This is a genomic window from Massilia aurea, assembly GCF_024753205.1.
In the GTDB taxonomy this organism is placed as follows: Bacteria; Pseudomonadota; Gammaproteobacteria; order Burkholderiales; family Burkholderiaceae_D; genus Telluria; species Telluria aurea.
On record NZ_JANUGZ010000002.1, the window covers coordinates 977,269 to 1,032,273 of the forward strand.

Here is a 55,005-nt window from a genome sequence, read left to right on the forward strand (position 1 = left end):
AAGACCGGGACTATAAGAAAATCGTCCATTTGACACGCCAGGCAGCAGAACGGCACCATTGGAAAGCGATACTCAACTTAGCCAGCCTTTATCTGGAAAATAGAGATCCACCTTATGGCGAATCTGAGGCACTGCTCCTGGTCGAGCAAGCAATGCGGCTCGGCGTTCCCGCTGCCTATGACCGCATGGGGACCTTTTACATGAATGGCACCGGGGTTTCTAGAGATGTGACCAAAGCCCATGCCTTCTGGCAAAAGGCAGCTGAATTAGGGAATCCGCAAGCAATGGCCTATCTCGGAGACATGATATCTGCCACATGGGATAGCCCAAACGATGGTTTCTGGGCCAATATTCCTATTGCAACCAAAATGCTGGATTGCGCGCTGCTTCAAGGTTATGGCCCGGCTGCTCTTACTCTTGCCCGGCTTCGAGGATCGCCTCGTGCAACAGACGGTAAAATTTCGGGAGAGCAAACATCCGAAGACAAAGCATTAGCCCTGCTGATTTTGCAAAAGGGTGTGAAATTTGGCTGCAATGATTGCGCGAGAAGGCTGTCAGTTCAATTCGGGAATCCACATGACTTAGCCGATATGCTAGTTCCGCATCTCGATCAAGCCCGATCCGAGCGCTATGCCGTACTTCACGACGCCCTTGATCTCAATCCACTGCTGCGCTTTCCTAACCTTGACAAGGTGCTTCCATTACCGCCCGCACCGCTCTTGCCGTGGAATGGCGACAAACAGACTCTAATCGATGCCGCGAAAGGCGTGACAAATCGACCCTCCGAGCTAAAATCAAGCGCTGCCTCTCAACGGCAAGGCCGGTACTACCTTGATGTCGCATATGACTTGATCACGAGCGAAGACAAGGCAAGGGGAACCGAAGCGTCATTCGCAGAAAACCAGCCCGGAGAAGCGTTCGACCTGCAGCGATATCCGCAACGAATGGGAAGCAGAGCCGTCTCCTCGTTCTGGCGAGGAAGTGACCGCCATGTTGCAAGACTTTGCCCAACCACGGCGGCACTGTGCAAGAACCCGATTCCAGATTCTCACTTTGCACACCATAAGGAGCAGTCATGAAGCACATGGGCCGCGGCGTCATTCGCCTCAACGATATGACCGATCATGGCGGAAAGGTCAGCGCCGTGTCTTCTGGAACCATTGTCATGGGAGTCGAGGCGGCGCTGTCCGCCGACATGACTTTTTGCCCAAAATGCAAAGGTAATTTCGCGATCAAACCTGACGGCAGCGGCGCGCGGCACAAAGGCAAACCATATGCATACGATGGTGACTCAACAGCGTGCGGTGCTCATTTGATAGCGTCCATAAAATAGGCACGTTGGCGGTCAACAAAAGCTGAAGACGTTTATTTGCCAGCACTGAAAGTGCATCGACGCGCGCAAGGACTGGATATCAGGCTGTCGATCCTGCGCTGCCCTGAACAACATTCAACTTAAGACAGCAACATCGACAAATACGCCAACAAGAAGCTGGGGCAGAAATCTACTCGCCTTGATATTGGGCGGCCTTGATAATCTTCATCTGCCGCAGCCTGGCCAACATCTTCCCCACCCCATCATCAACCGAAGCCGCAGCACTATCAACAACCACCTCAGCCGCCTCCGGCGCCTCATACGGCGATGAAATCCCCGTAAACGCCGCCAGCTGCCCTGCCCGCGCCCGCCGGTACAACCCTTTCGGATCGCGCGCCTCGCACACCGCCAGCGGGCAGCGGCAATACACCTCGATGAACTGCGGCGCCGGCACCAACGCGCGCGCAAGGTCCCGGTCGGCGCGCATGGGCGAAATGGCCGAGACGACCACGATCTGGCCGGCCTGGCAAAACAGGTGCGCCACTTCGCCGATGCGGCGAATGTTTTCGGAACGTTCAGGGAGAGAAAACCGAGATCGGCGCACAGGCCATTGCGGACCTTGTCGCCATCGAGCGCGAATACCTGGCAGCCCAGGTCGAACAGCGTGCGTTGCAGTGCGTCGGCCAGCGTAGTCTTGCCGGCGCCGGACAGGCCGGTGATCCAGACCACGGCGCCGCCGTGGCCGGCCCGCTGGCGCCGTTCCTCGTCGCGAATGGACAGGGACGGCGCCAGGGGTGTCATCGCGGTTTAGACGACGATGGTTTGCGCTTCGCCGTCGGCGCGGGCGCGGATTTCGCCGATGCGGTAGACGGTCTCGCCGGCCGCTTCGAGCTGGGCGAAGGCGGCGTCGGCGTTCTCTTTCGAGACGATGACGGTCATGCCGATGCCGCAGTTGAACACGCGGTGCATTTCGGCGTCAGCCACGCCGCCGTGCTGCTGCAGCCACTGGAACAGCGGCGGCATCGTCCACGATGAACCATCCAGCACGGCCGTCAGGTGATCCTGCAGCACGCGCGGGATGTTCTCGACCAGGCCGCCACCGGTGATGTGGACCAGGCCCTTGACTTCCATCGACGCCATCAGCGCCAGCAGCGGCTTGACGTACAGGCGGGTTGGCGCCATCAGCACGTCGGCCAGCTTGCGGCCGTGGAAGTCGCCGTCGAGGTCAGGCTTGGCCACTTCGATGATCTTGCGCACCAGCGAGTAACCGTTGGAGTGGATGCCCGACGAGGCCAGGCCCAGCACCACGTCGCCCGGCACGATCTTGCTGCCGTCGATGATCTGCGATTTTTCGACGGCGCCGACGGCGAAGCCGGCCAGGTCGTATTCGCCATCCGGATACATGCCCGGCATTTCGGCGGTTTCGCCGCCCAGCAGCGCGCAGCCCGACTGTTCGCAGCCCAGGGCGATGCCCTTGACCACGGCGGTGGCGGTGGCCACGTCCAGCTTGCCGCAGGCGAAGTAGTCGAGGAAGAACAGCGGCTCGGCGCCCTGGACCAGGATGTCGTTGACGCTCATGGCCACCAGATCGATGCCGACCGTGTCGTGGCGATTCAGCTCGAACGCCAGGCGCAGCTTGGTGCCCACGCCGTCGGTGCCCGAGACCAGGACCGGCTCCTTGAACTTCTTGCTGATTTCGAACAGACCGCCGAAGCCGCCGATGCCGCCCAGTACGCCCTCACGCATGGTGCGCTTGGCAAGTGGCTTGATCGCTTCGACCAGCGCGTCGCCGGCATCGATATCAACACCCGCATCGCGGTAGGAGAGAGAAACATTAGATGGTTGGTTCATGGTATTTGGCAGCGGAGGCGGTAAAATAGGAGGCGACCGGCGAAACTGGTCAATCCACTATTTTAGCAAAACGGCTTCCCCTGTATTCCTTTTATGGGCCGATCACTGCCGTTTAACGTACATAACAACGAAAACTTATCCTTACTGGCATGCCCATTCCTCCATCTTCCGGCATGAATCGGCCCTCGCGATGAAACAGCTGGTGCTCGATTTAGGCGCCGAACCGGCCCAGAGCCTCGACACCTTCCAGGTCGGGGCCAATGCCGAGCTGACGCACCTGATGCACCTGTTCGCCGAGCGCAGCTCGCGCGAGCATTTCGCCTATCTGTGGGGCGACACCGGCGCCGGCAAGACCCACCTGCTGCAGGGCCTGGCCGCCAGCCCGGGCGCGCGTTACATCCCGTTCGATGCGCCGGCCAGCCAGTTCGTGCATGCCGCCGGCACCACGCTGTACCTGCTCGACGACTGCCATCGCCTCAGTGCCCGGCGCCAGATCGACGCGTTTGCCCTGTTCAACCAGATCCGCGAGCACGGCGCCTATATGGTCTGCACCGGGCCCGTGCCGCCAGCGGTGCTGCAGGTGCGCGAAGACCTGCGCACGCGCATGGGCTGGGGCCTGGTGTACCAGATCCATGGCCTGTCCGACGACCAGAAGATCGAAGCGCTGACGCACGCCGCCGAGGCGCGCGGTTTGACGCTGTCGGCCAGCGTGTTACCCTATTTGTTGTCTCATTTCAAACGCGACATGCGTTCCCTGTCGACGATGCTCGATGCGCTTGACCAGTATTCGCTTGAAACCCAGCGGCCGGTCACGCTGCCGCTGCTGCGCGACCTGCTGTTGCAAGAAAACCTGCCGCTCGAATCCAAAGAATGAAAAACCTCGCCCTGTTTGACCTCGACCACACGCTGCTGCCGATCGACTCCGATCATGAATGGGGCGAATTTCTGGCGCGGGTCGGCGCGGTCGATGGCGACGCCTACCGCGCCCGCAACGACGCCTTCTTCGCCCAGTACAATGCCGGCGTGCTGGATCCGGTCGAGTACCTCGAATTCGCGCTCGGCACCCTGGCGGCGTTCCCGCGCGCGGAACTCGACGCGCTGTATGCGCGCTATATGCGCGAAGTGATCGAGCCGGCCATCACGCCGCAGGCCATCCAGCTCGTGCGCGATCATCAGGCAGCCGGCGACCTGGTGGCGATCATCACCGCCACCAACCACTTCATCACGGCGCCGATCGCGGCAGCCTTCGGCGTCGAGCACCACATCGCCGCGATGCCCGAATTCGACGCTGCCGGCATGCTCACCGGACGCCTGGCCGGCACGCCGACATCAGGCCCCGGCAAGGTCGTTCACATGCACGCCTGGCTCGAACGCCTGGGGCAGCCGTTCGACAGCTTCGGGCGCAGCTACTTCTACAGCGATTCGCACAACGACATCCCGCTGCTGTCGATCGTGTCTCACCCGGTCGCCACTAATCCCGGCAAGGCGCTCGCAAGCCACGCGCGCGAACAGGGCTGGCCAACCATCCAACTATTCAATGATTAAAACCTTCATCCGTAAAATCCTGGGTGTGAAAGACCAGCGCGACCCGACCGAGCCAGTCATCCTCGGCCCCGACGAACACGGGATCGATCCGCGCAGCGTGTCGTCAAACGCGATCCGCGTGACGCAGGCGCTACAGGAAGCCGGCTACCAGGCCTTCGTCGTCGGCGGCGCCGTGCGCGACATGCTGCTGGGCGTCAAACCCAAGGACTTCGACATCGCCACCGACGCCACGCCCGAACAGGTGAAAAAACTGTTCCGGCGCGCCTTCATCATCGGCCGGCGCTTCCAGATCGTGCACGTGATGTTCGGCCAGGACCTGCTCGAGGTGACCACCTTCCGCGGCAACGGCAGCGACAACGCGCCCAAGGACGAACATGGCCGCGTCCTGCGCGACAACAGCTTCGGCCCGCAGCACGAAGACGCCGCGCGCCGCGACTTCACCATCAACGCCCTGTACTACGACCCGGCCAGCCAGCAGGTGCTCGATTACCACGGCGGCATGGAAGACATCCGCAACAAGCTGCTGCGCATCATCGGCGTGCCCGAAGAACGCTACCGCGAAGACCCGGTGCGCATGCTGCGCGTCGTGCGCTTCGCGGCCAAGCTGGGCTTCTCGATCGAGCAGGCCACGCTGGCGCCGATTCCCGTCATGGCGCCGCTGATCGACAACGTGCCGGCTGCGCGCGTGTTCGACGAGATGCTCAAGCTGCTCATGTCCGGCCACGCGCTGGCATGCCTGCAGCAACTGCGCTCGGCCGGCCTGCACCACGGCCTGCTGCCGCTGCTGGACGTCGTGCTCGAGCAGCCGATCGGCATGAAGTTCGTCACGCTGGCGCTCGAGTCCACCGACAACCGCATCAAGGCCGGCAAGGGTGTCTCGCCCGGCTTCCTGTTTGCGTCGCTGCTGTGGCACCAGGTACTCGAAAAATGGACGGCCTATGTCGCCGGCGGCGAGTCGCCGATCCCTGCCCTGCACCTGGCCGCCGACGACGTGCTTGAAACGCAGACCGAGAACCTGGCCCTGCAGCGCCGCATCGCCACCGACATGCGCGACATCTGGGCCATGCAGCCGCGCTTCGAGCGCCGCGCCGGCCGCGCGCCGTACAAGCTGCTCGAACACCCGCGCTTCCGCGCCGGCTACGACTTCCTGCTGCTGCGCTGCGAATCGGGTGAACTCGACATGGAGATCGGCGACTGGTGGACCGATTTCTATGCCGCAGAAGGTGGCGACCGTGAGCGCCTGGTCGAAGTGGCTGTCTCGCGCGAGCGCGAAGGCGGCCCGGCCAAGAAGCGCCGTCCACGACGCGCGCCGCGCAAGAACGGCGCTGAAGGCGATGCGGGCGACACCATGCGCGCGCCGGACCCTGACGATGGCTTGACAGCCGAAGACCGGGCCCGCGACGCCGCCTATGCGGCGCACGAAGAAGCCAAGTACCGGGCCATGCGCGGAAAATGATCGCCTATATCGGCATCGGTGCAAACCTGGGCGATGCGCGTGGCAACGTGCTCGATGCGCTCGCGCGCCTGGCGCGCATGGACGGCGGCATGCTGGTGCACACGTCCAGCATGTACCGCACCGCCCCGATCGATTCAAACGGCGACGATTACATCAATGCCGTGGCCTGCCTGGATACGTCGCTTGGCGCGCACGACCTGCTGGCGGCCCTGCAGGCCATCGAACAGGCCCATGGCCGCGAGCGCCCGTACCACAACGCCCCGCGCACGCTCGACCTCGACCTGCTGCTGTACGGTGATGAGACGATCGACACCGACACCTTGACTGTGCCGCATCCGCGCATGCACGAACGCGCGTTCGTGATCGCGCCGCTGCTGGAAATCGCGCCGGACATCGTCATTCCCGGCCATGGCGCCGCGCGCGACTTCGCGCAACTGGTGGCCGGCCAGACGATCGCCAAACTCGACTGATACCCGTGCGCCAGACGCGGCATGCCGGTCATGGCCTTGAGGCCACGGCGCCCACTTTAACGAAGTACCAGGAGCTTTTGTGACGCTGCTGCATACACTGACCCATCCCGGCGTGTCGCTAGAAGGCACCATCTTCGAACGGCAGGCCGTGCGCGCCATCATCCTGCGCGGCCGCGATATTTTGCTGCTCTATACCCGCCGTTACGATGACTATAGCTTCCCGGGCGGCGGACTGGATGCGGGCGAAGACCCGATCGACGGCCTGCGCCGCGAACTGCTGGAAGAAACGGGCGCCGCCAACGTTACTGTCGAGGGTTATGTCGGCTATCTCGACGAGCATCGCCCGCCGCTGAAAAGTGGCTACGACGTGCTGTTCATGCGCTCGCACTTCTATCGCTGCCACGTTGACGGAGAGTTAGGCGCGACCTCGCCCGAAGCATACGAGGTGGCCAACGGCATGGTGCCGCGCTGGATCGATATCGATGCCGCCATCGAACACAACGAGCGGATACTGGGTAGCAAGCCAGCGCACATGGGGCTGTCGATTGCGCGTGAAACGTGGATGCTCAGGTACGCGCTGGACATGCTGGCGGCAGGCGCTGCTGTGGGCGAACGATAAAGTTCGACACTAGCCCTGCTATGAGGCGAAAGATGTCGACATGCTGGGCATGCAGATAAAGTTTGACATGGCTTGCTGGTTCCTTCGCCCTATTCGGCCGGTTGAATCCAAGGCCGAACCCGGCCCTTCAGGCCAACATAGCAGGTTGCTATGTTGAAAATCGAGCGGTGGCCGCGACTGGCCGGTACCAACCCGAAGCGGACCTACCTCGGTTGATTTAGAGCCGGGAATCGTCGAGATACCCGCAAAACAGCACGAAGATCGGTAATAAGACGACGCTGATGCGCAAAATGGGAAGAGATCTATTGATGCTTACTTTCTGTGAACTGGACGTCAGAACGGCAATGGCAATACTCCCAAGCAGAAGCCCGAGCATCACGCCTTGGGCTAAGAAGTAGCCGGAAAGCGCGCTTGAATACAAGGATGATGCGTCTGGTGAATCAGAGAATCCTTCAGAACCAATTGCTTTCCACCCGTGCCATAGCCACGAACGCCAGAAGTAGAAGATAGAACCCAACAACTCCACAAGGAGGTAGAACACTAACGTGCGTTGCATAGCCTTCCTGTTTTGATGTGCGCGACGCGGTGGTCATTACGCCCGCTTATGGCCGGTTGAAGACCTTCGGTAGCGTTCGCTTCCGACCCCATACGATAAAATGGACTCCTGCTCCCCCTGAGGGCACGTTAGCTCTTAACAGGCACTTGCAGGAATGAGTTCAACGTTTGCTCGATGTTCTCATGTGCGAAAAAGAGATCGTCAAGCTCCTCCATCGACGTGATGAAGCTACTCGGTCGTGAGTCGATGAAGTCTTGTCTTTTCTGAGGGAACTTATGCGGATCATCGAACGGAAATAATGAGACCAGTTTTGAGAAGCGTAGTGCGATCTCAGTGAAGCCAACGCTACTGAACGCCTGAACGAATACGTCATACGATGGATCACCAGGGAAGTTGCTCTCAAAGAAATATTGGAGCCCGCCATTCTCGATGATTCCCCACGCTGAATACACCATAACGACCTTACGGCATGATTGGTCTAAATTTCCACCTTCCTGAACCTTGTCGAGTGCTTCAAAACATGTAGCAATGCTTGAGGACATAGTCGGAATTTTCTCCTGTGCAGATGAACATTAAATTATGCTGCCAATGTCTGCTTCTGGCCTTGGATCCAGCCGGTTGAGGCAGCATAGCGGGTTGCCAGTTTAAAAATTCAGCGGTAGCCGTGACAGGCCGGAACCGACCCGAATCAGCCGTTCCCGCTCCGCTTACACGGGCGGTCGTTCTTTATAAACAGGCCAAACGCTTATCTCGTTAGTCACGGCAAACCAATTTCAATGGCACTCCGTCTTTGTAAGCAAAATATTCCGTGCAGTGGCGCCCGTGGTCTACGATTATTCGTTTCCCGAATGAGGATGCATAGTCCGCTTCACTGAAGCTCACCATGCCGTCCTGATTGAAGTCCATCGAATCGTATGCAATGCACGCAGGGAATGTCAGATGCCCATAACGGCTTCGAAGAGATGCCGAATCCACTGCCCAAACACAAGTCGTTTGGACTCACCTCGCCTTAGCCGATGCGTCAATAGCCAAGTTGCGTACAAGACGACCATAACTACGCACGCTGCGGCGAGAATGGTCGTAATGATTTCTGTGGCAAGCAGCATGAGGACACTTTCTGATTAGATGCTCATTTGATCGATCGCCATTAGCCATCTCACCGCGGGCATCCGCTTCTGGCAATCTCGGCCTTCAGGCCAGCATAGGAGGCTATCAACGCCGCAAAATCGCAGACTGTCACAAGGACCGGTTCCGACCATTGCAGACATTGGCGGCTAGGAGAAAAGCGGCCGTGGATTGAACTCGTTGATTACTTCTGTTGCGCTAAAGAATCGAGTCATCTCATCAAGAGGATATTGTGATACACGAGCTGTTTGAAGATGTTTGCATTTCTCAAGTGAGACGAGAGATTTGTCCGGAGGACATACGCCTAAAAGTTCCAAATAGGTCAGCTGAGAAAGATGGGACAACGGATCGAGCGACTGGATGGTTGTTGTTTTTCTCGAAGCGTCCCAGCTTGGGAGTGTCGACAGGGAGAGTGTCGTCAGCCGTTGCAGCCTGCTTAGTGGCGAGATATCGCAGATCTTCGGCATATGCAGTATTTGTAGAAAGCGCAGTTCACTGAGCTTGCCGAGAAACTCGAAAGACTCATCAGGAAAAGTAGCAATTACCAGCTCCTCCAAGTTACACAGAGCGCTCAGGGGTGCGAGGCTCTTGTACTTGCAATGCCATACCCTTGCGCTACGTACTAATTCGGGATCTGCAACTGATGGGAATTTGCGAGCAGGGTCGCGTATTAAATCGAGGTGTACATCTGGCATATCGTTTTCCCCCATTACTGCGCTAGTGCAATATCTGGCATCTGCTCTTGGTCAAAAGCGGAAGTTCGCCAGAGCATATCCGCCCTGAGCTCTTGTGTCGAACTTTATTGTTTTTATCCGACGTTATTGTTCGTCCATAGCCGCGCCAGGCTGAAATCGATGCCGTTCAAATTTTCCCGATCTGCCGGTCAATCGCCTTGAGCGCACGCTCGTTACGCTCGCTATAACGGTCGGTCAGATAATCGCTGCGGCCCCTGGTCAGCAGCGTGAACTTGACCAGCTCCTCCATCACGTCGACCACGCGGTCGTAATACGCCGAAGGCCGCATCCGGCCGTCGTCATCGAATTCCTTGTACGCCATCGGTACCGACGACTGGTTCGGAATCGTGATCATGCGCATCCAGCGCCCCAGCAGGCGCAGCGTGTTGACCACGTTGAACGATTGCGACCCGCCGCAGACCTGCATCACAGCCAGCGTCCGGCCCTGGCTCGGGCGCACGGCGCCCTGCTCCAGCGGGATCCAGTCGATCTGGTTCTTCATCACGCCGGTCACCGTGCCATGGCGCTCGGGGCTGCACCAGACCTGGCCTTCCGACCACAGGCACAACGCGCGCAGTTCGACGACTTTCGGGTGCGTCTCCGGCACGCTGCCCACCATCGGCAAGGTCATCGGATCGAAGATTTTCACCTCGGCGCCGAAGTGTTCGAGGATGCGCGCTGCCTCGAAAGTGAGGAAACGGCTGAACGAGCGCTCGCGCAGGGAACCGTACAGCAGCAGGATGCGCGGCGGATGATTCACCTCCCCTACCGGCTCGAGCTTCTCGATGGTCGGCATGTCCAGCAGCTCTGGCCGGATGTTGGGCAGGTTCGGGATGGTGTCATTCATGGCGATAGCTTTCTTAGCTCAGGCGCAGCGCAAGCGCGCACAGGGTGATGAACAGGATCGGCAGCGTCAGCACGATACCCACCCGGAAGTAGTAGCCCCACGAGATCCGGATATCCTTCGCCGCCAGCACATGCAGCCACAGCAGGGTGGCCAGGCTGCCGATCGGGGTGATTTTCGGGCCGAGGTCGGCGCCGATGACGTTCGCATACACCATCGTCTCGCGCACCACGCCGGTGGTGGTCGTGGCGTCGATGGCCAGGAGGCCCACCAGCACCGACGGCAGATTGTTCATGATCGAGGACAGGATCGCCGTGATGAAGCCAGTGCCAAGCGCGGCGCCCCAGACACCGTATTGCGCGCACCAGTTCAACAGCTCGGTCAGATAGACCGTCAGCCCTGCATTCCTCAGGCCGTACACGACCAGATACATGCCGAGCGAAAAGATCACGATCTGCCACGGCGCATCGCGCAGCACGGCGCGGGTCGAGATGCGGCTCCCGCGCGCGGCCACCGCCAGCAGGAGTGCTGCGCCGGCCGCCGCCACGGCGCTGATCGGTACGCCCATGTCGTCAAGCCAGAAGAACCCGACCAGCAGGATCCCCAGTACCCACCAGCCGGTGATGAAGGTTGCCCGGTCATGGATGGCGTCGCCCGGATGCTTCAATTGCGCCATGTCGTAGTTCGCCGGGATGTCCTTGCGGAAGAACCAGATGAGCGCGCCAAGTGTTGCCGCCACCGCGACCAGATTGACCGGCACCATCACCGACGCGTAGCGGGCGAAGCTGATGCCGAAATAGTCGGCCGAGACGATGTTGACGAGGTTCGACACAACCAGCGGCAGGCTGGCCGTATCGGCGATGAAGCCGGCTGCCATGACGAAGGCCAGCGTGGCCTTGGGCGTGAAGCGCAGCGCCAGCAGCATCGCGATCACGATCGGCGTCAGGATCAGCGCTGCGCCATCGTTGGCAAACAGGGCCGATACGGCGGCGCCGAGCAGCACGAGCAGAACGAACAGCCGCAGGCCATTGCCCTTGCCCCAGCGCGCAACGTGCAGGGCCGCCCATTCGAAGAAGCCCGCCTTGTCCAGCAGCAGGCTGATGATGATGATGGCGACGAACGCCCCCGTCGCATTCCAGACAATGCCCCACACCACCGGGATGTCGGCGACGTGGATAACACCGGTCAGCAGCGCGACCGCAGCACCGGCAGTGGCGCTCCAGCCGATGCCCAGTCCCCGGGGCTGCCAGATGACCAAAATAAGTGTTGCAAGAAAAATCAGTGATGCGATCAGCACAAAGGGTCCTAGTGAACAGGTCAATCAAATACAGCGTCGGCGGTGCCGGATGCCGTTCAGGGCAACAGGGTGCCGATGCGGTCGAGCTCGGCTTTGAACCGGTTGCGGTCGGCTTGCAGTTCCTCCAGCGGCAGGGCCAGGAAGGCCTGCGTGCGGGCCAGGATGATGGCATAAGTGCGCTCGAACGCCGCTTCGATTTGTTCGTCGGTACCGACGACGTGACTTGGGTCGTCCAGGCCCCAGTGCGTGCGCAGCACCGGCCCCAGGTAAGCAGGACAGGTCTCGCCCGCAGCGCTGCCGCAGACGGTCACGACAATATCCGGCGTGACCGGCAAGTCGTCCCACGACTTGCTGTAGTAGCCCTCGGTCGAGATGCCCTTGCGGTGCAGGAGCGCGACAGCGCGCGGATGCAGCGTGCCCGTCGGCTGGCTGCCGGCGCTGATTGCCTGCCACCCCTCGGGCGCCAGATGGTTGAACGTGCCCTCGCTGAGGACGGAGCGGCAGGAGTTGCCGGTACAGAGAAAGAGAATGTTCATGGGATGGCTGTTTTAGTTAAAGGGTCAATTTGGCGTGGTACAGGTCGTGTGCAACGTCAGTGCGGCTTGCATGGCTCTCCCGCGGCCACGTCGCACGGCACGCCACCGCAGCAGTTCTCGGTCAGAAAGCCGACCAGGCCATTCATCGTGGCGATGTTGGCCGAATAGATCACGAAGCGCCCGTCCTGCCGGGACGACAGCAAATCTGCGTGCGACAGCTCTTTCAGATGAAACGACAGCGCTGAAGGCTGCACATCGAGGTGCTCGGCAATCCGGCTGGCAGCCAGCCCGGCCGGACCCACCTGGACCAGCAGCCGGAAAATCGCAAGGCGGCTCCCCTGCGACAAGGCTGACAGGGCGGCAAGTGTGGCTTTGGTATCCATGGCGTTCCCGATTGATGTATTACAAGAGATGAGAATGATAGTCGAACCGTACAACGATTCAAAGAATATTGAAGTATTTTGACGGCTTGATGACATGTGGCCGACCATGCTCCTGGGCAGGCCGTGTCAGGAAAGGCAGGCTGCAGTAGAATGCGCGCTTGCAAGAACCGAGCGCCACAGGCTTCATTTTTCGTTCGAGATCCTGCAGCTTCGCAGGGGCCGCATTACACTACGCGGCCAGGACGCATTGTTTTAAAGGATTTCTTCATGAGTGGTTATTTGCAGGGTAACGAGATGACGGCTGGCGCAGGTGCACCCACACCTGCCGCTGTGCCCGCGCCTGCGGCCCCCGTACCGGCAACCCCGAAAGCCGTCACCGTGCCATCGCTGCTGGCCATGCGCGCAGCCGGCAACAAGATCGCGATGCTGACCTGCTACGACGCCAGCTTTGCGTCGCTGATGGACCGCTGCGGCGTCGAGATCCTGTTGATCGGCGATTCGCTGGGTATGGTCTGCGCCGGTCACGATTCGACGCTGCCGGTGACGGTGGCCGACATGGTCTATCACACCGCCTCGGTCGCGCGCGGCAACAAGCACGCACTGGTGCTGGCCGACATGCCGTTCGGCGCCTACGGCAACCCGCAGCAGGCCTACGACAGCGCCGTGCAGCTGATGCGCGCCGGCGCGCAGATGATCAAGATCGAGGGCGGCGCCTGGCTGGCCGACACCGTGCGCCTGCTGGTCGAACGGGGCATTCCGGTGTGCGCGCACATTGGCCTGACGCCGCAATTCGTGCACCAGCTGGGTGGTTTCCGCGTGCAGGGCAAGACCGACGCGGGCGCCGACAGCCTGAAGAACGATGCGCTGGCGCTGCAAGCGGCCGGCGCGGCGCTGATCCTGATCGAAGCGGTGCCCGCAGCGCTGGGCAAGGAAGTTACCGAGCTGCTGTCGGTGCCGACGATCGGCATCGGCGCCGGTCCCGATTGCTCGGGCCAGGTGTTGGTGATGCACGATCTGCTGGGCGTGTTCCCAGGCCGCAAGGCGCGCTTCGTGAAGAACTTCATGGATGGCCAGACCAGCATCGATGCCGCCGTCACGAGCTACGTCGCAGCCGTGAAGGATGGCAGCTTCCCGGCTGCCGAGCACTGCTTCTGATCGTGATGACGCCCTAGCGCCGGATCACACGGGCGCTCAGGGCGATCACGAGGCCCGACAACGACAGCACGCCCAGCGCCACCATGATGCTCGAGTGCATGGCGACCCAACCGAGCACCGGCGGCGCCAGCAGCAAGCCACCATAGCCCAGCGTGGCCACCGCTGCCACGCCATTCCCGGCGCTCATGCCGGGGATGCGCGCGGCGGCCCCGAACAGCAGCGGCACCACGTTCGCCGCGCCCAGTCCCACCAGCGCGAAACCGACCGCTGACAGCACGAAGTGCGTGCTGGCCACTGCCAGCGCCAGCCCGGCGAACATCGCCAGGCCGCCAACCACCATGATGCGCAGTGCACCAAAACGCACGATCAGCCGGTCGCCGGCGAAGCGGCATGCCGCCATCGCAATCGAAAACGCCGAGAAGCCCAGCGCCGCCGATGCCGGCGTGGCGCCGGTGCGCTCCTGCATCAGCAACGCGCTCCAGTCGACCAGCGCACCTTCGACCGCAAAGCACAGCAGCGCCAGCAGGCCAAGGCCAAGCGCCGCACCGCGCGGCAGCGAGAAGTGGCTGCCGGCGCCGTGCGTGGCTGCAAAGCCCATCACGCGCGGCGCAGACAGCGCCAGCACAACCGCCGTGACCACGCCGACCATCAGCGCGCCCTGACCATGGCCCAGACCCTGCCCCACCAGCAGCCCGCCGATGCCGGCGCCAAACAGGCCACCGAGGCTGAAGAAGCCATGGAACGACGACATCGTCGGCAAGCCGCGCGCGGTTTCGACTTCGCTCGCGTTGGCGTTCATCGCCACGTCCAGCGCACCGTTGCTGACGCCGAACAGGAACGCGGCGATGAACAGCAGCGGCAGACTCGGCGCGCCCATGATCAGCGGGGTCATTGCCGCAAACGCAAAGCCCGACAGCAGCACCATGCGGCGCGTGCCCCAGCGCCCGGTCAGGCCACCCATCAGCGGCATCGCCAGCAGGGCGCCGCCGGCGACGGTCAGCAGCACCATGCTCAGCATGCCGGTGTCGATGCCCATGCGCGCCTGCACGGTCGGCACGTGCGCAGCCCACAGGCCGATGCCGGCGCCGTTGAGCAGGAACACGGTGGAGATGGCCCAGCGCGCCGCGTCGATGCTGCGTGGGGTAACGGTAGATGTGTGATTCATGCGGCAGCCTTTGTGGTGATGGTCATGTCGAGCGCCGGATGGTGCTGGCGCAGCAGGGCAATGCTGGCGGCTGGGGCGTCGTGCTCGAGCACCAGATGGTCGATCTCTGACAGCGCGCCGAACAGGAACGCCGCGCTGTCGTCGAAGCGTTCGTTGAGCGCCGCGACCGCGTGGCGCGTGCTGGCGGCGAACATCGCGCGTTTGAGCGCTGTTTCTTCGGGGTCGGATGCACTCACGCCACGCGCGGGATCGAGGCCGCAAACGCCGACGAGCGCCAGATCGAGCCGCAGGCGGGCTACCTCGGCCAGCGTGGCTGCGCCGACCGTCGCGCCGAGCGCCGGATGGTAAGTGCCGCCCAGCAGAACGATGCGGGTACGCTGGAACGCGCCCAGTGCCAGCGCGATCTGCGGGCTATTGGTGATGATCGTCGCGGCGCAGCCATCGTCCAGCAGGCGCGCCAGCGCCAGGTGCGTCGAACCGGCGTCGATCAGGACCGTATCGTCCGGCCGGATGCAGGCGCGCAGACCATGCGCGAGTGCGGTCTTGCGCGGCAGGTCGGTGGTCGCACGCTCGCTGAAGCTGGGCTCCGGCTGACGCCGGATCGCGCCGCCATGCACGCGGCGTAGCAGCCCGGCTGCATCGAGTTCGCGCAGGTCGCGCCGGATCGTGTCTTCCGAGGTGGCCAGGCGGGTGGCCAGTTCTGCCGCCAGTACCCTGCCCTCGCGCTCGACAGCATCGACGATCGCATCGCGCCGTTCTTCGGCTAATTGCATGAAGTTCTCCTTGTTCTAGACACGTCACTGTACACAAACATGCAAGTTCGTGCAATAACGTGCACAAAAACGCAAGGATGTGATTTGTGTCCTGACGACGCAATCCTGCAGTTCGCACCGGATTCCCGCATTTCGGCGCAAGACCCGCCGCAGCGCTGTTTTTCTGCGCGATACTCGACAGATGACCACGACCAAGTATTCCTCACTGTCACCGATGTGGCGCCTGTACATCGCCGCCTGGCTGAGCTACATGCTGGTGATTGCACTGGTGATGCAGGCCGACACCCTGCTGGCAGGCCGGCTCGATCCATCCCTGTTCTGGCGAGCCTTTGTGAGCATTGCGCCATCGGCTGCGATGCTGGCCCTGCTCTGGCCGCTCAGTGGCCGCTTCGAACGGCGCGCCGTCGCCGGCGTGCAGCGCTTCGTGATCCACGTCGTGGCGGCAGTGGCGTTTGCCACCTACGCGCACACGGTGCTGGTCGTGACGCAGAACCCGCCACCCCATCCGCTGTCCTGGCACCTGTGGCCCTTCCTGTACAACATGATGAGCTACGCCGTGGTGGCCGGCGTGTTTCACCTGGTGCGCGCCAACGCCGCGACCCAGCGCCAGGCCCTCGCCACGCAGCAGGCGCAGACGCTGCTGGTGGCGAGCGAACTGGGCGCGCTGCGCAGCAAGCTCAATCCGCACTTCCTGTTCAATACCCTGCACTCGATCATCGCCCTCACCGGCCGCAATCCGGAGGCGGCCGAGACGGCGCTGTTCCAGTTTTCGAACATGCTGCGCTATGTGCTCGACACCGAGCGCGCCGGCATCGACCGCGTCACCCTGGACGCCGAACTCGATTTCGTGCGCGACTATCTGGAGCTGGAAAGCCTGCGCCTGGGCGAGCGCCTGCGGGTCGAGTGGGATCTCGACCCGGATCTGGGCGATTGCCTGGTGCCAGCTTTGAGCCTGCAGCCGCTGGTCGAGAACAGCATCAAGCACGCCTTCAATCCGTTCACCCGCCATGGCATCCTGCGCATCGAGAGCCGGCGCGAACCAGCGACCGGCCTGCTGCGCGTGACGGTCCGCGACGATGGCCCTGGCGCCGCAGCGGCCACGATCGAGGCCTCGCCCGGCCTGGGCATCCGCACCATCGGCCGGCGCCTGGACCTCGACTACGCCGGCCGCGCTGCGCTGCGCATCGACTCCCAACCCGGCGCCGGCTTTGCCGCCTGCGTCACCGTGCCCACGACGCCATGACCACAAAGACCGTATTTTTCGCCGAAGACGAGCCGCTCGCGCGCGACGTGCTGCGCGACGCCATCTACGCCCATCCGGGCCTGCGGCTGGTGGGCGAAGCGGCCGATGGCGCGAGCGCGCTGGCGCGTATCGTGGCGCTGCGGCCCGACGTCGTGTTCATGGATATCCAGATGCCTGAGATGACAGGGCTCGAGGTGCTGCGCCAGCTCGACTACCTGCCGCAAATCGTCTTCACCACCGCTTACGATCACTATGCGGTGGCTGCGTTTGAGCTGCACGCGGTCGACTACCTGCTCAAGCCGTTCACGCGGGCACGCTTTGCCGACAGCGTGGCGCGCCTGCTCGATGGTGCACGGCCCGAACGCGCGGCCATCGAAGGCGCGCTGGTGCGCGCCAGCACAGGGCCGGCGCTGCTCGATCGCATCCTGGTGCGCGACCGTGGCCGCATTTTTCCGCTCGCGGCGCACGAGATCGAATACATGAAGGCCGATTCGAAGTACACCGTGATCGCCGCGCGCGGCCAGCATTTTCTGGTGCGCATCGGGATGTCGGAACTCGAAGCGCAGCTCGATCCACGGCGCTTCATCCGCGTGCACCGCTCGGCGCTGGTGAATCTGGACTTCGTCGAATCGATGCGCGCCGACGACCAGTCGCAACTGCAGATCTTCATGCGCGACGGGACCTGCATTGGCGCCAACCGCGAGGCATCCAGACTGTTGCGCGAGATGGCAATTTAGGCCGCCGGCCAGGTTTCGGATTTATAATCGCGGAATTTTCCGCTCATAATTTCCCTGGCCTCGGAGCACCTACTGCATGAACCTCACTTTGATCACCTTCGTCGTGCTCTATCTGCTCGGCACGCTGGCTCTCGGCATGTGGGCGGGCACGCGGATCAAGAACACCAGCGACTTTGCCGTCGCCGGGCGCAGCCTGCCGCTGGTCATGGTGATCACCACCACGTTTGCGACCTGGTTCGGCGCCGAGACGGTGATGGGCATCCCGGCCAAGTTCGTGCAGGGCGGCCTGAACGCCGTAATCGAGGACCCGTTCGGGGCCGGCATGTGCCTGGTGCTGGTGGGCCTGTTCTTCGCCACCAAGCTGTATAAACTCAACCTGCTCACGATCGGCGACTACTACCGCCAGCGCTACGGCAAGGGCATCGAGATTTTCTGCTCGGTCGCGATCATCATGAGTTATCTCGGCTGGGTCGCCGCGCAGATCACCGCGCTAGGCCTGGTGTTCAGTGTCCTGACGGCCGGGGCGATGTCGCCGGCGGCCGGCATGATCGTCGGCACGCTGACGGTGCTGATCTATGTGGTCGTGGGCGGCTTCCTGGCGGTGGCGATCACGGACTTCATCCAGATGATTGTGCTGGTCGTGGGTATGAGCGTGATCGCCTGGTTCGCGGCCGACCTGGCCGGTGGCGCCGGCAACGTGATGGCGATGGTGCAGAACGCCGACCTGTGGCGCGTGTGGCCCGAGCCGAGCTTTACCGACATCATGTTCTTCATCGCTGCGGCCGTGACGATGATGTTCGGCTCGATTCCGCAGCAGGACGTGTTCCAGCGCGTGATGTCGGCCAAGGACGCGCCAACCGCGCGCACCGGCGCCGTGATCGGCGGTGTGAGCTACATCCTGTTTGCTTTCGTGCCGATGTTCATCGTGGCCGCTGCAGTGGTGGTGATGGGCAGCCAGGCGCTCGAGATCGCGCAGAACGACTACCAGCGCCTGCTGCCGACGTTCGTGATGACCAAGATGCCGCTGGTGATGCAGATCCTGTTCTTCGGCGCCCTGCTCTCGGCAATCAAGAGCACGTCGTCGGCCACGCTGCTGGCGCCGTCGACGAGTTTTGTCGAGAACATCCTCAAGAACATCCGGCCCGGCATGACCGACCGCCAGCAACTGCTGGCGATGCGCGTGACGATCGTGATCTTTGCCACGCTGGTGCTACTGTATGCGATCGCGATGGAAGGTACGTCGATTTACGAGCTGGTGTCGAGCGCGTATCAGGTGCCGCTGGTGGGGGCGTTCGTGCCGCTGGTGATGGGCCTGTACTGGAAGCGCGCGACGACCCAGGGTGCGATCCTGTCGATCGCGGGCGGCTTGCTGACGTGGGTGCTGTTCTTTGAGCAGATCACCGGCTGGGGCGTGCATTTCCCGGGGCAACTGGCCGGGTTGATCATGGCGTTTGTCGGCATGGTCGTCGGGTCGCTGGCGCCGCAGGTGCTGGTCAATCGCCGCGAAGTGGCGGCGTAAGCTTTCGCTGGACGCGTGGACGGCACAGCCGTCCACCCTACGTCGACAATCATCTCATGTGTCGGGTGGACGGGTTCAACGATCGTCCGCTCAAACGTGCAGCAGCAAATGCTCGCGTTCCCACGGGCTGATGACCCGCATGAACTCCTGGTGCTCCAGGTCTTTCACCGCCGTATAAACGTCAATGAAACGCTCGCCCAGCACGTCGCGCAGGCGGTCTTCGCGGCGCAGCACCGTGATGGCTTCGGACAGCCCTTGCGGCAGGTCCACCGGCATGTCGTAGGCGCTGCCTTCGACCATCGCTGATGGCTCGATCGCTTCCACCATCCCCAGGTAGCCGCAGGCCAGCGTGATCGCCAGCGCCAGGTACGGGTTGGCGTCGGCCCCGATCACGCGGTTCTCCACGCGCCGGTCCTGCGAACCCGAGACCGGCACCCGGATGCCCACGGTGCGGTTGTCGATCCCCCACTGCAGATTGATCGGCGCAGCCGTGTGGCGCACGATGCGGCGGTACGAGTTCACGTACGGCGCGACGATCGCCATCGCCGATGGCATGTAGCGCTGCAGGCCGCCAATATAGTGGTGGAACAGCTCGGACGGCGCGCCGTCTTCGGTGCTGAAGATGTTCTTGCCCGTTTCGCCATCGATCACGCTCTGGTGCACGTGCATCGCCGAACCCGGCTCGTTGGCCATCGGCTTGGCCATGAAGGTCGCGTACATGTCATGCTTGAGCGCTGCTTCGCGCAGCGTGCGCTTGAAGTAGAACACCTTGTCGGCCAGGCCCAGCGGCTCGCCATGCTGGAAGTTGATTTCCATCTGGCCGGCGCCGATCTCGTGGATCAGCGTGTCGACGTCCAGGTTCATCAGCTCGCAGTAGTCGTAGATGTCCTCAAACAGCGGATCGAACTCGTTGACCGCATCGATGCTGTAGACCTGGCGGCTGGTTTCAGCACGGCCGCTGCGGCCGATCGGCGGCACCAGCGGCAGGTCGGGATCGATGTTCTTGGCCGTCAGGTAAAACTCGAGTTCCGGCGCCACCAGTGGTTTCCAGCCGCGCTGCTCGTACAGTTTGAGCACGCGGCGCAGCACGCTGCGCGGCGCGAAGTCGACCAGGCGGCCGTCGGCGTAATAGCAGTCATGGATCACTTGCGCGGTCGGGTCGACGGCCCATGGCACCATCGTGATCGTGGTCGGGTCGGCCTTGAGGATCATGTCGCGGTCGATGCTCGAGATGGCGCGCTCGTAGGCGTCGTCACGTTCCGGCGTGTTGCCGGTCACGGTCATGCCCAGCACGACTTCAGGCAGGCGCATGCCACGGTCGTCGGTGAACTTCACGCGCGGCAGGATCTTGCCACGCGCAACGCCGGTCAGATCGGGCACCAGGCATTCGATTTCGGTGACCCGCTTTGCATCGAGCCACTCGTCCATATCGGTATAACTGAAATTTTCACGTATTGCCATCATTGCCTCATATCGGTAATCGATTGCGCGCCCGCTTCATGCCGGGCGCGCCGGGTCATTTCAACAGCGAGTCGCCAGTCAGGCGTTGCTCGCGGTAAGCGCGGCAGGCGTCGCCAAAGGCGCGGAACATCTTCATCGAGTACGGGTTGTGCTGGATGCGCCACTCGGGATGCCATTGCACGGCCAGCGTGAAGCCGGGCGACGTTGACACGGTGAACGCTTCCACCAGGCCGTCTTCGGCCACGGCTTCGACCGACAGGCCCGGCGCCAGTTCATTGACGCCCTGCCCGTGCAGCGAGTTCACGGGAATCTCGGCCGCGCCGAGAATACCCTCGAGCATGCCGCCGGGCGTGACCGTGACGTTGTGCGCGTCGCCGTATTGCTCATCCATGCCGAGCTCGGCTTTTTCGCGGTGATCGAACTTGCCCACGACCGTCTGCACCGCCTGGTGCAGGCTGCCGCCGAGCGCCACATTCATCTCCTGGAAGCCGCGGCAGATGGCGATGATCGGCACACCGCGGCGCACCGCTTCGCGGATCAGGGGCAAGGTGGTCTGGTCGCGCGCCGGGTCTTGTGGCAGCGTTGGATCCAGCACTTCTTCCGAGTAGTAGCTGGGATGCACATTGGATGCCGAGCCGGTCAGCATGATGCCGTCGATCGTGCCGAAGATGGTTTCCAGGTCCAGCGATTCGCCGGACGATGGCAGGATCAGCGAGGCGCAATCGGCGCCCAGAGTGACGGCGTCGACATACTTGTGCTGGGCGGCGTGATATGGATGTTCGCCGAAATCACGCGTGCATGCGGGGACGATTACGATAGGGCGCATGGTGTTGTCCTTCTCTTTGAGGCGCGCGACCACAAGGCAGTCAACGGGTCGGGCGCGGGGGAAATTTCATGTCAAAAGCTTAACTTCATTCGGCTGAGGCAGCCCACACGTTTCCAAAAGTCATCACAATTTCGAGAATCCCAGTATGCAGGAATCGGGCACGGCGGCACGTTCGTTTGCAAATGGGTCTACCATGACGGCTTGCATCCGCGCTCTGCAGCCGATGCTCGACATGAATTGACGAGGACACTATGCCGAATTTGAAAGACCCTTCCCTGCTGCGCCAGCAAGCCTTTGTTGGCGGCGCCTGGTGCGACGCCGACGATGGCCAGACCATCGCCGTGATCAATCCCGCCAATGGCGACACCGTGGCCAGCGTGCCGCACATGGGCGCTGCCGAAACAAAGCGCGCCATCGATGCGGCCAACGCCGCCTGGCCGGCGTGGCGCAAACTGCCCGCCAAAGAGCGCGCCGCGATCCTGCGCAAGTGGAACGATTTGATGCTGGAAAACGCCGACGACCTGGCATTGCTGATGACGCTGGAACAAGGCAAGCCGCTGGCTGAGGCCAAAGGCGAAGTGGCCTACGCCGCCTCGTACTTCGAGTGGTTTGGCGAAGAAGCCAAGCGCGTGGCCGGCGAGACGCTGGCCTCGCCATGGCCCGATAAACGCATCGTCGTGACCAAGGAGCCGATCGGCGTGTGCGCCGCGATCACGCCGTGGAACTTCCCGGCCGCGATGATCACCCGCAAGGTCGCGCCGGCGCTGGCCGCCGGTTGCCCAATCGTCTTGAAGCCGGCCGAACTCACGCCGCTGTCAGCGCTGGCGCTGGCCGTGCTGGCCGAGCGTGCCGGTGTGCCGAAAGGCGTGTTCAGCGTCGTCATTGGCGACTCGAAAGCCATCGGTGGCGAGATGACGGGCAACCCGCTCGTGCGCAAGCTGAGCTTTACCGGCTCGACTGCGGTTGGCCGCCTGCTGATGGAACAGTGCGCGCCGACGGTCAAGAAGATTTCGCTCGAACTGGGCGGCAATGCGCCGTTCATCGTGTTCGACGATGCCGATCTGGATGCGGCGGTCGAGGGCGCGATCGCCTCGAAGTTCCGCAATGCCGGGCAGACCTGCGTCTGCGCCAACCGACTGTACGTGCAGGATGGCGTGTACGACGAATTCGCGCGCAAGCTTGCCGTCGCGGTGGGCAAACTGAAGGTGGGTGATGGCCGCGAAGAAGGCGTCACGCAAGGCCCGCTGATCGAAGAAAAAGCCGTGCGCAAGATCGAGCAGCACATCGAGGATGCGCAGGCCAAGGGCGCCAAGCTGTTCTTGGGCGGCAAACGCCACGCACTGGGGCACAGCTTCTTCGAGCCGACGGTGCTGACCGATGTGACGTCCGACATGCTGGTGGCGCGCGAAGAAACCTTCGGCCCGCTGGCGCCACTGTTCCGCTTCAAGACGGAAGACGAAGTGATCGCCATGGCCAACGACACCGAGTTCGGGCTGGCGTCGTACTTCTATGCGCGCGACATCGGCCGCGTCTGGCGCGTGGCCGAGGCGATCGAGAGCGGGATGGTGGGAGTCAATACCGGCATCATTTCGACCGAGGTCGCGCCGTTCGGCGGGGTCAAGCAATCAGGCCTGGGGCGTGAAGGCTCGACCTACGGGATGGACGATTACCTGGTCGTAAAATACATCTGCATGGGCGGCATGTAAGGGGCGCCGGCGATCACGTTTTTTTGTACTCTTTGTACTCGTAGTACTTGCGTGCATCGCCGCGCACCAGCTCGGCCGGGTACTTCGCCCGGTTGAGCACCATCTTTTCTTCGACCGCCGCGACCAGGTCGACGTCGAGCTTGTCGGCCAGCCGCACGAGATACACCAGCACATCGGCCATCTCGTGCCGCACTTCGACCAGTTTAGCGGCGCCAAGTTCATCGGCGCGGCCCGACTGCAGCCACTGGAAATGCTCCAGCAGCTCGGCCGCCTCGACCGTCAAGGCCGAGGCCAGGTTCTTCGGCGTGTGGAACTGATCCCAGTCACGCTCGTCGACAAACGCGCGCACTAGCGCGCGCAGTCGCATCAGATCACTGTCCACGCCGCTCTTCACGCACGACGCCGTCATCGACGTAGCCATCGAGCACGCGGCGCAGCTTCGGCTCGATCTCTTCGAAGCTGCTCACGGTGATGCCCAGGTCGCGCAGCAGGCCGTCGTGCACGCCATACACCCAGCTGTGGATGGTCAATGGCTGGCCGCGCTCCCACGCATCGCGCACGATGGTGGTGTGGGCCGTGTTCATGACCTGCTCGGCCACGTTCAGTTCGACCAGGCGGTTGGTGGCGGCGCGGCCGCTCACGTGGCCCAGGTATTTGCCGTGCTTGTCGCGTACGTCGCGCACGTGGCCGAGCCAGTTGTCGGCCAGGCCCACACGCGCATCGGTCAGCGCCGCGTGCACGCCCGAGCAGCCGTAGTGGCCGCAGATGATGATGTGCTTGACCTTCAGCACGTCGATGGCGAACTGCAGCACACTCAGACAATTCAAATCCGAATGCACGACGACGTTGGCGATATTGCGGTGTACGAACAGTTCGCCCGGCGCCATGCCCAGCAATTCGTTGGCAGGAACGCGGCTGTCCGAGCAGCCGATCCACAGGTATTCCGGCGCCTGCTGTTCCGACAGCGCCTTGAAGAAGTTCGGGTCCTCGGCCACCATCGTGGCTGCCCACGTCCGGTTGCGTTCGAACAGCTCTGCCGCGGTCAATCCCTTGGTCTTGTATTTGTCCATCATGGTTCCTTGTGCTTGTTACCGTCCCAGAAGGGGCGTTGCCAGGCCTGTTCTGGAGCAGGCTTCAATGGCGGGTAGGTCTCGAAACAGGGGGAGTATAACCGTGTTGGCGGGCCAACCGAACAGGCAAAAAAAAACCGCTGAAGGCTTGGCGCCGTTCAGCGGTAAGTAGACTTACTCGAAGAAGTCCTTGACCTTGTCCATCCAGCCCTTGCTCTGCGGGCTGTGCTTGGCGCCGCCTTCGATCGTCAGGCGTTCGAACTCGCGCAGCATGTCCTTCTGCTTGTCAGTCAGCTTGACCGGCGTCTCGACGATCACGTGGCAGAACAGATCGCCCGTGTAGCCCGAACGCACGTTCTTGATGCCCTTGCCCTTGAGGCGGAAGGTCTTGCCGGTCTGGGTGCCTTCAGGCACCGTGAACGACACCTTGCCGGTCAGGGTTGGCACTTCGATTTCGCCGCCCAGGGCCGCTTTCGAGAACGAGATCGGCATTTCGCAGTGCAGGTCGTCGCCTTCGCGCTGGAACACGGTGTGCGGCTTGATGTGGATCTCCACATACAGGTCGCCTGCCGGCCCGCCATTCGTACCCGGTTCGCCATTGCCCGACGAGCGGATGCGCATGCCGTTGTCGATACCGGCCGGGATCTTCACTTCCAGCGTCTTGTTGCGCTTGATGCGTCCGGCGCCGCCGCAGGCCGCGCACGGCTCGGGGATGATCTTGCCGCTGCCATGGCATTTCGGGCAGGTCTGCTGGACGCTGAAGAAGCCCTGCTGCATGCGTACCTGGCCGTGACCGGCGCAAGTGGTACAGGTAACAGGCTGGGTGCCCGGCTTGGCGCCGCTGCCGTGGCAGGTGTCGCACTTGTCCCAGCTCGGCACGCGGATCGTCGTGTCGAAGCCGTGAGCGGCCTGTTCCAGCGTGATCTCGAGGTTGTAGCGCAGGTCGGCGCCGCGGTACACCTGCGGGCCGGCACTACGGCCGCCACGGCCACCGCCAAAGATGTCGCCGAAGATGTCGCCGAACGCATCGCCGAAACCACCGGCGCCGCCGCCCATGCCGCCCATACCGCTGTTCGGATCGACGCCAGCGTGACCGTAACGGTCATACGCTTCGCGCTTCTCCGGGTTGGTCAGCATCTCGTAGGCCTCTTTGACCTCCTTGAACTTCTCTTCCGCTTCCTTGTTGTCCGGATTGCGGTCAGGGTGGAACTTCATCGCAAGCTTGCGATAAGACTTCTTGATCTCGTCTTCCGACGCACCCTTTGCGACCCCAAGGATCTCGTAAAAATCACGCTTCGCCATGGTCGGCACCTAAATGAATTCTTTAAACCAAAAAAACCGAGCCGAGTACCTGAAAGGTGTCGGCTCGGCCTGTACGCGAAGGCATCAAGCCTTCGCGCCGGAGACGCTTACTTCGCGTCTTTCACTTCCTTGAAGTCGGCGTCGACAACGTCGTCGTCCTGCTTGCCCGACTGCTCGCCACCGGCTGCACCGGCGCCAGGGCCACCGGCCGCGCCAGCACCACCAGCCTGCTGCGCCTGCATGTCGGCGTACATCTTCTCGCCCAGCTTCTGCGACGCGCTCGACAGTGCTGCAGTCTTGGCATCGATGTCCGCCTTGTCGCCGCTCTTGATCGCGCCTTCGAGGTCGGTGATTGCCGCTTCGATCTGCTCTTTCTCACCGGCTTCCAGCTTGTCGCCGTATTCGGTCAGCGATTTGCGGGTCGAGTGCACCAGAGCGTCGCCCTGGTTGCGCGCTTCCGCCATTTCCTTGACCTTCTTGTCTTCTTCGGCGTTCAGCTCGGCGTCCTTGACCATCTTCTGGATTTCTTCTTCCGTCAGACCCGAGTTCGCCTTGACGGTGATCTTGTTCTCTTTGCCGGTGGCCTTGTCTTTCGCGCCGACGTGCAGAATGCCGTTGGCGTCGATGTCGAAGGTCACTTCGATCTGTGGCGTGCCACGCGATGCTGGCGGGATGCCTTCCAGGTTGAACTCGCCCAGGCCCTTGTTACCGGCCGCGATTTCACGCTCACCCTGGAACACCTTGATGGTCACGGCCGGCTGGTTGTCGTCGGCAGTCGAGAACACCTGCGAGAACTTGGTCGGGATCGTGGTGTTCTTGTGGATCATCTTGGTCATCACGCCGCCCAGGGTTTCGATACCCAGCGACAGTGGCGTCACGTCCAGCAGCAGCAGATCCTTGCGCTCGCCCGACAGGACCGAACCCTGGATCGCAGCGCCGACAGCGACGGCTTCGTCCGGATTGACGTCCTTGCGTGCTTCCTTGCCGAAGAATTCTTTCACCTTCTCCTGCACCTTCGGCATACGGGTCATACCGCCGACCAGGATGATGTCGTCGATGTCCGAAACCTTGACGCCGGCATCCTTGATGGCCATGCGGCATGGCTCGATCGTCTTGATGATCAGCTCTTCCACCAGCGACTCGAGCTTGGCGCGGGTCATCTTCAGGTTCAGGTGGACCGGCGCGCCGTTCGCCATGGCGATGTACGGCTCGTTGATTTCGGTCTGCTGCGACGACGACAGTTCGATCTTTGCGCGCTCGGCCGAGGCCTTGATGCGCTGCAGGGCGATCGCGTCTTTCGACAGGTCGAGGCCGTTGATCTTCTTGAACTCGTCGATGATGTAATCGATGATGCGCTGGTCGAAGTCTTCGCCGCCCAGGAAGGTGTCGCCGTTGGTCGACAGCACTTCGAACTGCTTTTCGCCATCGACGTCAGCGATTTCGATGATCGAGACGTCGAACGTGCCGCCGCCCAGGTCATACACGGCGATCTTGCGGTCGCCCTTGTCGGTCTTGTCCAGGCCGAATGCCAGTGCGGCAGCGGTTGGCTCGTTGATGATGCGCTTGACGTCCAGGCCCGCGATACGGCCGGCATCCTTGGTTGCCTGGCGCTGCGAGTCATTGAAGTACGCCGGCACGGTGATGACCGCTTCGGTGACTTCTTCGCCCAGGTAGTCCTCGGCGGTCTTCTTCATTTTGCGCAGCACTTCAGCCGAGATCTGCTGGGCAGCCAGTTTCTTGTCGCGCACGCCAACCCATGCGTCGCCGTTGTCGGCCTTGACGATGGCATATGGCATCAGCGAGATGTCTTTTTGTACTTCTTTTTCATCGAACTTGCGGCCGATGAGACGCTTGACGGCGAACAGCGTGTTCTTCGGGTTGGTCACTGCCTGGCGCTTGGCCGGCGCGCCGACGAGGATCTCGCCGTCTTCCTGGTAAGCGATGATCGATGGCGTGGTACGCGCGCCTTCGGCGTTCTCGATCACTTTTGGCTGACCGTTTTCCATGATGGCCACGCACGAGTTCGTGGTGCCAAGGTCGATACCGATAATTCTGCCCATGATGTATTCCTTTTTATATGCTGAGTTTCTGATGGATTCAATATTGGGAAAAACGGCGTGCTTTCAAGAGCATTACGCGGCACGCGGCCATTCTTATTTTGGTGCTGCTGCCGTCACGATGGCTGGCCGCAGCAGGCGGTCGGCGATCATGTAACCCTTTTGCAGCACGGTGACCACGGTATTGGCTTCCTGCTCCGCCGGCACCACGGCAACGGCCTGGTGCTTGTTCGGATCCAGCTTGTCGCCCACTTGCGGCAGCACCTCGACCAGGCGGTTCTTTTCGAACGCGCTGGTGAGCTGCTTGAGCGTCATCTCGACGCCTTCCTTGATCGATTCGACCGTCGGCGCTTCGACCTTCAGTGCCATCTCCAGGCTGTCGCGCACCGGCACCATGGCCTCGGCGAAGCTTTCGATCGCAAATTTGTGGGCCTTGCTGACGTCTTCCTGGGCGCGGCGGCGGATGTTTTCCGCGTCGGCCTTGGCGCGCATGAAGGCGTCGTGCATCTCGGCCAGCTTGGCTTCGGTGGCGCTCAGTTGTTCTTCGAGGCCCGGCGTACCCGCCTGCGCGGCGCCAGCGGTAGCACCATCGTTGATGTCAGCGCCAGGCGCCTGTACATCCTGCTCGTTGCTCATCTCTTTGTTTTCTTGGTCTTGCATCGGAAAAACTCCTGGAATCAAGGACTTGGCTGATTTAAAAACGTATCCTGATTGATACACAGCGCACCAGATGGGGCGATCTCCTACAATTACAAGGGGAATTGCAGGAAAGCCATCTGAAATTCAGGCAAATGCGGCCCTGCAGCGCCAACAACCCGCTATTTTAGCAGGTTGTCAACAGGCAAGTCGGTATGAACTAGTTGGGAGCGCCGAGGCTCTTGGCGCGCGCGGCGCCACGTTCGGCATCGATGCGGCGCGCTTCGCGCTGCGCCGGCGTGAGGATGGTCGGCCAGCCGATCAGGTGCTGCTCGGCGATTTCGGCCAGGCCACGAATCCAGGCTGGCGATGCGTTCAGGCACGGGATGTAATGAAACTCCTTGCCGCCGGCCGCTTCGAAATCATGGCGCACTTCCATCGAGATTTCTTCCAGGGTTTCCAGGCAGTCGCTGGTAAAGCCCGGGCAAATCATGTCGATGCGCTCGAGGCCATCGCGCGCCAGTTGCGCGACGGTCGGCGCGGTGTACGGCTGCAGCCACTCGGCCTTGCCGAAGCGCGACTGGAACGTGACCATGTACTCGTCCTGCGACAGGTCGAGCGCGGTCGCCAGGAGGCGCGCGGTCTTGTAGCACTCGCAGTGATACTGGTCGCCCAGCAGCAGGGTACGCTTGGGCACGCCGTGAAAACTCATCACCAGCTTCTGGCCGCGGCCATGGTTGTCCCAGTGCGCCAGCACGTTGTCGCGCAGCGCGTGGATATAGCCTTCGTGGTCGTGGTAGTGCTTTACCAAGCGCAGCTCGGGGATGTTGCGCACCTTCGCATAGTGCTGGAACACGGCATCCCAGATCGAGGCGGTGGTGGTGCCGGAATATTGCGGGTAGGCGGGCAGCACGACGATGCGGTCGACGCCCTCCTCTTTCAGGCGATCAAGCACCTCGGGCATCGATGGCGAGCCGTAGCGCATTGCCATCGCCACGCTCACGTCTTCGTGGCCGCGCTCGGTCAGCATCGCTTGCAGGCGCGTCGCCTGCAGGGCCGTGTTCACGCGCAGGGGCGAACCGTCGCGGGTCCAGATCGTGCGGTATTTCGCGGCCGACTGGCCCGAGCGGAAAGGCAGAATGATCAGGTGCAGGATGCACCACCAGACCAGGCGCGGCACCTCGACCACGCGCGGATCGGACAGGAACTGCTTCAAATAGCTGCGCACCTTGCCACGCGTGGGCTCGTCAGGTGTGCCGAGATTAACCAGCAGGACTGCGCTGCGCGGGATGGTACCGTGGGTGTAAGGCGGTTCAGGGCGAAATGACATGGAGGCGTAGTGAGGACAGGATCTGGCCATTATAAGTCTGGCATGTCCTGCCCGCAGGACCCAACAGCGGGTCAGCGCGCTTTGGGTTGCCGGTCCGTGGTGTTCGAGCCACGGACCGGCAAGGCTAGCGCGAGGTCAGGATCAGAATCAGGTGCTCACGTGCAGGCGCACGTCGATGTTGTTGCGAGTGGCGTTCGAGTACGGGCACACGATGTGGGCCTTGTCCACCAGCTCCTGCAACTGGGCCTGGTCCATGCCCGGGCCCTTGATGGACAGGTCGACTTCGATGCCAAAGCCGGTCGGGATCTGGCCGATGCCGACGTCGCCGGTGATGGTCAGGTCGGCCGGCAGCGTGACCTTGGCCTGGCCCGCGACAAATTTCAGCGCGCCCAGGAAGCAAGCCGAGTAACCGGCTGCAAACAGCTGCTCGGGATTGGTGCCCGCGCCGCCACCGCCGCCCAGTTCCTTCGGCGTGGACAGGGTCACGTCCAGTGCGCCATCCGAACTTTTCGACGTGCCTTCACGGCCGCCTTGCGACGTGGCTTGTGCGCGATACAGGACTTTTTCGATGCTCATGCGAGTTCCTTCCGGAGTGGTTGATGGGGGTGTTTACTGTGCCACAAAAACACCCGGGGCCCGCGCATGCAAGCCATCACGACGCCAGCAACTCCCTTGCATGCTTGCGCGTGGTCTCAGTAATCTCGATGCCGCCCAGCATGCGCGCCACTTCCTCGACCCGCGCGCGCTTGTCGAGCACGTCGATGCGCGAGACCGTGCGGCCGGCGTCGGTCGTGCCCTTGGCCACCTGGAAGTGCTGGTTCGCCTGGCTGGCCACCTGCGGCAAGTGCGTCACGCACAGCACCTGGCGTTGCTGGCCCAGGCGCTTGAGCAGGCGCCCCACCACCTCGGCCACGCCGCCGCCGATGCCGGTGTCGACTTCGTCAAAAATCAGCGTCGGCACCGTCGTCGCATTCGACGTGATGACCGAGATCGCCAGCGAGATGCGCGCCAGCTCGCCGCCCGAGGCGACCTTGGCCAGCGCGCGCGGCACGACGCCCGCGTGGCCAGCCACCAGAAATTCAATGTGCTCCAGGCCATGCGCGCCCGGCTCGCCGCGGTTCAGGCCGATGGCGAAGCTGCCGCCGCTCATGCTCAGCTCTTGCATCGCCGCCGTGACCTGCGTGCCCAGCTCCTGCGCCGCTGCCGCGCGCCGCACTGACAGGCGCCCGGCTACGTCCATGTACGCCGCTTCGGCCTTTTCTTCCTGCTTGCGCAGGCCGTCGATGTCGGTGGCGTCGGCTAATTGACGCAGCTTGGTGGCCAGCAGCGCGTGTTCGTCCGGCAGTTCTTCGGGCGTGACGCGGTACTTGCGCGCGGCCGTGTGCAGCGCTTCCATGCGCGCGTCGACTTCGCGCAGGCGCGCCGGGTCGAGCTCGACCTTGTCGATATACGTGTTCAGTTCGGACACCGCTTCCTGCAGCTGGATGCGCGCCGGCTCCATGCAGTCGAGCACCGACTGCAGCTGCGTATCGACGTCGACCAGCTTGCCCAGCTTGGCGTTGAGCGCCGACAGTTGCGACAGGATCGGATGGTCGGATTCGGAGATGGCCGCCAGCGCTTCCTGCGCGCCTTCGAGCAGCGTGGCGGCATGCGACAGGCGGCTGTGCTCGTTGCCGATGTCGAGCCACTCGCCGGCCTTCGGGGCCAGCTTGTCGAGTTCGGCCACTTGCCACTCGAGGCGCTCGCGCTCGATCAGCACGTTCTTGGCATCGGCTTCGTATTCTTCGCGCTGGCGCACCAGTGCGCGCCAGGTGCGCCAGGCTTGCGACACTTCCTGCGCTTCGATACGCGCAGCCGGATCGCGCACGCCGATCTGGTTGTCGAGCAGCGCGCGCTGGGCGTCGGGCTTGAGCAGGCTCTGGTGCGCGTGCTGACCATGGATGTCGACCAGCAGGTCGCCCAGCTCGCGCAGTTGCGCCGCCGTGGCCGCAACGCCGTTGATATAGCCCTTGGAGCGGCCGGCGTTGTCGATCACGCGGCGCAGCAGCGCCCCGCCCTCGTCGGCGCTGAACTCGTGTTCGGCCAGCCAGACACGCGCCACTTCGGTCGGTGCGAAATCAGCGGTGATGTCGGCTTTGGCAGCGCCTTCGCGCACCATGCTGGCGTCGCCGCGGCCGCCCAGCGCCAGCTGCAGCGCATCGATCAGGATCGACTTGCCGGCGCCGGTTTCGCCGGTGAACACCGAGAAGCCGTTCGAGAATTCCAGTTCGATGGCGTCGACGATGACGAAGTCGCGGATGGTAAGTGTGCGCAGCATGAAAAATCGGGTCTCCGGCGGTTAGGGCGATTCTTTGGCGATTCTGTAGCAAATGCGGGCGGCTGCGATGGATAGCTTACTTGAGCCTGCCGTCGTTGGTGGGGTACTCGTTCCAGTGCAGCTTCTGGCGCAGCGTGTGGTAGTAGCTCCAGTCGAGTGGATGCAGGAACGTGATCGTGTGCGGCGAGCGCGAGATCACGATCTGGTCGCCCAGTTGCAGGCTCGTGAAGGTCTGCATGTCGAAGTTCACGCTGATGTCGCGCCCGCTGACCAGCTCGACGACGATCTCGCTCGTGTCGGGCACCACGATCGGCCGGTTCGACAGCGCATGCGGCGCGATCGGCACCAGCACCGTGCCGCCCAGACTCGGATGCAGCAATGGCCCGCCGGCCGACAGCGCGTACGCCGTCGAGCCGGTGGGCGTGGAGACGATCAGGCCGTCCGAGCGCTGGTTGTACATGAATTGACCGTCGACGCTCAGTTTGAGTTCAACCATGCCGGCGCCGGTGCCGCGCGCCACGACCACGTCGTTGACGGCCACGCTGGAAAAGATCAGCACGCCGTCGCGCATCACGCGTGCCTCGAGCAGCGTGCGCTCTTCGCGCCGCGCGCGGCCTTCCAGGATGTTGCTCAGTTGGGGCAGCATGTCGTCCAGCGCGATGTCGGTGATGAAGCCCAGGCGCCCCAGGTTGATGCCGATGAGGGCGATAGCGTATTCGGCCAGCTGGCGCGCAATGCCGAGCATGGTGCCGTCGCCACCGAGGACAATGCCGATCTGCGCCTGGTCGCCGATCTCGGCCACGGTCATCGATTCGAGATTGTCGAGCGCGAGATTGGCTGCGGTATCGGCCTCGAACACGACGCGGTAGCCGGCCCCGGCCAGGAAATCACGGATGCGGCTGACCGGCTCTTCGACGCCTGGCGTGTTATGCCGCACCACGAGCGCGATGATCTGTTGCGGTTGGGGCGAAGCGGGCATAGCGATCTCGGCAGTAGTAGGTTAACAACACGCTGGAGATTAACCGATAATTCCTGCGGCTGCCATAGCAGCGCTCGGCAAACACTGTACAGATGCACAGTATACCGGTCGCCGCCCCGGTCCCGCAAGTTCAGCCCACCAGTGCCGCGCCCATGGCAACCATCACCGCCAGGATCAGGCTCAGCACATGAAGCAGGCTCAGCACGATCCAGCGCAGGCCGGTGGCCAGGCGCGCGCCGCCATACACCCTGTGCATCGCCAGCGGCAGATACAACAGCAGCCACAGCGACAGTGGCATCTCCAGAAAGTCCAGCATTGGCGGCAGCGTCAGCAGCACGCTGAACATCAGGAAGGCAAACGCATTGGTGTGCAGCGCAAACAGGAAATGCTCGCCATAGCGGCGTCCCGTGCGCACGTACAGGATCCGCAGGTAAAAGGCGAACACCGGCATCAGTGCAAATACCGCATACGGCGTGTAGCTGAAGAATGCCCCCTTGAGCGCCACTTCCTGATCGCGCCGCGGCAGGTCGAGGAAGTGCTGGACCTTCTGGCCCAGGGTGGCGTTGAAGGATCCGGCGCCAGTCACGAGTGGCGCGACGGCGCGGTTGAATTCAGTGCCAGATGCAGGTGCCTGTTTCCTGTCATCGGACACGACGACGGCCGACGGTGGAATCTCTTCGCCGAGATTGATTACTTCCATCCCGCTGAACTTGAACAGCGCAAAAAAGATGATGCTGAACGTCAGATACAGGCGCAGCGGCTGCAGGTAACGCGTGCGCCGACCTTCGATGTATTCGCAGGTGAGAAAACCCGGCTTGAAGATCAGCCCGCCAAGCGACTTCCACAGCGCGCCTTCGAGCGCCACGTAATGCGCGATGAATTCGTGCAGAAACTCGCGCGCGCTCGGCACGTGCAGCTGCGTGGCCTGACCGCACTCGTGGCAATAGTGGCCGCTGGTGGCGGCACTACAGTTCTTGCAAACCGAGGTGGCGTGCTGCGGCAGGGTGTCAGGCGTCACGGTGCATCTTTCGTCAACACGTTCATGATCCTATCTTAGCCATGTAATTGCAAAAAAGCATCATATTTACAAAGTTCAATTGAGCGACCGTTTTGGGCGTGGGCAGTTAGGATGAGGATGACGAAAATACAAAAGGAGATCGCCATGGCGACCAATGCAAAAGACCGCGCCGTGAATACGGACGAACCGATGGGCAACGATGGCGTCAAACGCGAGCCGCACGAACGCGATGAAACGCCGGATGGTCAGGATACCGAGCCACGCGGCATCATGAAGCAGGCCGCCAGCGACCTCGAACAAGGCCTGATCGACACCGAAGCACGCGGCACGCCGGGCATTTCCGAGGCGGTCAACGCCGCACCGGGCGCGAGTGGCCAGGCCACCCCGCTGCCGGACCGCCATCGCGACATGCGCGACCACGAGGCCGAACCGGCGCCCGAGGCAAAAGACGACGACACTGACAACACCAACGAAAGGAATTAAGACATGACAATCAAACGCGACGGCAGCGCCGTATGGAGTGGTGGCATCAAGGATGGCAAGGGCCAGGTGTCGACCGGTAGCGGCGCACTGAAGGACCAGCCATATGGCTTCAATACCCGCTTTGAAGATGCACCAGGCACCAACCCTGAAGAACTGATCGGTGCGGCGCACGCAGGCTGCTTCACGATGGCGCTGTCGGGCCAGCTCGGTCAGGCCGGCCTGACCGCCGACGAACTGCGCACCAAGGCCACCGTGTCGATGGAAAAAGTCGAAGGCGGCTTCTCCATCACGGCGATCCACCTCGAACTGCGCGCGAAGATCCCGGGCGCGAGCCAGGAAGCCTTCGACAAGGCAGCGACCACGGCAAAGGAAAACTGCCCGGTCTCGAAGCTACTGAACGCCACCATCACGCTCGACGCCAAGCTCGAGAACTGATAGCAGGATTGGATGCGCATCGGGCCCTGTCCGGCAAGGAAACTGTCAAAGGCATAAAATGACGGTCTTTCCGAACCATATAAGGCACACACGATGCGCATCCTGCATACCATGTTGAGGGTCGGCGACCTGCAACGCTCCATCGACTTCTACACCACCGTGCTGGGCATGAAACTGCTGCGCACGAGCGAGAACGCCGAATACAAATACAGCCTGGCCTTCCTGGGCTACGGCAGCAATCCCGATCATGCCGAACTCGAGCTGACCTATAACTGGGGCACCGACAGCTACGACATGGGCACGGCCTACGGCCACATCGCCATCTCGACTGCTGACATCTACGCGACCTGCGACCAGGTGCGTGCAGCCGGCGGCAACATCTCGCGCGAGCCAGGCCCGGTCAAGGGCGGCACCACGGTGATCGCCTTCATTACCGATCCGGACGGCTACAAGGTCGAGCTGATCGAACGCGCCGACAATGCCAGCGGTGGCGGCCTGAGCAAGTAAGCCTGCCGCCTGCAGGGATCGCGCGGCGCTGCTACAATCGCCGCGCCTGCATCCTGCAGGCAACTACAAAATTACGTCTTCGGGGCGGGGTGCGATTCCCCACCGGCGGTATGACCAGCAACGGTCGAGCCCGCGAGCGCCTGCCCGGCATCATGCCGGGCAGGGTCAGCAGATCTGGTGCGATGCCAGAGCCGACGGTATAGTCCGGATGAAAGAAGATGTGCGCGTTCACGCGCCCAGCCTGCCCTGCCTTGCGTGGGGGCAGACGGGCGTGCGGCTGCGCTTTGCCCTGATGCGTTTTTCGCCCACTTTGCGAGGAGCGTTTCACATGCTGGTTTCTACCCATACCCTTTTCAGTCACGACCTGGAAGGCCGCATCGCCGCGGCGCTGGACGCCATGCGCGCCGGCATTCCGGTCATCCTGCTCGACGATTTCGATCGCGAGAACGAGGCCGACCTGATCGTCGCCGCCGAACACATCACCAGCGACACCATGGCCCTGATGATCCGCGAATGCAGCGGCATCGTTTGCCTGTGCCTGCCTGATGACAAGGTGCGCGCACTCGAACTGCCGCCGATGGCGCCGGACAACGGCAGCCGTTACGGCACGCCGTTCACGGTCTCGATCGAGGCGCGCCATGGCGTGACCACGGGTGTCTCGGCCGCCGACCGCGTGACCACGATCCGGGCCGCCATCGCGCATGACGCCCGGCCGGACGACGTCGTGCGCCCGGGCCACGTGTTCCCGCTGCGCGCCACACCCGGCGGCGTGCTGGCCCGCGCCGGACACACCGAAGGTTCGGTCGACCTGGCCCGGCTGGCCGGTCTGCAACCGGCGGCTGTGCTGTGCGAATTGATGAACCCCGACGGCACGATGATGCGCGGCGAGCAGATCGAGCAATTCGCCGCGGAGCGCGATTTTCCGATCCTGACGATTGCTGAACTGATTCAGTGGCGCAAGGCGCGGGCACTGTAAAACAAAAAACCCGGTCGCCACTTGCATGGTCGACCGGGCTTGCGTGATGCAGCAGAAAATTACTCTACCAGCAAACTGTTCACCGGCGTCAGGTCGGTCTCGCGCAGCGAACCTGCCGCCGCTTTCAGGCGCAAGCCATTGACGATCACGTCATAGCGCGCACGCGACAGGTCGGTGCGGGTCTGGTATAGCTGGCGCTGTGCATTGAGCACGTCGATATTGATCCGCACGCCCACCTGGTAGCCGAGCTTGTTCGATTCGAGCGCCGACTGGCTCGACACTTCCGCCGCTTCCAGTGCTTTCACTTGCGCCAGGCCGCTGTTCACGCCGAGGAACGACTGACGCGCCTGCAGCGCGGCATTGCGGCGCGTTGCTTCCAGCTCGTTGCGGGCGCGGTCTTCCAGCGCGATCGATTCACGCACGCGGCTGGTGACCGCGTAGCCGCTGAAGATCGGCACGCTCCATTGCAGGCCGATCGCATTGTTCTTGGTGTCGCCCGAGCTGCCGGTGCGGCCGTTGATGTCGCGGCGCGTCGAGCTGGCCACGAGGTCGAGCGTCGGCATGTGCCCGGCGCGGTTGCGCGAGATATCGCGCGTGGCGATTTCCACCTGGAGCTGGCTGACCGTCACGCCATAGTTCTGGTTCTCGGCCGACGACACCCACGGATCGACCGTGGCCGGCTGCGGCACCGCCAGCGTGGTACCCGGCTTGAGCGCCGCCAGGTTGCCCGGCGCGGTGCCGATGATGGCCTGCAGCGCGTTGCGCTTGTTGTCCAGGTCATTGACGGCGGCGAACTCCTGCGCCAGCACCAGGTCGTACGCGGCTTGCGCCTCGTGCGTGTCGGTGATGGTCTGGGTGCCGACTTCAAAGTTGCGCTTGGCCGATGCCAGTTGCTCGGTGGTGGCGTCCTTCTGGGCGCGGGTCGATTCCAGCTTGTCCTGCGCTGCCAGCACGTCGAAGTAGGCCTGCGCCACGCGCGTGATCAGGTCTTGCTGGGCCTGGGCAAACTGGGCTTCGCCAATGGCTTGCTGCAGCTTGCTCTGCTGATACGTTTCCCAGCGATCCCAGCGATACAGCGGCTGCTGCAGCGCCAGCGTGTATTCGTTGGTGCGCAGGTTCGAGCCGCTGCTGCCGACGATGCCCGGCTGGCCGTTCGGCAAGGTGCCGAGCTGCCCGACATTCCATGGATCGAAATCACTGTCGTTCTTGCTGAGTGCACCGCTGATGCCAACGGTCGGGAGTAGCCCTGCACGCCCCTGGATGATGCGCTCGCGGCTCGCCGACAGCGAAGCACGCGCACTCGCGTACGTCGCGTCATTGGCCAGTGCCTGCTGATAAACCTGGATCAGGTCGGCAGCACCGGCGTTGAGCGAGAAGCACGCGCTCGCAAGCAGCACGGCGATAAGGGGTTTCTGCATTGCTATCTCCACAGGGGTCATCAAGTTTTTGGAATCAGGTCAATACGTCGGCATCGACGGATCGACTTGCACAGCCCAGGCGTGTATCCCGCCCGTCAAGTTGGTTACATTGTCAAAACCATTGCGCTCGAGGAAGGCAGCAACCTGCATGCTGCGCGCCCCGTGATGGCAGATGCAGACGACCTCGCGGTCGTCGTCGATCTCGGTCACGCGCACCGGAATCAGGTTCATCGGAATCTGGGTCGAGCCGGCAATCCGGCACGTCTCGAATTCCCAGTTTTCACGCACGTCGAGCAGCAACGGCTGCTCGCGCGCGGGATCGGCCAGCAAGGCGGCCAGTTCGGGAGCAGTAATCTGTTGCATCACGGCGTCCTCAGAACGTGAAACCGGACGGCTTCGTTGCGCCCGTCAGCGGCTTGGCGACGGTTTCGAATACGGTGACTGCCTCATGCGCGGTGGCCGAGGTGCGGGTGATCAGCTGGCACGTCATGGCCGGCGCCGCACCGACGATCGCGATCATGCGGCCACCGATTTTCAGTTGCTTGATCAGCGACTCCGGCAGCAGCGGCAGCGCGCCCGAGACGACGATCACGTCGTAGTCGGTGCCGGTGGCCCAGCCCTGGGCGCCATTGCCCACTTCGACCGCGACATTGGTGATGCCGGCAGCGTCCAGGTTCTGCTTGGCCTGGGCAGCGGTTTCCGGCAGGATTTCAACGCTCGTCACATGACGCGCCTTGCTTGCCAGCAGCGCTGCCAGGTAGCCCGAACCGGTGCCGATCTGCAGCACGTTGTCGCCCTGCTTGACGCCAGCCTCTTGCGCCATGCGCGCTTCGACCTTCGGATTGAGCATGGCTTCGCCGCCCGGCAGCGGGATTTCGGTGTCGGCAAATGCCAGGTTCTGGTAGGCCTGTGGCACGAATTGTTCACGCTTGACCACGTGCAGCAGGTCGAGGATGTCCTGGTCCAGCACATTCCAAGGACGGATCTGCTGTTCGATCATATTGAAGCGGGCTTGTTCGATATTCATTTCAGTTCTCGGTGGAAAAATAAACAATCCGATATTCTAATCCGTGAACGGTGCTGGAACCTACCTGAATAGGTATCTCGAGGCACATCTTATCCACGCACGCCTTCCCCAGAGGAAAATTGCGACAGTCTGCAGTTTGGAGGGGATGAACGCCAGAAAACCGTCCCTGGCGTGAACGAGCGTTCAGCGGGCCGGTCGGCCAGCCGGCACGAGGCCATTGAGGGTGATGTCGAGAAAGGCGTCGAGGAAGGCTTCGGGATGCAGGTCGCAGCGCTCGCACGGGGCGATGGTGTGTTTCCAGGTGGAGAGCATCAGCATTGGCGCGATCAGGACCTGGGTGGTCTGGGGAATATCGATCGCGCGAAACTCGCCGCGCTGTACACCACGCTCGAGCATGCTGGAGATCATGCGCATGCCGCGGCTCATGACTTCGGTTTGATAAAAGCGGGCCAGCTCGGGGAAATTATCGGCTTCCGCAAAGATCAGCTTGCTGATGCCGGACGCCTTGGTCGCACCCACCCGATGCCACCACGACAGGATCACGCTGCGCAGCAGGTCGGCGCTGTGGCCTTCGAATTCGGCCACCGAGATTTCGGCCTGCCCCAGCATCGGCACGATACTCTGGCGCACGACGGCCTTGAACAGATCTTCTTTGTTGGTGTAATACAGATACAAGGTGCCCTTGGACACACCGGCGCGTTTGGCCACGTCTTCCAGGCGGGTGGAGGCAAAGCCGCGCTCGACGAACAGCTCGACGGCAGCCGAGAGCAACTCCTGCGGCCGCGCTTCCTTGCGACGTTCCCAGCGTGGCTTGCTGTCTGTTTGGCAGTCCATTTTCCCACTCAGAAATTATCTAAGGAACAACCAATATAGACCTGTCATGTTGTTGCCGTCAAGCGACCACTGCCGGACTAAAAATAGGTTGTTTTTTGCCACAAAAAGTACGAACCCATCATCTGATGCAGGCGTCGCGGTCCGATGTATACTTGCGGTCTGCCACTTTTCAAACGCCATGCTGTCCACTTCTGCCCCCTTCCAGTGCCGGCCGCAATGCGGCGCCTGTTGCACCGCTCCGTCGATCACCAGCCCGATTCCTGGCATGCCTAATGGCAAGCCGGCAGGCGTACGTTGCGTGCAATTGGGAGAGGACGAGCGCTGCCGCATCTTTGGGCAGCCCGAGCGGCCAGCCTTTTGCGGCGGACTGCAACCGTCACACGAGATGTGTGGCGATACGCGAACGCAGGCGATGGTCTGGTTGGGTGAGCTGGAACGGCTGACGGCGCCCGGGCCCGTGTGAATACGGTGGCTTAGACCGCTGGCTTGCCGCGTGCCTGTTGCACGCGCTGGAACAGGCCGCCGAGCGTCAGGCCATCGTGCCAGATGTCAGCCAGCAAGACACCATAGCGTTCGCGCAGTGCGCGCGCCAGCGGTTCGATGTCGGTGGCGTCGGGCATCCAGCGCGTTGGCTTGGCAGCGCGCACGACATTGAGCACCGGATCGTCAGGGCGCAGATGCAAGCGGTCGCAGTCGCCAAAGGCACAGGCTGAGCCGAACACGGCGAGGAAATCGCGGATGTCCTTGCGGGATGCGGAAGGGAAAGAACTACGCCATGCCCGACCCTGGAAAGGCCGGTAGCGCAAGGCATTGGGCAACTGCCAATCATGAAATGCTACCCAGGCCAGCGCAGCAAGAATGAGGACAAGAATAAGACTCATGGGCTTGAGTGTAGCACGCGTTTTTGCGCATGACACATCTTTACAGCGAGATTAAAACGGCCCCGATGCCATCCGCAGCAGCTCGTACGGTTCAGTTAGCCCAACGGCAGCCGCCCCGCTCATGGTAAGCTCTGCCCCCTCGCATGTACCTCCCACAGTTCACTTCCACAGCACAAAAACACCATGGATATCGTTCTCGCCATTAAGGCAATCATCATGGGCCTGGTCGAGGGTTTCACTGAATTCCTTCCGATTTCGTCGACCGGCCACCTGATCCTGATGGGCAGCCTGCTCGATTTCACGGGCACCAAGGCAACCGTTTTCAAGATTGTCATCCAGGCCGGCGCCATGCTGGCCGTGGTCTGGGAATACCGTGATCGCATCGCAAAGGTATTCGCCGGACTGGGCGCCGATCCCGTCCAGCAGCGCTTTGCGCGCAATGTCGTGATCGCATTCTTCCCCGCCGCCATTGCTGGCGTGCTGTTCAGCGCGGCCATTACCGAAGTGCTGTTCCACCCGATTCCCGTGGCCGTCGCCCTGGTGCTCGGCGGTATCGTCATTCTGTGGGTCGAGCACCGCAACCGCCAGAACCCCAAGCCGGCGCGGGTCGAAACGGTCGACGACATGAGCATGCTCGATGCGCTCAAGGTCGGCTTCGCGCAAGCGTTCGCGCTGATCCCCGGCACCAGCCGTTCGGGCTCGACGATCATCGGCGGCATGCTGTTTGGTCTGTCGCGCAAGGCGGCCACCGAATTCTCGTTCTTCCTGGCCATGCCGACGATGCTCGGCGCCACGGTCTATTCGATCGCCAAGGAGCGCGACCTGCTCTCGATGGCCGATGTGCCGCTGTTTAGCCTGGGCTTTTTCTCAGCGTTTATTTCCGCATTCCTGTGCGTGCGCTGGCTCCTGCGTTACATCAGCACGCACGACTTCACGATCTTTGCCTGGTACCGTATCGTATTCGGTATCCTGATCCTCGTGACCGCCCAATTCGACCTGCTTACCTGGGCGGACTAAACCTGCAGCATCAGCCGGTACAACACACAGCTTGAACACTTTGTCCGACATTGATCGTATGAATTCAGACACCGGCGTCGACACGGGCACCGACACTGGCGCCGACCTCAGCGCGCGTGCCCTTCACGTGCTCGAGACCGTCTTCGGCTACCCCGCCTTCCGCGGCCAGCAGGGCGAGATCGTCGAGCACGTGGCCAGTGGCGGCGACGCGCTGGTCCTGATGCCCACGGGCGGCGGCAAGTCGCTGTGCTACCAGATTCCCGCGCTGCTGCGCGACGGCGTCGGCGTGGTCATCTCGCCGCTGATCGCACTGATGCAAGATCAGGTCGATGCGCTCGAAGAAGTTGGCGTGCGCGCTGCGTTCCTCAATTCGACCCAGACGTTCGAAGAAGCGATGCGCATCGAGCGCCTCGTGCGCACTGGCGAAATCGACCTGGTCTACGTGGCGCCCGAGCGCCTGATGACGCAGCGCTGCCTCGAGCTGTTCGATGCATCCAAGATCTCGTTGTTCGCGATCGACGAAGCACACTGCGTCTCGCAATGGGGCCACGACTTCCGCCCCGAGTACATCCGCTTGTCGATCCTGCACGAGCGCTTCCCGAACGTGCCGCGCATCGCGCTCACGGCGACAGCCGACCAGCAAACGCGCGCCGAGATCGCGCTGCGCCTGCAACTGGGCGAAGCGCGCCAGTTCGTTTCGTCGTTCGACCGCCCCAACATCCGCTACTCGATCGTCGAGAAAGCCAACGGCCGCAAGCAGCTGCTCGACTTCATCGCCGGCGAGCATTCGGGCGACTCGGGCATCGTCTACTGCCTGTCGCGCAAGAAGGTCGAAGAAACCGCCGACTTCCTCAACGAAAACGGCATCCGCGCCATGGCCTACCACGCCGGCATGGAATACGCGGTGCGCGCCAAGAACCAGGCACGCTTCCTGCGTGAAGAAAACATCGTCATGGTCGCCACCATCGCCTTCGGCATGGGCATCGACAAACCCGACGTGCGCTTCGTGTGCCACCTCGATCTGCCCAAGAGCATCGAGGGCTATTACCAGGAAACCGGCCGCGCCGGCCGTGACGGCGGCCCCGCCAGCGCCTGGATGGCCTACGGCCTGCAGGACGTGGTGCTGCAGCGCCGGATGATCGACGAATCCGAGGCCGACGAAACCTTCAAGCGCGTGCTGTCGATGAAGCTCGACGCCATGCTCGGCCTGTGCGAAACCCTGTCGTGCCGCCGCATGCGCCTGCTCGACTACTTCGGCGAACGCTCCGGCCCGTGCGGCAACTGCGACACCTGCCTGATCCCGCCGGTGAGCTTCGACGGTTCGGTGCCGGTGCAAAAGCTGCTGTCCACCATCTACCGGGTCGACCAGCGCTTTGCCGGCGGCCACGTGATCGACGTGCTGCGCGGCGCGACCACCGAACGCATCACCCAGTGGCACCATGACAAGCTCACCGTGTACGGCGTCGGCGCCGACCGCAGCGAGCAAGAATGGCGCGCCATCCTGCGCCAGGCGATCGCGCTGGGCCTCGTCACGGTCGACCACGATGCATTCAGCTCGCTCAAGCTGACCGACGCCGCGCGGCCGGTGCTCAAGGGCGAGCAGACCGTGCAGCTGCGCCAGTACCAGAAACCAGTCAAGGCCAAGCGCCCTTCCACGTCACGCTCGACGTTCGAGGAAGTGGAGCTGTCGCGCTCCGAACAAGGCATCTTCGAGCGCCTGCGCTCGTGGCGCATGGGCACCGCGCGCGAGCACGGCGTGCCGGCGTACGTCGTGTTCCAGGATGCGACGCTGCGCGAGATCGCCAAGGTCAAGCCGACCTCGATCGACCAGCTGCGCGGCGTGACCGGCGTGGGCGAGAAAAAGCTCGTGTCGTATGGCGACGCGATCGTCGCGATCATCAACGAGATGCTGTAGCGCTATTCGCGAAACAGGTGCGTGAAGCTGCGGCTGACGGGCAGCACTTCGCTGCTGCCGCGCAGCAGCACCTGCATGCGTTCCGCGTCGATGCGCTCGGCGGCGCGGATCGCCGTCACCTTCACGACCGTGCCGCGATGGATCTGCCAGAAGCGGTCGGCATCGAGCCCGCCCAATAAATCCTTCAACGGAATGCGCACCAGCGCCTCCGACCCTTCCAGCACCACGCGCGTGTACTTGGTATCGGCCTGGAAGAACAGCACTTCCTCGACGTCGATCAGGCGGATCTGCTTGCCCACGCTGGCTTTCAGCCATTTCAGTTGTTCGCGCGCTGGCGCGGGCGACGCCGCTTTTACTTGCCGGACGACTGCGCTCACATCCATCGGCTGGCTGTCGAGTTTTTCGCGCAGCCGCGCCAGCGCTTTATCCAGGCGGCCCGGCTGGATGGGCTTGAGCAGATAATCCACCGCACCGGCGTCGAACGCATCGACTGCGTACTGGTCGTAGGCGGTGACGAACACCACGTGTGCCTGGCGGCCGATGCGCTCGGCTACCTCCAGGCCCGACAGGCCGGGCATGCGGATGTCGAGGAACACCACGCGCGGCGCATGCTCCAGATAGGCGTCCCAGGCATCGAGGCCGTTGTCGACCGCCGCGATCACCTGCGCGTCGGGCCAGGCCAGCGCCAGCATGCCGAGCAGGCGCTCGCGCATCAGCGGTTCGTCTTCGGCGACCAGGATTGTGACTGTCATTGCGCGTCCTTGCGGGGGATGAGGAGTTCGGCCAGCAGGCCCGGTTCGGCTTCGCTCAGCGCCAGGCTGGCGCTCTCGCCATAGGCCAGGCGCAGGCGGCTGCGCACATTCTCCAGGCCCGTGCCATTGCCGGGCGTGTCGCTCATGCCCACGCCGCTGTCGTGCACCGCGATGCGGATCCGGTCGGCGTCTTCCTGCGCGGTGATGGTGATGTCGCCGCCACGCAGCGATGGCTCGATGCCGTGCTTGATCGCGTTCTCGGCCACGGTCAGTACCAGCATGCTGGGAACCTGGGTGGCGGCCAGGCTGGTGGGCAGATCGATCCGGAACCGCAGGCGCTCACCCATCCGGATCTGCATCACGGCCAGGTACGATTCGACCAGACCGAATTCGGTGGCGAGGCTCACCTGCTCGCAGCGCATGTCGCTCATGCTGGCGCGCAGAAAATCGATCAGGTGCGCCGTGAGTTCGGCGGCGCGCGGCGCGCCTTGCTCGGCCAGTTGCTGCACGGCGCCGAGGGTGTTGAACAGGAAGTGCGGTTCGATCTGGGCGCGCAGCAGGCGCAGTTGGGTCTCGCTCAGCTCGCGTGCTAGGCGCGCCTGTTCGGCGTCCTGCTCGAGCTTCAAGGCGAGCAGCGCATAGTGACGATTGCGCACCGTCGCCAGCACGAAGCCGGGCAACGCCACCAGCACCAGGACGCCGAAACCGGTCACCATCAGCACTTTCGGCGCCGTCTCCAGCAGGCGTGTCCAGGAGTCGCCCCTGAGGATCACGACGATTAACGAGCCGAACAAGCCACCCAGCATCCCCAGGACGATGGCGTTGGCAAGCAGCTTGCCCCCGCGCTGCGAATACTTTTCATGGTTGAACCAGATCCCGACCAGGGCGGTCAGCACACCCAGGCCAACGGCATTGGCTGCCACGACAGCTCCCAGCATCGACAGCTTCGGCACGAAGGCCATCTTGACCAGCGCGCCGAATATCGAAAAGACCAGACACAGCTTGGCAAGGAGGCGTACCAGCGCCCAGCCACGGTAGGTTACCGAGATGCGATACATCTCCTGGCGCTCGATGTGCGACAGCTTTGCAGCCTTGCACGCCATGGCGCGCCGCCATCCGGCTGGGGCCTGGTCAGCCAGGCCAGGCGTCTTCAACACCGCCAGCAGCTCCTGTTCCCACTCTGTCCACCAGTTCGCGACGCGTCCCCACATGGCTTCCTCCGTTCTCGTCAATGTATAGCAACGAGACCAGTCTGGGGAAGAACCGCTGCCGTGGACAGCGGCGCGTGACGAACGACGAAGGGAATGGTGCGAACGACGACTTCTTTACTTGCGCGTGAAGACCAGATCCCAGACGCCGTGACCGAGCTTGATGCCGCGGTTCTCGAACTTGGTCAGCGGACGATAAGCCGGCTGCGGTGCGTAGCCGTCGGCGGTATTGGTCAGTTCGGGCTCGGCGCTCAATACTTCGAGCATCTGCACTGCGTAGTCTTCCCAGTCGGTCGCCAGGTGCAGGTAGCCGCCCGGGGCCAGCTTCTGGCACAGCAGCTTGACGAACGCCGGCTGGATCAGGCGGCGCTTGTTGTGGCGCGCCTTGTGCCACGGGTCGGGGAAGAACACGTGCACGCCGTCGAGCGAGCCATCCGCGATCATGTGATTCAGCACCTCGAATACATCGTGCTGGATCAGGCGCAGGTTGGCGATGTCCTGCTCGCCGATCTGCTTGAGCAGGCTGCCGACGCCCGGCGTGTGCACTTCGACGCCGATGAAGTCTTTCTCCGGCATCAGCTTGGCGATGTGGGCAGTGGTGTCGCCCATGCCGAAGCCGATTTCCAAGATCACCGGCGCGGTGCGGCCGAAGGCCTGCGCCACGTCGAGTGGTTCTTTCTTGTACCCGATCAGGAACTTCGGCCCCAGTTCATCGAAGGCCCGCGCCTGCGCGGTCGACAGCCGGCCCGCGCGCGTGACAAAACTGCGGATGCGGTGTTCGGTGGGATCGTACAGCATGGACCGCGCCGGGCCATTGTTGGGCTTATCAAGAGACATGGGATGTGGGGACGAAGAAAGTGAAGAGGAAAATGCGGCTGTCATTATAGCCGACGCGCCGCGCCGCCCGGATCGGCCATAATCGCGTCTTCACCCAGCTTGCCGGAGTTTGTCCATGCATTCCACGAAACACCCGATCGCCATCGACGAGCATATCGCCGCCGTCAACCTGACCTCGTTCCACTATGGCGCGCCGGGCAGCGGCAAGAAGGTCTATATCCAGGCCTCGCTGCACGCGGACGAAGTGCCGGCCATGCTGGTCGCACACGTGCTGCGCCAGGAACTCGAGCGCCTCGACGCCGAAGTCCGCATCAAGGGCGAGGTGATCCTGGTACCGGTGGCCAATCCGATCGGGCTGGCGCAGGTGATCCACGGCGCGCCGTTCGGCCGCTACGACCTGGCGACCGGCACCAACTTCAATCGCGCCTACCGCCACGTGGCGCAGGATGTGATGGCGGCAGTCGATGGCCAGCTCGGGCAGGACGCCGCCGCCAACGTCGCGCTGATCCGCGAGCATGCACGGCGCTCGGTGGCAAGCTGGGAGCCTGGCAACGCGACCGCCGTGCTCAAAAAAACGCTGCTCACGATGGCGATCGACGCCGACATCATGCTCGATCTGCACTGCGACACCGAGGCGGTGCTGCACATGTACGCGGGCACGCCGCTGGTCGAGGCAGTGCTGCCGCTGGCCGCGCTGATGGAAGCGCGCGTGCTGTTGGTGGCGACGGAATCGGGCGGCGAACCGTTCGACGAAGCGTGCGGGCGTCTGTGGTGGGATCTGGCGCGCCACTATCCCGATGCCACGATTCCGCCGGCCTGCGTGGCCGTCACGGTCGAACTGCGGGGTGAGAACGACGTCAATTACGACTACGCGCGCAAGGATGCCGACGCGCTGCTGCGCTACCTGGCGCACCAGGGCGTACTGGATATCCCGGTTGGCGACATGCCCGCCTACGCCTGCGCGCCGACACCGCTCGACGCGGTAGAGCCGCTGACCGCGCCACATGCGGGCGTGCTGGTGCTGCGCAAGGCGCTGGGGGACCGGGTCGAAGCGGGCGAGCCGATTGCGGACATCGTCAACCCGGTCAGCGGGCAGGTCACGCCAGTGGCGGCGAGCCGGCCGGGGTTGCTGTTTGCCTGCACGGCGCACCGGCATCTGCTGCGCGGTATGCACGTGTGCAAAGTGGCCGGGACGGACTCGTTCAGGATCGGGGATTTGCTGTCGAGTTGAGGTAGCGCGGCTCTTTTCTGTTGATGACTTGGGCAACTGCGGCTGCCAACGCGAGCGCCGGCAGCAGCCATGAGTGGCCGATCTTCAGCTCCATCAGTGTCGCGCCGCTGACCAAGCACCAGCTTACCGGGATCAGCCAGAAGATCGCGGGCGCACGCCATGCGAGCAGCACGCCCAGCGTGGCGACAACTGTGGGATCGGGGACGATGCCGAAGACTTCTGCTTGACGCCATTGGCCACCATCGCGAGCCAGCGCCAGCAAGGGATAGGCGAGGATGGCCAGGCCAGACAGTCCGAGTGCTAGAGGTTGAGGTACTGGCGCTGCGTTACCTGGCCTGTATGCGCGCCAGCACAATAGCAGCGCCTGCACGGCAAACGCCGCAGCAAAATACGGCGCCGCCGTGTTGATCTCGGCGTAGCGCTCCAAGTGATACGCCCATGCCACCCAGCCCCAGGCTGCAGCGAGCACCAGCGCCGCTGATCGTTGCAGGTGCTGGCGTGGCCGCGCAATGGCGCCGAGCACGATGACGCCCGCCACCAGCGCCAGCAGATGTGCAGGCCAGATCGCGGCGTTGTAGCTCTCGATGAGCCGGAAGTAGCTGCGGCTTGAGAACATCAAAAAATCGGACAGCGAATACGTCCACCACTCGCTCATGCCAGCCTTTCGACATCCTGCGCGATGCGCTTGCGCAGCGCCTCGTCCGGCATGCGACCGGTGCCGGCCAGCAGATTCTCGCGCACGTGTGCGACGCTGGACGTGGCCGGAATCGCGCACGTGACGGCCGGATGCGACACGATAAACTTGAGCAGCGCCTGCGCCCACGTCGTGCAGCCGATATCGGCCGCCCACCCCGGCAACGGCTTGCCGGCCAGCGCCTGCGTCAGGTCGCCCTGGCGAAACGGCCGGTTGACGATCACGCCGATCTTGCGCTCGCGCGCCAGCGGCAGGATGCGCTGCTCGACGTCGCGATCGAGTGCGTTGTACGAGATCTGCACGAAGTCGATCGGCTGCGACGCCATGATTTTCTCGATCTCGGCATGCCGCCGGCCTTCGGACGTGGTGATGCCGACGTAGCGCAGCCGCCCTTCCCGCTTCATCGCCAGCAGGATTGGCAAATGCTCTTCCCATGACAGCAGGTTATGCACCTGCAGCAGATCGAAGCGCGGCACGCGCCACAGCTTGCGCGACGCCTCCACTTGCGCCACGCCACGCGCGCCGCCACTGACCCAGACCTTGTCGGCCGCAAATAACCGGGCAGGCTTGAGGGTTTGCACGGCCTCGCCGATCACGTCCTGGGCCGAGCCGTACATGGGCGACGAATCGACCAGCCTGCCGCCTCCGGCGAAGAACTGGCGCATCACATCGACCGATTCACGGCGACCTTGTGGGTCGCGCCCGACGTTGAAGCTGATCCAGCTGCCAAGGCCGATGAGCGGGAGTTGTTCGCCGGTCGAGGGGATCGGGCGTGTGAGCAAGGGCGCGGGTGGCGCAGCAGCCAGCAGCGGCGACAGGGCCAGTCCGCTCGACGCGGCAATCATGGACGCCAGCAGATGACGGCGTGATGGGGAGGTCGGTGGCATGCAGAGCGCTCCTTGCTTGGACGGGTGACATACAAGGCTACATCGGCGCGACTGAACGTGGCGCAGCGCTACACGGTGAGATGCTGGGTCAGGCATCGTCCACACTACATCATCGCCGTAATCCGACAAGCACATGCCGCATCCAGTTCAGCCGCAGCAAATGTCCAGTAAGTCAATGCCATGCCGAATTTAAGATCTGGAACGATGGTTCCAACACCGGAAGAAGATGCGGAAATTACAGCCGCAGCGATGGATGACCCTGACGCGCGTCCATTGTCCGATAATGAGTGGGAGCTGGTGAAGCCGATACGTAGCGGAGATGTGCCTGTCGATTCGGGGAAATCTTGAACCCAGGCGTTCGCGTCAGGTCATGATTGGAGCGGGTGAAGGGAATCGAACCCTCGTCGTAAGCTTGGGAAGCTGACCAAGGAACGGCTTAACCATGCGGGTTTGCGACCTAAAACCGCTCTACAAAAATCACCAATTCATCCCTCTACAGGCCAGCATCCATGCGGTGCTCGTAAAGTTTGTGGAGCAGTTTTTAAGAGGCTTTAGCAAGATATGTGCAAACAATCGAGTTCGACACAAGCCTGCTGTGAGGCGAACGATTCCGACATGCTGGGCATGCAAATAAGGTTTGACACAACGCACGTCGAAGCTTCACAAATCTCAGGATTGCAAAAATAAAGTTGGACGCAATTTGCTGATTCCCCCGCCTTAAACGGCCGCTTTCTCCCATTAGCGCACTCTCATATACAATATCTAAATGCTTTATATTGCCAATTTGCGAGATGGCTAAGATTTTTTAAGAATTGTTAGAACTTCGTCCATCGCTACACAGACGGTATATCCAGAATTTGCCACATCGGTATTGACTACATCATCCCGATTACTATGCCATTTTGTTTCATATGGAATGTATTTTGAAACAACCCCGACAACCCTGAAAAATCCGTCCTCGCAATGTTCAACAACTGGCCCTCCACTATTTCCTGGAAAAACAAAAGAATCAATCACGAAAGTAGAGTTTTCGAGATAGATGCCTGCAACAATTCCTTTGCGAATCAATGGTTTTTTGAAGTCATAGAAACTGCTGTTTCGCATGCCAAGCGATGTAGGATACCCCATCACGTAAACATCGCTTGCCAATAAGACTGAGTCTAATTTTCCTAATGCTTCCACATCCGCGGATACCACGGAGCCATTTCCTTCTTGCAAACGCTTAACGTATGGCTCCGGAATCAGTTTAGTCGGCCTTTTAAATTCATCTTGCAGATACTTGAGTGGAGTACTATGATCAAACCCTTCTGTGGCAATATTTTTTCCAATTAAAATTGCCGCCACATCGTGCTTCTCGCTGCATAGAATTATAGAATCATTCAAATCAATGTTAAAAATCCAAGGTAACGTAGAATTTTTGTCACTACTATAAAATGTCAAAATCAAATTTTCTCCATAGAGTTGCCCATGGCGATTGTAGAGAACATGTTTTGCTGTTATAAGATAGTTTTCCCCATCGATCTTCAAGCGAAATCCTGAGCCAATTGATTTTCCCTCATTAATTACGATTAGAGCTGAATATGCGAGATTATCGTGTGGAATGCGGGTAGGGAGATTGATTTTCATTAGCGGATTGTTTTTATGGACGCTAGAGTTTGCGTTTTTTTTCGGATGTGTTTTTTTAGTACCCATTTTTTATTGATCTCCATAGAATATCGTAGCTACACCCAACAACCGCTTATGAGTGATAGCGGAAGTTCGACAGAGCATGTTCGTCCTAGCCTTTCCTGTCAAATTTTTTTGTGTCGAACTCTCCTGTCTCGCATCCGATTTTATTGCTCCTCCACGCAAGGCATGAGCAGTTTTCAAGACTCCCGCCTATGCCTTAAAAATCAAACTCTTGGCGCGAAATCGTTTCCGCAGATGGAGCAATTTCGACGTGTCTAAGCCAATGTTTACATTGGTTTTTCGGCATGGTTGCGGAACGATTTTGGAGGTCAAAACCGATGCGGTAGTATCGTCACAGCAGAGGGGGTAGCTATGAGGAACGAGATTTACGACGAATTGGACGAACTGCCCGCGGCTCTGCGGGTTGACATTCCGGCGGCTGATCTAGCGCTACTGGAGCGGGCGGCGCGCGCCATCGGCGCCGTGCGCGTTGAGGTGATTGATGGCGAAGGCTACGTCAACCTACACTTCGATGACGGCTCAGTCCTGCACAGCTGGAATCCTCTGGTGTTCAGCGGTGATGCGCTGGATCTGGCAGTAGACCTTGGCTTGCGCATCGAACCACTGAAAAACACAGTAAGCGGGCGTGCGTGCTCCGCAATCGCCACTCGTGATGCGCGGGCCGACGTCCGCCACGCCATCACCCAGGCCGCAGCCGAGCTCTAAAATAAGCCGGCAGGTTCAGCAGCACGATCCCAGCTGTAAATGATGACTTCATTTCGCTCAGCGCCACGGCCCCCCCCTCCTACCGTGTAGGTGATCGGGACCGTATCCATCTGAAAGTCTGCAAAGATTCGGCGGATGTCCGGATGATCGTTCAAACTGACAATGGCTTTACCCTTTAAGTGCCTCATCATCGAGGCCATCGTCTCGTATTCCTCCAAACCGAAGTCAACGCCGTAGCCCGCTGTCTCCCAGTAAGGTGGATCCAGGTAGAACAGCGTATGGGGTCGGCCGTAGCGATCCATCAGCTTGGCCCAGTCCATGTTTTCGATATAGGCGCCGGATAGCCGAAGGTGTGCGGCCGACAAATTTTCTTCGATCCGAAGGAGGTTGATGGGCGGCGCGGTTGTAGCTGTGCCCCAGGACTGCCCTTCCACCTTGCCGCCAAAAGCGTGCTGCTGCAAATAGAAAAAACGCACTGCACGCTGAATGTAGGTCAGCGTGTCAGGCGACGTCTCTTGGTGCCACTTGAACACCTCGCGACTGGCCAATGCCCATTTAAAGTGGCGCACGAATTCTTCCAGGTGGTGTTGCACGACCCGGTACAGGCGTACAAGCTCGCCGTTGATGTCGTTGATGACCTCGACTTTTGCAGGTGGCCGGAGAAAGTAGAGAGCGGCGCCGCCGGCAAACACTTCTACGTAGCAATCGTGAGCAGGGAACTGAGGAAATATGTGATCGGCTAGGCGTCTTTTACCACCGAGCCAAGGGATGATTGGATTTGCCATTCTTCTACGAACTCCCATTAATACTGTGCGGATATACAGTATAGGGTGTTCGCTATGAAAATTTTTCCCTCTGAATGCGATATTGCCGAGAAAAACTATAACTTTGACTGCTCCTGACTATCAGGCTTACCCCCTAGCGGACGCTGCGCTTTTTGGCGGCTCGTCTGACCGCCAACTCTCGTGCAGCATCGAGCGCTGTATCATGGATCTTCATCCACTTACAGATTTTATCTCCTAGTTCTGGTTGCAGAAATAGGGGGGCATTGACAGCATAACTCCAGGAACGATATCGGGTAGTTTTTCTCTCAGTACGACTGTAAAACATGTTTTGCCATGTCAACGCATCATGAGACGCATGATCCTTTTTTAGCAAAATGCTTTCCAAAACCGCCCCTTTTAATTGACCTCGAATTCTACTTTTACCTTTGATGATATCTTCAACTTCTCGAACGCGCTCCCGAAGTACATCATCGCTGGGCTCTTCAGAATAGTGCCGTTTGTTTAATGGAACGCAGTACTGACGCAGTTTCCAAACAAGGGAATCAAGCTGAAGCAGCTCAAAACTATCAATAGTGAATGAGGTAAGAAGGTATCGGTCGCCATTCCACTGGGCCAAATGATTGAATAATTTCTGTTCGCCCTCTTCCAATTCGATTCGAAAAGGAAGCAACTCTCTTATCCGTCCCAAAGCTTTTGTTAAGTTATGACTTATATCTTTAGTATTTATACGATGAAGAATAAGAATGCACTTTAAGTATTTTTCCACAGCCTGGGATGCAGACCACAGAAATGGACCCGATAGGTGTGACTTCATTAACACCCTCGCGGCTACGTAATCCAAGTCTCCGGTGTCCCTAAAGCAACGGATCGCAAAATGATTTATTTTTGCGTGCTCAGTCGGCTCCCGATCGTCTTTCTCCATGACAATTACCATTATCGATGATAGATGCTTAGAGTAGCACGATGCATGGTTCCATTTCGCGAGTGCCAGACGGAAGTCTTGAAACTTGTATGGGCGCCTGCGATAGCGGACAGTCAATGCGGCCACGCCTGGACGGTCTTAGCATGACGTGCTGCGCATTCCGCATATTGCTGTAACAACTCGTTGGCCCATTCCTGCCATACATCATAGTCCGCCGCAGCTGGGCGTTCAACGACCGGGCACAGCGCGGCCAGCGCGCTATCGAGAAATGCTTTTGTTGGCGGCTTCGATTGCGGCGTCGAGGTTGCGCACGCGGACAGGGTCAGGCACACAGCCAGCAGGAAGTTTCGGTGCATTGCGCAGCTCCTTGGTGAGCGCCGACATGCGCGGCGCCAGGGTGGATTGAATGGCGGCGAACTCGGTGGCCGCCGTGGTGATGCGCGCGGCGTCGGCCTGCAGCGTGGTCAGCGCCAGTTCCGACTGGCTGCGCATGGTTTCCGCGTGCGCGCGCTGCAACTCGGCGATCTCGGCGTCGTGCCGCCAGCCGTTCGTGAACCAGCCAGCAGCGCCTGCCAAAGCCATAGCCAGCAGCAGGCCCAGGCCGGCCGCCAGCGCGCGGTATTGGGCCGGGATCATGGCAACCCCTTCAAGCACAGCTCCGCGCTCGGCCTGGCGCCGGCGCGTGAGGCCACGCACTTCCTTGCCGCCGACCTTGTTCCACATCAGCAGAGCATTGCAGGCGCCGACCATGTCGCCCGCGTTCGTGCGCCGCGCCATGCTCGATCCGCAGAAGCCACTCACACCGACGTTGTAGGCGATATCGACGAAGCCACCTTCTGGCCATTGGTCAGGCGCGCGAGCGGGATGCACATGGCGGTGCCGGCGGCGTGCCGCTCGAGGTCACGATCGAGCTGAGCGCGGCACTGGGCGGGCGTGTACGTCTTGCCCCAGGCCGCGCATCGGACTGTCTGCACTTGGGCACCTAATAGAAAAGCCGCCCGGCGCATGGGTGCGAGGGGCGGCGAAGATCCTACTGGCGCAGGACCGGAGACACGGGAGCGGACGGCGGGGCTCTCACCCGCGGCTGGGCAGCTGCGCCCGTGATGATCGGGGCCCTTACGTGGGCAAGACGGAAAGCCTCAGAGCTATCTGCTAAGTAGACCGCTAATGCAAAAAGCCCGAACGTTTAACGGTTCGGGCTTTCTTTGGGCGTGCAGAGACATCCAGTGCGCAGAGTTTACGTCCAATACAGCCGTGTTGCAAGATTGTTGCGCAACTTCTTTTCAAGTTCGTTACGGGCAGCCATCAGCACGTCCTCGTACCGCGTATTCGGAAATCGCCAAGCCAAGGCGATTCCCTGGCTTTTGTAGATAGCCCAGCGGTCGCGCATCGCCAGACTATCGACCATCGCGTTCACTGCCTCGCCTACCGTCAGGTCGGCGGCGCGCTGGCGTTCGTGCACGTCACGCTCGTAGACGCCCTCACCCGTCAGCTTCATGCCGGCGGCACCCAGGTCGCGATCATCGGCGCGCATGAAGTCGACCCAGCAGGCCAACAGTAATGCATAAGGGTCCAGTTTGTTGAAAACTGACTTGGCCACCTCGCTACGGCGGACACGGCGAAGAGCTGAACCGGTGAGATTCTAAGTGTAGCGACGTCCGACATCAAGCTCTCCTGTGATTACACACACAGCTATTCTCCACGTTCAGACAGAAAATTTCCTACTAACAAAACAAAAAAATTGACATGCAACATAGTTGCGACGACTTTGATACATTGC

59 protein-coding genes, 1 pseudogene and 1 riboswitch (1 of these 61 only partly in view) are annotated in these 55,005 nt (G+C 61.7%); of the genes and pseudogenes, 21 read left to right on the forward strand and 39 right to left on the reverse strand.

The window, feature by feature from the left end; genetic code table 11:
• Both NX775_RS09830 and NX775_RS09835 read left to right on the forward strand, forming a co-directional pair.
• A protein-coding gene (locus tag NX775_RS09830) for a tetratricopeptide repeat protein (protein WP_258835829.1) crosses the window boundary here: on the forward strand, positions 1-1,079 show its 3' portion. 265 nt of this gene lie to the left of the window's left edge; the window shows 1,079 of its 1,344 coding nt (coding positions 266-1,344); the start codon falls outside the window, past its left edge; its stop codon occupies positions 1,077-1,079.
• Entirely contained in the window at positions 1,076-1,333 is a 258-nt protein-coding gene (locus tag NX775_RS09835; RefSeq protein ID WP_258835830.1) for a PAAR domain-containing protein, read from the forward strand. The genes NX775_RS09830 and NX775_RS09835 overlap by 4 nt, the downstream gene beginning before the upstream one ends.
• A 169-nt stretch (positions 1,334-1,502) precedes the next feature.
• On the opposite strand, the pseudogene cysC reads toward NX775_RS09835, so the two are convergent.
• Together cysC and purM are read right to left on the reverse strand one after the other, a co-directional pair.
• Positions 1,503-2,113 (reverse strand): annotated as a pseudogene (gene cysC, locus NX775_RS24160) (adenylyl-sulfate kinase).
• Positions 2,114-2,119: 6 nt separating this feature from the next.
• Positions 2,120-3,163: a phosphoribosylformylglycinamidine cyclo-ligase gene (gene purM / locus NX775_RS09850; RefSeq protein WP_258835832.1), complete on the reverse strand. Its 1,044-nt coding sequence runs from the start codon at positions 3,161-3,163 to the stop codon at positions 2,120-2,122.
• 190 nt (positions 3,164-3,353) lie between these two features.
• Here purM and hda point away from each other — a divergent pair, with 190 nt between their 5' ends.
• From hda to NX775_RS09875, 5 genes are all read left to right on the forward strand, one after another.
• A complete protein-coding gene (gene hda / locus NX775_RS09855; protein WP_183556114.1) occupies positions 3,354-4,037 on the forward strand; it encodes a DnaA regulatory inactivator Hda in 684 nt (227 codons plus the stop codon).
• The gene (locus tag NX775_RS09860) at positions 4,034-4,708 is read left to right on the forward strand and encodes an HAD family hydrolase (protein ID WP_258835833.1); all 675 of its coding nucleotides are present in this window, start codon (positions 4,034-4,036) and stop codon (positions 4,706-4,708) included. Before hda ends, NX775_RS09860 begins: the two co-directional genes overlap by 4 nt.
• Positions 4,701-6,164 carry a polynucleotide adenylyltransferase PcnB gene (gene pcnB, locus NX775_RS09865; protein WP_258835834.1) on the forward strand — a complete coding sequence of 488 codons (1,464 nt, stop codon included), beginning with the start codon at positions 4,701-4,703 and terminating at the stop codon, positions 6,162-6,164. The genes NX775_RS09860 and pcnB overlap by 8 nt, the downstream gene beginning before the upstream one ends.
• On the forward strand, positions 6,161-6,634 hold the full coding sequence (gene folK / locus NX775_RS09870) for a 2-amino-4-hydroxy-6-hydroxymethyldihydropteridine diphosphokinase (RefSeq protein ID WP_258835835.1): 474 nt from the start codon (positions 6,161-6,163) through the stop codon (positions 6,632-6,634). The genes pcnB and folK overlap by 4 nt, the downstream gene beginning before the upstream one ends.
• Before the next feature lie 79 nt (positions 6,635-6,713).
• On the forward strand, positions 6,714-7,253 hold the full coding sequence (locus NX775_RS09875) for an NUDIX hydrolase (protein ID WP_258835836.1): 540 nt from the start codon (positions 6,714-6,716) through the stop codon (positions 7,251-7,253).
• A gap of 217 nt (positions 7,254-7,470) precedes the next feature.
• Here the strand turns inward: NX775_RS09875 and NX775_RS09880 are convergent, their stop codons facing one another.
• From NX775_RS09880 to NX775_RS09910, 7 genes are all read right to left on the reverse strand, one after another.
• Complete coding sequence (locus tag NX775_RS09880) at positions 7,471-7,809, reverse strand: hypothetical protein (RefSeq protein WP_258835837.1); 339 nt, start codon at positions 7,807-7,809, stop codon at positions 7,471-7,473.
• A 128-nt stretch (positions 7,810-7,937) separates the two neighbouring features.
• Positions 7,938-8,351, reverse strand: a complete 414-nt coding sequence (locus NX775_RS09885; RefSeq protein ID WP_258835838.1) for a DMP19 family protein — start codon at positions 8,349-8,351, stop codon at positions 7,938-7,940.
• Between the two features lie 732 nt (positions 8,352-9,083).
• On the reverse strand, positions 9,084-9,629 hold the full coding sequence (locus tag NX775_RS09890; RefSeq protein WP_258835839.1) for a leucine-rich repeat domain-containing protein: 546 nt from the start codon (positions 9,627-9,629) through the stop codon (positions 9,084-9,086).
• Between the two features lie 166 nt (positions 9,630-9,795).
• Positions 9,796-10,515 (reverse strand): arsenical resistance protein ArsH, encoded by a 720-nt coding sequence (arsH, locus tag NX775_RS09895; RefSeq protein ID WP_258835840.1) that lies wholly within the window; start codon positions 10,513-10,515, stop codon positions 9,796-9,798.
• Positions 10,516-10,528: 13 nt separating this feature from the next.
• Positions 10,529-11,809: an arsenic transporter gene (locus tag NX775_RS09900; protein ID WP_258835841.1), complete on the reverse strand. Its 1,281-nt coding sequence runs from the start codon at positions 11,807-11,809 to the stop codon at positions 10,529-10,531.
• A 56-nt stretch (positions 11,810-11,865) separates the two neighbouring features.
• The gene (locus NX775_RS09905) at positions 11,866-12,345 is read right to left on the reverse strand and encodes an arsenate reductase ArsC (protein ID WP_258835842.1); all 480 of its coding nucleotides are present in this window, start codon (positions 12,343-12,345) and stop codon (positions 11,866-11,868) included.
• A gap of 56 nt (positions 12,346-12,401) precedes the next feature.
• The gene (locus NX775_RS09910) at positions 12,402-12,728 is read right to left on the reverse strand and encodes an ArsR/SmtB family transcription factor (RefSeq protein WP_258835843.1); all 327 of its coding nucleotides are present in this window, start codon (positions 12,726-12,728) and stop codon (positions 12,402-12,404) included.
• Between the two features lie 267 nt (positions 12,729-12,995).
• Between NX775_RS09910 and panB the strand changes: the two genes are divergently transcribed.
• Positions 12,996-13,883 (forward strand): 3-methyl-2-oxobutanoate hydroxymethyltransferase, encoded by an 888-nt coding sequence (gene panB / locus NX775_RS09915; protein ID WP_258835844.1) that lies wholly within the window; start codon positions 12,996-12,998, stop codon positions 13,881-13,883.
• Between the two features lie 13 nt (positions 13,884-13,896).
• On the opposite strand, the gene NX775_RS09920 is transcribed toward panB, so the two are convergent.
• Positions 13,897-15,048: an MFS transporter gene (locus tag NX775_RS09920; RefSeq protein WP_258835845.1), complete on the reverse strand. Its 1,152-nt coding sequence runs from the start codon at positions 15,046-15,048 to the stop codon at positions 13,897-13,899.
• Positions 15,045-15,821: a DeoR/GlpR family DNA-binding transcription regulator gene (locus tag NX775_RS09925; protein WP_258835846.1), complete on the reverse strand. Its 777-nt coding sequence runs from the start codon at positions 15,819-15,821 to the stop codon at positions 15,045-15,047. Before NX775_RS09925 ends, NX775_RS09920 begins: the two co-directional genes overlap by 4 nt.
• A gap of 181 nt (positions 15,822-16,002) precedes the next feature.
• Here NX775_RS09925 and NX775_RS09930 point away from each other — a divergent pair, with 181 nt between their 5' ends.
• The 3 genes from NX775_RS09930 (at position 16,003) to NX775_RS09940 (ending at position 19,320) form a co-directional block, all read left to right on the forward strand.
• The gene (locus NX775_RS09930) at positions 16,003-17,064 is read left to right on the forward strand and encodes a sensor histidine kinase (RefSeq protein WP_258835847.1); all 1,062 of its coding nucleotides are present in this window, start codon (positions 16,003-16,005) and stop codon (positions 17,062-17,064) included.
• Positions 17,061-17,801, forward strand: coding sequence for a LytR/AlgR family response regulator transcription factor (locus NX775_RS09935; RefSeq protein WP_258835848.1), 741 nt, complete (start codon positions 17,061-17,063; stop codon positions 17,799-17,801). Before NX775_RS09930 ends, NX775_RS09935 begins: the two co-directional genes overlap by 4 nt.
• Positions 17,802-17,877: 76 nt before the next feature.
• On the forward strand, positions 17,878-19,320 hold the full coding sequence (locus tag NX775_RS09940; RefSeq protein WP_258835849.1) for a high affinity choline transporter 1: 1,443 nt from the start codon (positions 17,878-17,880) through the stop codon (positions 19,318-19,320).
• A 90-nt stretch (positions 19,321-19,410) separates the two neighbouring features.
• Here the strand turns inward: NX775_RS09940 and NX775_RS09945 are convergent, their stop codons facing one another.
• Both NX775_RS09945 and NX775_RS09950 read right to left on the reverse strand, forming a co-directional pair.
• Positions 19,411-20,781 (reverse strand): glutamine synthetase family protein, encoded by a 1,371-nt coding sequence (locus tag NX775_RS09945; RefSeq protein WP_183556091.1) that lies wholly within the window; start codon positions 20,779-20,781, stop codon positions 19,411-19,413.
• A gap of 55 nt (positions 20,782-20,836) precedes the next feature.
• Positions 20,837-21,607 carry a gamma-glutamyl-gamma-aminobutyrate hydrolase family protein gene (locus tag NX775_RS09950; protein ID WP_258835850.1) on the reverse strand — a complete coding sequence of 257 codons (771 nt, stop codon included), beginning with the start codon at positions 21,605-21,607 and terminating at the stop codon, positions 20,837-20,839.
• Between the two features lie 251 nt (positions 21,608-21,858).
• Between NX775_RS09950 and gabD the strand changes: the two genes are divergently transcribed.
• On the forward strand, positions 21,859-23,313 hold the full coding sequence (gene gabD / locus NX775_RS09955; protein WP_258835851.1) for an NADP-dependent succinate-semialdehyde dehydrogenase: 1,455 nt from the start codon (positions 21,859-21,861) through the stop codon (positions 23,311-23,313).
• A 13-nt stretch (positions 23,314-23,326) separates the two neighbouring features.
• Here the strand turns inward: gabD and NX775_RS09960 are convergent, their stop codons facing one another.
• The 10 genes from NX775_RS09960 to NX775_RS10005 form a co-directional block, all read right to left on the reverse strand.
• Positions 23,327-23,722, reverse strand: coding sequence for a nucleotide pyrophosphohydrolase (locus NX775_RS09960; protein ID WP_258836002.1), 396 nt, complete (start codon positions 23,720-23,722; stop codon positions 23,327-23,329).
• Entirely contained in the window at positions 23,685-24,383 is a 699-nt protein-coding gene (gene can / locus NX775_RS09965) for a carbonate dehydratase (protein ID WP_258836003.1), read from the reverse strand. The genes NX775_RS09960 and can overlap by 38 nt, the downstream gene beginning before the upstream one ends.
• A gap of 174 nt (positions 24,384-24,557) precedes the next feature.
• Positions 24,558-25,685 carry a molecular chaperone DnaJ gene (gene dnaJ, locus NX775_RS09970; RefSeq protein WP_183556085.1) on the reverse strand — a complete coding sequence of 376 codons (1,128 nt, stop codon included), beginning with the start codon at positions 25,683-25,685 and terminating at the stop codon, positions 24,558-24,560.
• A gap of 107 nt (positions 25,686-25,792) precedes the next feature.
• Complete coding sequence (gene dnaK, locus NX775_RS09975; protein ID WP_183556084.1) at positions 25,793-27,745, reverse strand: molecular chaperone DnaK; 1,953 nt, start codon at positions 27,743-27,745, stop codon at positions 25,793-25,795.
• 93 nt (positions 27,746-27,838) lie between these two features.
• Complete coding sequence (gene grpE / locus NX775_RS09980; RefSeq protein ID WP_183556083.1) at positions 27,839-28,402, reverse strand: nucleotide exchange factor GrpE; 564 nt, start codon at positions 28,400-28,402, stop codon at positions 27,839-27,841.
• 196 nt (positions 28,403-28,598) lie between these two features.
• The gene (gene hemH / locus NX775_RS09985) at positions 28,599-29,708 is read right to left on the reverse strand and encodes a ferrochelatase (protein ID WP_258835852.1); all 1,110 of its coding nucleotides are present in this window, start codon (positions 29,706-29,708) and stop codon (positions 28,599-28,601) included.
• Between the two features lie 147 nt (positions 29,709-29,855).
• Complete coding sequence (locus NX775_RS09990; RefSeq protein ID WP_183556081.1) at positions 29,856-30,284, reverse strand: organic hydroperoxide resistance protein; 429 nt, start codon at positions 30,282-30,284, stop codon at positions 29,856-29,858.
• A gap of 76 nt (positions 30,285-30,360) precedes the next feature.
• Positions 30,361-32,025 (reverse strand): DNA repair protein RecN, encoded by a 1,665-nt coding sequence (gene recN / locus NX775_RS09995; protein WP_258835853.1) that lies wholly within the window; start codon positions 32,023-32,025, stop codon positions 30,361-30,363.
• Between the two features lie 76 nt (positions 32,026-32,101).
• Positions 32,102-33,004: an NAD kinase gene (locus tag NX775_RS10000; RefSeq protein WP_258835854.1), complete on the reverse strand. Its 903-nt coding sequence runs from the start codon at positions 33,002-33,004 to the stop codon at positions 32,102-32,104.
• Between the two features lie 130 nt (positions 33,005-33,134).
• The gene (locus NX775_RS10005) at positions 33,135-34,022 is read right to left on the reverse strand and encodes a DUF3667 domain-containing protein (RefSeq protein WP_258835855.1); all 888 of its coding nucleotides are present in this window, start codon (positions 34,020-34,022) and stop codon (positions 33,135-33,137) included.
• 144 nt (positions 34,023-34,166) lie between these two features.
• Between NX775_RS10005 and NX775_RS10010 the strand changes: the two genes are divergently transcribed.
• The 4 genes from NX775_RS10010 (at position 34,167) to ribB (ending at position 36,423) form a co-directional block, all read left to right on the forward strand.
• Complete coding sequence (locus tag NX775_RS10010; protein ID WP_258835856.1) at positions 34,167-34,505, forward strand: hypothetical protein; 339 nt, start codon at positions 34,167-34,169, stop codon at positions 34,503-34,505.
• Between the two features lie 3 nt (positions 34,506-34,508).
• Positions 34,509-34,940: an OsmC family protein gene (locus NX775_RS10015; protein WP_258835857.1), complete on the forward strand. Its 432-nt coding sequence runs from the start codon at positions 34,509-34,511 to the stop codon at positions 34,938-34,940.
• 93 nt (positions 34,941-35,033) lie between these two features.
• A complete protein-coding gene (gene gloA, locus NX775_RS10020) occupies positions 35,034-35,447 on the forward strand; it encodes a lactoylglutathione lyase (RefSeq protein ID WP_258835858.1) in 414 nt (137 codons plus the stop codon).
• Between the two features lie 71 nt (positions 35,448-35,518).
• Positions 35,519-35,671: riboswitch (FMN riboswitch) on the forward strand.
• 104 nt (positions 35,672-35,775) lie between these two features.
• Entirely contained in the window at positions 35,776-36,423 is a 648-nt protein-coding gene (gene ribB, locus NX775_RS10025; protein ID WP_258835859.1) for a 3,4-dihydroxy-2-butanone-4-phosphate synthase, read from the forward strand.
• A 59-nt stretch (positions 36,424-36,482) separates the two neighbouring features.
• Here the strand turns inward: ribB and NX775_RS10030 are convergent, their stop codons facing one another.
• The 4 genes from NX775_RS10030 to NX775_RS10045 form a co-directional block, all read right to left on the reverse strand.
• Positions 36,483-37,841 carry a TolC family outer membrane protein gene (locus tag NX775_RS10030; protein ID WP_258835860.1) on the reverse strand — a complete coding sequence of 453 codons (1,359 nt, stop codon included), beginning with the start codon at positions 37,839-37,841 and terminating at the stop codon, positions 36,483-36,485.
• Between the two features lie 39 nt (positions 37,842-37,880).
• The gene (locus NX775_RS10035) at positions 37,881-38,204 is read right to left on the reverse strand and encodes a rhodanese-like domain-containing protein (RefSeq protein WP_258835861.1); all 324 of its coding nucleotides are present in this window, start codon (positions 38,202-38,204) and stop codon (positions 37,881-37,883) included.
• A gap of 10 nt (positions 38,205-38,214) precedes the next feature.
• Entirely contained in the window at positions 38,215-38,868 is a 654-nt protein-coding gene (locus NX775_RS10040) for a protein-L-isoaspartate O-methyltransferase family protein (RefSeq protein ID WP_258835862.1), read from the reverse strand.
• A gap of 183 nt (positions 38,869-39,051) precedes the next feature.
• The gene (locus tag NX775_RS10045) at positions 39,052-39,702 is read right to left on the reverse strand and encodes a TetR/AcrR family transcriptional regulator (protein ID WP_258835863.1); all 651 of its coding nucleotides are present in this window, start codon (positions 39,700-39,702) and stop codon (positions 39,052-39,054) included.
• Between the two features lie 178 nt (positions 39,703-39,880).
• On the opposite strand from NX775_RS10045, the gene NX775_RS10050 reads away from it, so the two are divergent.
• Positions 39,881-40,165: a YkgJ family cysteine cluster protein gene (locus NX775_RS10050; RefSeq protein ID WP_258835864.1), complete on the forward strand. Its 285-nt coding sequence runs from the start codon at positions 39,881-39,883 to the stop codon at positions 40,163-40,165.
• Positions 40,166-40,175: 10 nt separating this feature from the next.
• Here the strand turns inward: NX775_RS10050 and NX775_RS10055 are convergent, their stop codons facing one another.
• A complete protein-coding gene (locus NX775_RS10055; protein WP_258835865.1) occupies positions 40,176-40,583 on the reverse strand; it encodes a hypothetical protein in 408 nt (135 codons plus the stop codon).
• 183 nt (positions 40,584-40,766) lie between these two features.
• On the opposite strand from NX775_RS10055, the gene NX775_RS10060 reads away from it, so the two are divergent.
• Positions 40,767-41,600 carry an undecaprenyl-diphosphate phosphatase gene (locus NX775_RS10060; RefSeq protein ID WP_258835866.1) on the forward strand — a complete coding sequence of 278 codons (834 nt, stop codon included), beginning with the start codon at positions 40,767-40,769 and terminating at the stop codon, positions 41,598-41,600.
• Positions 41,601-41,658: 58 nt separating this feature from the next.
• A complete protein-coding gene (recQ, locus tag NX775_RS10065; protein ID WP_258835867.1) occupies positions 41,659-43,515 on the forward strand; it encodes a DNA helicase RecQ in 1,857 nt (618 codons plus the stop codon).
• Between the two features lie 2 nt (positions 43,516-43,517).
• Here the strand turns inward: recQ and NX775_RS10070 are convergent, their stop codons facing one another.
• The 3 genes from NX775_RS10070 to trmB form a co-directional block, all read right to left on the reverse strand.
• A complete protein-coding gene (locus NX775_RS10070; protein WP_258835868.1) occupies positions 43,518-44,267 on the reverse strand; it encodes a LytR/AlgR family response regulator transcription factor in 750 nt (249 codons plus the stop codon).
• Positions 44,264-45,478, reverse strand: coding sequence for a sensor histidine kinase (locus NX775_RS10075; protein WP_258835869.1), 1,215 nt, complete (start codon positions 45,476-45,478; stop codon positions 44,264-44,266). Before NX775_RS10075 ends, NX775_RS10070 begins: the two co-directional genes overlap by 4 nt.
• A gap of 114 nt (positions 45,479-45,592) precedes the next feature.
• Positions 45,593-46,273, reverse strand: coding sequence for a tRNA (guanosine(46)-N7)-methyltransferase TrmB (gene trmB / locus NX775_RS10080; RefSeq protein ID WP_258835870.1), 681 nt, complete (start codon positions 46,271-46,273; stop codon positions 45,593-45,595).
• A 154-nt stretch (positions 46,274-46,427) separates the two neighbouring features.
• Here trmB and NX775_RS10085 point away from each other — a divergent pair, with 154 nt between their 5' ends.
• Complete coding sequence (locus NX775_RS10085) at positions 46,428-47,543, forward strand: succinylglutamate desuccinylase/aspartoacylase family protein (protein ID WP_258835871.1); 1,116 nt, start codon at positions 46,428-46,430, stop codon at positions 47,541-47,543.
• Here the strand turns inward: NX775_RS10085 and NX775_RS10090 are convergent.
• The 3 genes from NX775_RS10090 to NX775_RS10100 form a co-directional block, all read right to left on the reverse strand.
• Positions 47,515-48,198 (reverse strand): DUF6064 family protein, encoded by a 684-nt coding sequence (locus NX775_RS10090; protein WP_258835872.1) that lies wholly within the window; start codon positions 48,196-48,198, stop codon positions 47,515-47,517. The genes NX775_RS10085 and NX775_RS10090 overlap by 29 nt on opposite strands.
• Entirely contained in the window at positions 48,195-49,124 is a 930-nt protein-coding gene (locus tag NX775_RS10095) for an aldo/keto reductase (RefSeq protein WP_258835873.1), read from the reverse strand. Before NX775_RS10095 ends, NX775_RS10090 begins: the two co-directional genes overlap by 4 nt.
• A gap of 795 nt (positions 49,125-49,919) precedes the next feature.
• Positions 49,920-50,816, reverse strand: a complete 897-nt coding sequence (locus NX775_RS10100) for a S1 family peptidase (protein ID WP_258835874.1) — start codon at positions 50,814-50,816, stop codon at positions 49,920-49,922.
• Between the two features lie 348 nt (positions 50,817-51,164).
• Between NX775_RS10100 and NX775_RS10105 the strand changes: the two genes are divergently transcribed.
• Positions 51,165-51,518: a hypothetical protein gene (locus tag NX775_RS10105; protein WP_258835875.1), complete on the forward strand. Its 354-nt coding sequence runs from the start codon at positions 51,165-51,167 to the stop codon at positions 51,516-51,518.
• Here the strand turns inward: NX775_RS10105 and NX775_RS10110 are convergent.
• From NX775_RS10110 to NX775_RS10130, 5 genes are all read right to left on the reverse strand, one after another.
• Complete coding sequence (locus NX775_RS10110) at positions 51,515-52,303, reverse strand: DNA adenine methylase (RefSeq protein WP_258835876.1); 789 nt, start codon at positions 52,301-52,303, stop codon at positions 51,515-51,517. The genes NX775_RS10105 and NX775_RS10110 overlap by 4 nt on opposite strands.
• Positions 52,304-52,436: 133 nt before the next feature.
• A complete protein-coding gene (locus NX775_RS10115; RefSeq protein ID WP_258835877.1) occupies positions 52,437-53,225 on the reverse strand; it encodes a HEPN domain-containing protein in 789 nt (262 codons plus the stop codon).
• Between the two features lie 258 nt (positions 53,226-53,483).
• Positions 53,484-54,002 carry a glycoside hydrolase family protein gene (locus NX775_RS10120; protein WP_258835878.1) on the reverse strand — a complete coding sequence of 173 codons (519 nt, stop codon included), beginning with the start codon at positions 54,000-54,002 and terminating at the stop codon, positions 53,484-53,486.
• A gap of 20 nt (positions 54,003-54,022) precedes the next feature.
• A complete protein-coding gene (locus NX775_RS10125) occupies positions 54,023-54,199 on the reverse strand; it encodes a lysozyme family protein (protein ID WP_258835879.1) in 177 nt (58 codons plus the stop codon).
• Positions 54,200-54,462: 263 nt separating this feature from the next.
• Positions 54,463-54,825, reverse strand: coding sequence for a hypothetical protein (locus NX775_RS10130; RefSeq protein ID WP_258835880.1), 363 nt, complete (start codon positions 54,823-54,825; stop codon positions 54,463-54,465).
• Positions 54,826-55,005: the final 180 nt, after the last annotated feature.

Excerpts from the sequence above, each read along its gene's own strand:
- NX775_RS10060 (WP_258835866.1), top strand. The coding sequence starts at position 40,767 with ATGGATATCGTTCTCGCCATTAAGGCAATCATCATGGGCCTGGTCGAG.
- NX775_RS10075 (WP_258835869.1), bottom strand. The coding sequence starts at position 45,478 with ATGTGGGGACGCGTCGCGAACTGGTGGACAGAGTGGGAACAGGAGCTG.
- NX775_RS09880 (WP_258835837.1), bottom strand. The coding sequence starts at position 7,809 with ATGCAACGCACGTTAGTGTTCTACCTCCTTGTGGAGTTGTTGGGTTCT.
- hemH (WP_258835852.1), bottom strand. The coding sequence starts at position 29,708 with ATGTCATTTCGCCCTGAACCGCCTTACACCCACGGTACCATCCCGCGC.
- NX775_RS10110 (WP_258835876.1), bottom strand. The coding sequence starts at position 52,303 with ATGGCAAATCCAATCATCCCTTGGCTCGGTGGTAAAAGACGCCTAGCC.
- NX775_RS10100 (WP_258835874.1), bottom strand. The coding sequence starts at position 50,816 with ATGGGTACTAAAAAAACACATCCGAAAAAAAACGCAAACTCTAGCGTC.
- recN (WP_258835853.1), bottom strand. The coding sequence starts at position 32,025 with ATGCTGCGCACACTTACCATCCGCGACTTCGTCATCGTCGACGCCATC.
- ribB (WP_258835859.1), top strand. The coding sequence starts at position 35,776 with ATGCTGGTTTCTACCCATACCCTTTTCAGTCACGACCTGGAAGGCCGC.
- NX775_RS10040 (WP_258835862.1), bottom strand. The coding sequence starts at position 38,868 with ATGAATATCGAACAAGCCCGCTTCAATATGATCGAACAGCAGATCCGT.
- NX775_RS09920 (WP_258835845.1), bottom strand. The coding sequence starts at position 15,048 with ATGAATCACACATCTACCGTTACCCCACGCAGCATCGACGCGGCGCGC.
- NX775_RS10045 (WP_258835863.1), bottom strand. The coding sequence starts at position 39,702 with ATGGACTGCCAAACAGACAGCAAGCCACGCTGGGAACGTCGCAAGGAA.
- NX775_RS10050 (WP_258835864.1), top strand. The coding sequence starts at position 39,881 with ATGCTGTCCACTTCTGCCCCCTTCCAGTGCCGGCCGCAATGCGGCGCC.
- purM (WP_258835832.1), bottom strand. The coding sequence starts at position 3,163 with ATGAACCAACCATCTAATGTTTCTCTCTCCTACCGCGATGCGGGTGTT.
- dnaJ (WP_183556085.1), bottom strand. The coding sequence starts at position 25,685 with ATGGCGAAGCGTGATTTTTACGAGATCCTTGGGGTCGCAAAGGGTGCG.
- NX775_RS10000 (WP_258835854.1), bottom strand. The coding sequence starts at position 33,004 with ATGCCCGCTTCGCCCCAACCGCAACAGATCATCGCGCTCGTGGTGCGG.
- NX775_RS09950 (WP_258835850.1), bottom strand. The coding sequence starts at position 21,607 with ATGCGCCCTATCGTAATCGTCCCCGCATGCACGCGTGATTTCGGCGAA.
- NX775_RS10120 (WP_258835878.1), bottom strand. The coding sequence starts at position 54,002 with ATGGCGCGGCGCACGAACGCGGGCGACATGGTCGGCGCCTGCAATGCT.
- pcnB (WP_258835834.1), top strand. The coding sequence starts at position 4,701 with ATGATTAAAACCTTCATCCGTAAAATCCTGGGTGTGAAAGACCAGCGC.
- panB (WP_258835844.1), top strand. The coding sequence starts at position 12,996 with ATGAGTGGTTATTTGCAGGGTAACGAGATGACGGCTGGCGCAGGTGCA.
- NX775_RS09935 (WP_258835848.1), top strand. The coding sequence starts at position 17,061 with ATGACCACAAAGACCGTATTTTTCGCCGAAGACGAGCCGCTCGCGCGC.
- recQ (WP_258835867.1), top strand. The coding sequence starts at position 41,659 with ATGAATTCAGACACCGGCGTCGACACGGGCACCGACACTGGCGCCGAC.
- hda (WP_183556114.1), top strand. The coding sequence starts at position 3,354 with ATGAAACAGCTGGTGCTCGATTTAGGCGCCGAACCGGCCCAGAGCCTC.
- NX775_RS09990 (WP_183556081.1), bottom strand. The coding sequence starts at position 30,284 with ATGAGCATCGAAAAAGTCCTGTATCGCGCACAAGCCACGTCGCAAGGC.
- NX775_RS09930 (WP_258835847.1), top strand. The coding sequence starts at position 16,003 with ATGACCACGACCAAGTATTCCTCACTGTCACCGATGTGGCGCCTGTAC.
- NX775_RS09905 (WP_258835842.1), bottom strand. The coding sequence starts at position 12,345 with ATGAACATTCTCTTTCTCTGTACCGGCAACTCCTGCCGCTCCGTCCTC.
- NX775_RS10055 (WP_258835865.1), bottom strand. The coding sequence starts at position 40,583 with ATGAGTCTTATTCTTGTCCTCATTCTTGCTGCGCTGGCCTGGGTAGCA.
- arsH (WP_258835840.1), bottom strand. The coding sequence starts at position 10,515 with ATGAATGACACCATCCCGAACCTGCCCAACATCCGGCCAGAGCTGCTG.
- gabD (WP_258835851.1), top strand. The coding sequence starts at position 21,859 with ATGCCGAATTTGAAAGACCCTTCCCTGCTGCGCCAGCAAGCCTTTGTT.
- NX775_RS09890 (WP_258835839.1), bottom strand. The coding sequence starts at position 9,629 with ATGCCAGATGTACACCTCGATTTAATACGCGACCCTGCTCGCAAATTC.
- NX775_RS09910 (WP_258835843.1), bottom strand. The coding sequence starts at position 12,728 with ATGGATACCAAAGCCACACTTGCCGCCCTGTCAGCCTTGTCGCAGGGG.
- NX775_RS09835 (WP_258835830.1), top strand. The coding sequence starts at position 1,076 with ATGAAGCACATGGGCCGCGGCGTCATTCGCCTCAACGATATGACCGAT.
- NX775_RS10030 (WP_258835860.1), bottom strand. The coding sequence starts at position 37,841 with ATGCAGAAACCCCTTATCGCCGTGCTGCTTGCGAGCGCGTGCTTCTCG.
- can (WP_258836003.1), bottom strand. The coding sequence starts at position 24,383 with ATGGACAAATACAAGACCAAGGGATTGACCGCGGCAGAGCTGTTCGAA.
- NX775_RS10010 (WP_258835856.1), top strand. The coding sequence starts at position 34,167 with ATGGCGACCAATGCAAAAGACCGCGCCGTGAATACGGACGAACCGATG.
- NX775_RS09940 (WP_258835849.1), top strand. The coding sequence starts at position 17,878 with ATGAACCTCACTTTGATCACCTTCGTCGTGCTCTATCTGCTCGGCACG.
- gloA (WP_258835858.1), top strand. The coding sequence starts at position 35,034 with ATGCGCATCCTGCATACCATGTTGAGGGTCGGCGACCTGCAACGCTCC.
- dnaK (WP_183556084.1), bottom strand. The coding sequence starts at position 27,745 with ATGGGCAGAATTATCGGTATCGACCTTGGCACCACGAACTCGTGCGTG.
- NX775_RS10015 (WP_258835857.1), top strand. The coding sequence starts at position 34,509 with ATGACAATCAAACGCGACGGCAGCGCCGTATGGAGTGGTGGCATCAAG.
- NX775_RS10070 (WP_258835868.1), bottom strand. The coding sequence starts at position 44,267 with ATGACAGTCACAATCCTGGTCGCCGAAGACGAACCGCTGATGCGCGAG.
- NX775_RS09925 (WP_258835846.1), bottom strand. The coding sequence starts at position 15,821 with ATGCAATTAGCCGAAGAACGGCGCGATGCGATCGTCGATGCTGTCGAG.
- trmB (WP_258835870.1), bottom strand. The coding sequence starts at position 46,273 with ATGCTGTACGATCCCACCGAACACCGCATCCGCAGTTTTGTCACGCGC.
- NX775_RS10115 (WP_258835877.1), bottom strand. The coding sequence starts at position 53,225 with ATGGAGAAAGACGATCGGGAGCCGACTGAGCACGCAAAAATAAATCAT.
- NX775_RS10090 (WP_258835872.1), bottom strand. The coding sequence starts at position 48,198 with ATGAGCGAGTGGTGGACGTATTCGCTGTCCGATTTTTTGATGTTCTCA.
- grpE (WP_183556083.1), bottom strand. The coding sequence starts at position 28,402 with ATGCAAGACCAAGAAAACAAAGAGATGAGCAACGAGCAGGATGTACAG.
- NX775_RS09885 (WP_258835838.1), bottom strand. The coding sequence starts at position 8,351 with ATGTCCTCAAGCATTGCTACATGTTTTGAAGCACTCGACAAGGTTCAG.
- folK (WP_258835835.1), top strand. The coding sequence starts at position 6,161 with ATGATCGCCTATATCGGCATCGGTGCAAACCTGGGCGATGCGCGTGGC.
- NX775_RS10105 (WP_258835875.1), top strand. The coding sequence starts at position 51,165 with ATGAGGAACGAGATTTACGACGAATTGGACGAACTGCCCGCGGCTCTG.
- NX775_RS09860 (WP_258835833.1), top strand. The coding sequence starts at position 4,034 with ATGAAAAACCTCGCCCTGTTTGACCTCGACCACACGCTGCTGCCGATC.
- NX775_RS09945 (WP_183556091.1), bottom strand. The coding sequence starts at position 20,781 with ATGGCAATACGTGAAAATTTCAGTTATACCGATATGGACGAGTGGCTC.
- NX775_RS10035 (WP_258835861.1), bottom strand. The coding sequence starts at position 38,204 with ATGCAACAGATTACTGCTCCCGAACTGGCCGCCTTGCTGGCCGATCCC.
- NX775_RS09960 (WP_258836002.1), bottom strand. The coding sequence starts at position 23,722 with ATGACGGCGTCGTGCGTGAAGAGCGGCGTGGACAGTGATCTGATGCGA.
- NX775_RS10095 (WP_258835873.1), bottom strand. The coding sequence starts at position 49,124 with ATGCCACCGACCTCCCCATCACGCCGTCATCTGCTGGCGTCCATGATT.
- NX775_RS10085 (WP_258835871.1), top strand. The coding sequence starts at position 46,428 with ATGCATTCCACGAAACACCCGATCGCCATCGACGAGCATATCGCCGCC.